The 57,671-nt window shown below is 49.8% G+C and carries 50 protein-coding genes, 1 tRNA gene, 1 rRNA gene and 1 other RNA gene (1 of these 53 running past the window's edge); 13 read left to right on the forward strand and 40 right to left on the reverse strand.

Translation table 11 applies throughout. The annotated features are described in order from the left end of the window. From ACLB09_RS24525 to ACLB09_RS24560, 8 genes are all read right to left on the reverse strand, one after another. Positions 1 to 106, reverse strand: a 16S ribosomal RNA gene (locus tag ACLB09_RS24525); the annotation flags it as partial. 562 nt (positions 107 to 668) lie between these two features. Beyond that, positions 669 to 1,262, reverse strand: a complete 594-nt coding sequence (locus ACLB09_RS24530; protein ID WP_410772458.1) for an NADPH-dependent FMN reductase — start codon at positions 1,260 to 1,262, stop codon at positions 669 to 671. A 639-nt stretch (positions 1,263 to 1,901) separates the two neighbouring features. Beyond that, on the reverse strand, positions 1,902 to 2,318 hold the full coding sequence (locus ACLB09_RS24535) for an HNH endonuclease (RefSeq protein WP_410772459.1): 417 nt from the start codon (positions 2,316 to 2,318) through the stop codon (positions 1,902 to 1,904). Positions 2,319 to 2,488: 170 nt separating this feature from the next. Continuing rightward, entirely contained in the window at positions 2,489 to 2,818 is a 330-nt protein-coding gene (locus ACLB09_RS24540) for a CPBP family intramembrane glutamic endopeptidase (protein ID WP_410772460.1), read from the reverse strand. A gap of 387 nt (positions 2,819 to 3,205) precedes the next feature. Continuing rightward, positions 3,206 to 3,569, reverse strand: a transfer-messenger RNA (tmRNA) gene (gene ssrA, locus ACLB09_RS24545). A gap of 369 nt (positions 3,570 to 3,938) precedes the next feature. Continuing rightward, the gene (gene smpB / locus ACLB09_RS24550) at positions 3,939 to 4,418 is read right to left on the reverse strand and encodes an SsrA-binding protein SmpB (protein ID WP_410772461.1); all 480 of its coding nucleotides are present in this window, start codon (positions 4,416 to 4,418) and stop codon (positions 3,939 to 3,941) included. A 107-nt stretch (positions 4,419 to 4,525) separates the two neighbouring features. Beyond that, on the reverse strand, positions 4,526 to 5,335 hold the full coding sequence (locus ACLB09_RS24555; RefSeq protein ID WP_410772462.1) for an ABC transporter permease subunit: 810 nt from the start codon (positions 5,333 to 5,335) through the stop codon (positions 4,526 to 4,528). Next, positions 5,332 to 6,261, reverse strand: coding sequence for an ABC transporter ATP-binding protein (locus tag ACLB09_RS24560; RefSeq protein ID WP_410772463.1), 930 nt, complete (start codon positions 6,259 to 6,261; stop codon positions 5,332 to 5,334). Before ACLB09_RS24560 ends, ACLB09_RS24555 begins: the two co-directional genes overlap by 4 nt. 150 nt (positions 6,262 to 6,411) lie before the next feature. On the opposite strand from ACLB09_RS24560, the gene ACLB09_RS24565 reads away from it, so the two are divergent. The 3 genes from ACLB09_RS24565 to ACLB09_RS24575 all read left to right on the forward strand — a co-directional run bounded on the left by ACLB09_RS24565 (position 6,412) and on the right by ACLB09_RS24575 (position 8,595). Then, positions 6,412 to 7,017, forward strand: coding sequence for a TetR/AcrR family transcriptional regulator (locus ACLB09_RS24565; protein WP_410772464.1), 606 nt, complete (start codon positions 6,412 to 6,414; stop codon positions 7,015 to 7,017). A 384-nt stretch (positions 7,018 to 7,401) separates the two neighbouring features. Then, positions 7,402 to 7,821 carry a helix-turn-helix domain-containing protein gene (locus tag ACLB09_RS24570; protein ID WP_410772515.1) on the forward strand — a complete coding sequence of 140 codons (420 nt, stop codon included), beginning with the start codon at positions 7,402 to 7,404 and terminating at the stop codon, positions 7,819 to 7,821. A 48-nt stretch (positions 7,822 to 7,869) separates the two neighbouring features. Next, on the forward strand, positions 7,870 to 8,595 hold the full coding sequence (locus ACLB09_RS24575; RefSeq protein ID WP_410772465.1) for a hypothetical protein: 726 nt from the start codon (positions 7,870 to 7,872) through the stop codon (positions 8,593 to 8,595). 137 nt (positions 8,596 to 8,732) lie between these two features. On the opposite strand, the gene catA is transcribed toward ACLB09_RS24575, so the two are convergent. Further along, positions 8,733 to 9,428, reverse strand: a complete 696-nt coding sequence (gene catA / locus ACLB09_RS24580) for a type A chloramphenicol O-acetyltransferase (protein ID WP_410772516.1) — start codon at positions 9,426 to 9,428, stop codon at positions 8,733 to 8,735. A gap of 548 nt (positions 9,429 to 9,976) precedes the next feature. Next, complete coding sequence (gene rnr / locus ACLB09_RS24585) at positions 9,977 to 12,670, reverse strand: ribonuclease R (protein ID WP_410772466.1); 2,694 nt, start codon at positions 12,668 to 12,670, stop codon at positions 9,977 to 9,979. Positions 12,671 to 12,895: 225 nt separating this feature from the next. Between rnr and ACLB09_RS24590 the strand changes: the two genes are divergently transcribed. Next, positions 12,896 to 14,425 (forward strand): methyl-accepting chemotaxis protein, encoded by a 1,530-nt coding sequence (locus ACLB09_RS24590; protein WP_410772467.1) that lies wholly within the window; start codon positions 12,896 to 12,898, stop codon positions 14,423 to 14,425. 161 nt (positions 14,426 to 14,586) lie between these two features. Here the strand turns inward: ACLB09_RS24590 and ACLB09_RS24595 are convergent, their stop codons facing one another. The 4 genes from ACLB09_RS24595 to ACLB09_RS24610 form a co-directional block, all read right to left on the reverse strand. Beyond that, complete coding sequence (locus tag ACLB09_RS24595) at positions 14,587 to 15,144, reverse strand: GNAT family N-acetyltransferase (RefSeq protein ID WP_410772468.1); 558 nt, start codon at positions 15,142 to 15,144, stop codon at positions 14,587 to 14,589. 333 nt (positions 15,145 to 15,477) lie between these two features. Then, positions 15,478 to 15,711, reverse strand: coding sequence for a preprotein translocase subunit SecG (gene secG, locus ACLB09_RS24600; protein ID WP_410772469.1), 234 nt, complete (start codon positions 15,709 to 15,711; stop codon positions 15,478 to 15,480). Between the two features lie 119 nt (positions 15,712 to 15,830). After that, entirely contained in the window at positions 15,831 to 17,504 is a 1,674-nt protein-coding gene (locus ACLB09_RS24605; RefSeq protein WP_410772470.1) for a glycoside hydrolase family 13 protein, read from the reverse strand. An 853-nt stretch (positions 17,505 to 18,357) separates the two neighbouring features. After that, positions 18,358 to 19,365 (reverse strand): LacI family DNA-binding transcriptional regulator, encoded by a 1,008-nt coding sequence (locus ACLB09_RS24610; RefSeq protein WP_410772471.1) that lies wholly within the window; start codon positions 19,363 to 19,365, stop codon positions 18,358 to 18,360. Between the two features lie 283 nt (positions 19,366 to 19,648). On the opposite strand from ACLB09_RS24610, the gene ACLB09_RS24615 reads away from it, so the two are divergent. Beyond that, positions 19,649 to 20,446, forward strand: a complete 798-nt coding sequence (locus ACLB09_RS24615; RefSeq protein WP_410772472.1) for a class I SAM-dependent methyltransferase — start codon at positions 19,649 to 19,651, stop codon at positions 20,444 to 20,446. Positions 20,447 to 20,530: 84 nt separating this feature from the next. Here the strand turns inward: ACLB09_RS24615 and ACLB09_RS24620 are convergent, their stop codons facing one another. The 12 genes from ACLB09_RS24620 to ACLB09_RS24675 all read right to left on the reverse strand — a co-directional run bounded on the left by ACLB09_RS24620 (position 20,531) and on the right by ACLB09_RS24675 (position 35,823). Next, entirely contained in the window at positions 20,531 to 21,796 is a 1,266-nt protein-coding gene (locus ACLB09_RS24620) for an ABC transporter substrate-binding protein (RefSeq protein ID WP_410772473.1), read from the reverse strand. A gap of 226 nt (positions 21,797 to 22,022) precedes the next feature. After that, a complete protein-coding gene (eno, locus tag ACLB09_RS24625) occupies positions 22,023 to 23,309 on the reverse strand; it encodes a phosphopyruvate hydratase (protein WP_410772474.1) in 1,287 nt (428 codons plus the stop codon). Positions 23,310 to 23,429: 120 nt separating this feature from the next. Next, positions 23,430 to 24,977, reverse strand: a complete 1,548-nt coding sequence (gene gpmI / locus ACLB09_RS24630; protein WP_410772475.1) for a 2,3-bisphosphoglycerate-independent phosphoglycerate mutase — start codon at positions 24,975 to 24,977, stop codon at positions 23,430 to 23,432. 1 nt (position 24,978) lies between these two features. After that, positions 24,979 to 25,731 carry a triose-phosphate isomerase gene (gene tpiA, locus ACLB09_RS24635; protein WP_410772476.1) on the reverse strand — a complete coding sequence of 251 codons (753 nt, stop codon included), beginning with the start codon at positions 25,729 to 25,731 and terminating at the stop codon, positions 24,979 to 24,981. 51 nt (positions 25,732 to 25,782) lie between these two features. Further along, positions 25,783 to 26,964, reverse strand: a complete 1,182-nt coding sequence (locus ACLB09_RS24640) for a phosphoglycerate kinase (RefSeq protein WP_410772477.1) — start codon at positions 26,962 to 26,964, stop codon at positions 25,783 to 25,785. A 236-nt stretch (positions 26,965 to 27,200) separates the two neighbouring features. Then, positions 27,201 to 28,211 (reverse strand): type I glyceraldehyde-3-phosphate dehydrogenase, encoded by a 1,011-nt coding sequence (gene gap / locus ACLB09_RS24645; protein ID WP_114497402.1) that lies wholly within the window; start codon positions 28,209 to 28,211, stop codon positions 27,201 to 27,203. A 102-nt stretch (positions 28,212 to 28,313) separates the two neighbouring features. Continuing rightward, the gene (locus tag ACLB09_RS24650; RefSeq protein WP_410772478.1) at positions 28,314 to 29,369 is read right to left on the reverse strand and encodes a sugar-binding transcriptional regulator; all 1,056 of its coding nucleotides are present in this window, start codon (positions 29,367 to 29,369) and stop codon (positions 28,314 to 28,316) included. Between the two features lie 295 nt (positions 29,370 to 29,664). Beyond that, positions 29,665 to 31,014 carry a glycoside hydrolase family 30 protein gene (locus ACLB09_RS24655; RefSeq protein WP_410772479.1) on the reverse strand — a complete coding sequence of 450 codons (1,350 nt, stop codon included), beginning with the start codon at positions 31,012 to 31,014 and terminating at the stop codon, positions 29,665 to 29,667. Between the two features lie 72 nt (positions 31,015 to 31,086). After that, positions 31,087 to 32,730, reverse strand: a complete 1,644-nt coding sequence (locus ACLB09_RS24660; RefSeq protein WP_410772480.1) for a type 2 periplasmic-binding domain-containing protein — start codon at positions 32,728 to 32,730, stop codon at positions 31,087 to 31,089. An 86-nt stretch (positions 32,731 to 32,816) separates the two neighbouring features. Continuing rightward, entirely contained in the window at positions 32,817 to 33,704 is an 888-nt protein-coding gene (locus ACLB09_RS24665) for a carbohydrate ABC transporter permease (protein ID WP_410772481.1), read from the reverse strand. A 14-nt stretch (positions 33,705 to 33,718) separates the two neighbouring features. Next, a complete protein-coding gene (locus tag ACLB09_RS24670; protein WP_410772482.1) occupies positions 33,719 to 34,678 on the reverse strand; it encodes an ABC transporter permease in 960 nt (319 codons plus the stop codon). Positions 34,679 to 34,803: 125 nt separating this feature from the next. Then, positions 34,804 to 35,823 (reverse strand): LacI family DNA-binding transcriptional regulator, encoded by a 1,020-nt coding sequence (locus ACLB09_RS24675; RefSeq protein WP_410772483.1) that lies wholly within the window; start codon positions 35,821 to 35,823, stop codon positions 34,804 to 34,806. 187 nt (positions 35,824 to 36,010) lie between these two features. On the opposite strand from ACLB09_RS24675, the gene ACLB09_RS24680 reads away from it, so the two are divergent. From ACLB09_RS24680 to ACLB09_RS24695, 4 genes are all read left to right on the forward strand, one after another. Next, a tRNA-Arg gene (locus ACLB09_RS24680) sits at positions 36,011 to 36,085 on the forward strand. Between the two features lie 207 nt (positions 36,086 to 36,292). Next, positions 36,293 to 36,889 carry an ATP-dependent Clp endopeptidase proteolytic subunit ClpP gene (gene clpP / locus ACLB09_RS24685; RefSeq protein WP_410772484.1) on the forward strand — a complete coding sequence of 199 codons (597 nt, stop codon included), beginning with the start codon at positions 36,293 to 36,295 and terminating at the stop codon, positions 36,887 to 36,889. Positions 36,890 to 37,112: 223 nt separating this feature from the next. Next, positions 37,113 to 38,918 (forward strand): adenine deaminase, encoded by a 1,806-nt coding sequence (ade, locus tag ACLB09_RS24690; RefSeq protein WP_410772485.1) that lies wholly within the window; start codon positions 37,113 to 37,115, stop codon positions 38,916 to 38,918. A gap of 681 nt (positions 38,919 to 39,599) precedes the next feature. Next, positions 39,600 to 40,010 carry a hypothetical protein gene (locus ACLB09_RS24695; RefSeq protein ID WP_410772486.1) on the forward strand — a complete coding sequence of 137 codons (411 nt, stop codon included), beginning with the start codon at positions 39,600 to 39,602 and terminating at the stop codon, positions 40,008 to 40,010. Between the two features lie 310 nt (positions 40,011 to 40,320). Here ACLB09_RS24695 and ACLB09_RS24700 read toward each other — a convergent pair whose 3' ends face one another. The 7 genes from ACLB09_RS24700 to ACLB09_RS24730 form a co-directional block, all read right to left on the reverse strand. Beyond that, positions 40,321 to 41,424: a PdaC/SigV domain-containing protein gene (locus ACLB09_RS24700; protein ID WP_410772487.1), complete on the reverse strand. Its 1,104-nt coding sequence runs from the start codon at positions 41,422 to 41,424 to the stop codon at positions 40,321 to 40,323. Positions 41,425 to 41,651: 227 nt separating this feature from the next. Next, positions 41,652 to 42,554 (reverse strand): copper amine oxidase N-terminal domain-containing protein, encoded by a 903-nt coding sequence (locus ACLB09_RS24705; protein ID WP_410772488.1) that lies wholly within the window; start codon positions 42,552 to 42,554, stop codon positions 41,652 to 41,654. Between the two features lie 166 nt (positions 42,555 to 42,720). Next, a complete protein-coding gene (locus tag ACLB09_RS24710) occupies positions 42,721 to 43,767 on the reverse strand; it encodes an ABC transporter substrate-binding protein (RefSeq protein ID WP_410772489.1) in 1,047 nt (348 codons plus the stop codon). Between the two features lie 54 nt (positions 43,768 to 43,821). Continuing rightward, positions 43,822 to 44,628: an ABC transporter permease gene (locus ACLB09_RS24715; RefSeq protein ID WP_410772490.1), complete on the reverse strand. Its 807-nt coding sequence runs from the start codon at positions 44,626 to 44,628 to the stop codon at positions 43,822 to 43,824. Further along, positions 44,628 to 45,476 carry an ABC transporter permease gene (locus ACLB09_RS24720; protein ID WP_410772491.1) on the reverse strand — a complete coding sequence of 283 codons (849 nt, stop codon included), beginning with the start codon at positions 45,474 to 45,476 and terminating at the stop codon, positions 44,628 to 44,630. Before ACLB09_RS24720 ends, ACLB09_RS24715 begins: the two co-directional genes overlap by 1 nt. Then, positions 45,473 to 46,441, reverse strand: a complete 969-nt coding sequence (locus tag ACLB09_RS24725; RefSeq protein ID WP_410772492.1) for an ABC transporter ATP-binding protein — start codon at positions 46,439 to 46,441, stop codon at positions 45,473 to 45,475. The genes ACLB09_RS24720 and ACLB09_RS24725 overlap by 4 nt, the downstream gene beginning before the upstream one ends. A 258-nt stretch (positions 46,442 to 46,699) precedes the next feature. After that, on the reverse strand, positions 46,700 to 47,137 hold the full coding sequence (locus ACLB09_RS24730) for a hypothetical protein (protein ID WP_410772493.1): 438 nt from the start codon (positions 47,135 to 47,137) through the stop codon (positions 46,700 to 46,702). A gap of 134 nt (positions 47,138 to 47,271) precedes the next feature. Here ACLB09_RS24730 and ACLB09_RS24735 point away from each other — a divergent pair, with 134 nt between their 5' ends. Continuing rightward, positions 47,272 to 47,781 carry a hypothetical protein gene (locus tag ACLB09_RS24735; RefSeq protein ID WP_410772494.1) on the forward strand — a complete coding sequence of 170 codons (510 nt, stop codon included), beginning with the start codon at positions 47,272 to 47,274 and terminating at the stop codon, positions 47,779 to 47,781. A gap of 57 nt (positions 47,782 to 47,838) precedes the next feature. Here ACLB09_RS24735 and ACLB09_RS24740 read toward each other — a convergent pair whose 3' ends face one another. From ACLB09_RS24740 to ACLB09_RS24770, 7 genes are all read right to left on the reverse strand, one after another. After that, on the reverse strand, positions 47,839 to 48,597 hold the full coding sequence (locus ACLB09_RS24740) for an SIMPL domain-containing protein (RefSeq protein WP_410772495.1): 759 nt from the start codon (positions 48,595 to 48,597) through the stop codon (positions 47,839 to 47,841). A gap of 437 nt (positions 48,598 to 49,034) precedes the next feature. Further along, a complete protein-coding gene (locus ACLB09_RS24745) occupies positions 49,035 to 49,304 on the reverse strand; it encodes an HPr family phosphocarrier protein (protein ID WP_114497387.1) in 270 nt (89 codons plus the stop codon). A 107-nt stretch (positions 49,305 to 49,411) separates the two neighbouring features. Continuing rightward, a complete protein-coding gene (gene whiA, locus ACLB09_RS24750) occupies positions 49,412 to 50,341 on the reverse strand; it encodes a DNA-binding protein WhiA (protein ID WP_410772496.1) in 930 nt (309 codons plus the stop codon). 5 nt (positions 50,342 to 50,346) lie between these two features. Continuing rightward, positions 50,347 to 51,291, reverse strand: a complete 945-nt coding sequence (locus ACLB09_RS24755; protein WP_410772517.1) for a gluconeogenesis factor YvcK family protein — start codon at positions 51,289 to 51,291, stop codon at positions 50,347 to 50,349. A 75-nt stretch (positions 51,292 to 51,366) separates the two neighbouring features. After that, the gene (gene rapZ, locus ACLB09_RS24760; RefSeq protein ID WP_410772497.1) at positions 51,367 to 52,260 is read right to left on the reverse strand and encodes an RNase adapter RapZ; all 894 of its coding nucleotides are present in this window, start codon (positions 52,258 to 52,260) and stop codon (positions 51,367 to 51,369) included. Between the two features lie 55 nt (positions 52,261 to 52,315). Then, positions 52,316 to 53,266, reverse strand: a complete 951-nt coding sequence (locus ACLB09_RS24765) for an ROK family glucokinase (protein WP_410772498.1) — start codon at positions 53,264 to 53,266, stop codon at positions 52,316 to 52,318. 213 nt (positions 53,267 to 53,479) lie between these two features. Continuing rightward, positions 53,480 to 54,742, reverse strand: coding sequence for a DUF438 domain-containing protein (locus ACLB09_RS24770; protein WP_410772499.1), 1,263 nt, complete (start codon positions 54,740 to 54,742; stop codon positions 53,480 to 53,482). Between the two features lie 254 nt (positions 54,743 to 54,996). On the opposite strand from ACLB09_RS24770, the gene ACLB09_RS24775 reads away from it, so the two are divergent. The 3 genes from ACLB09_RS24775 to ACLB09_RS24785 all read left to right on the forward strand — a co-directional run. Continuing rightward, a complete protein-coding gene (locus ACLB09_RS24775) occupies positions 54,997 to 55,677 on the forward strand; it encodes a response regulator transcription factor (RefSeq protein ID WP_410772500.1) in 681 nt (226 codons plus the stop codon). Beyond that, positions 55,674 to 57,077, forward strand: coding sequence for a HAMP domain-containing sensor histidine kinase (locus tag ACLB09_RS24780; RefSeq protein ID WP_410772501.1), 1,404 nt, complete (start codon positions 55,674 to 55,676; stop codon positions 57,075 to 57,077). Before ACLB09_RS24775 ends, ACLB09_RS24780 begins: the two co-directional genes overlap by 4 nt. Before the next feature lie 335 nt (positions 57,078 to 57,412). Then, positions 57,413 to 57,671 carry the 5' portion of an ABC transporter ATP-binding protein gene (locus ACLB09_RS24785; protein WP_410772502.1) on the forward strand. The gene runs 656 nt beyond the window's last position, so 259 of the gene's 915 nt are visible here — the first part of the coding sequence; the start codon lies at positions 57,413 to 57,415; its stop codon lies off the right edge, out of view.

The raw sequence follows: 57,671 nt of genomic DNA on the forward strand, positions 1-57,671 counted from the left end.
GCCGCTAACCAACGGATTCCCGAAGGAATCCATTAGTCCGCTCGACTTGCATGTATTAGGCACGCCGCCAGCGTTCGTCCTGAGCCAGGATCAAACTCTCCAATAAAGATGGAAGGATCTACTCTCCCGAAGGCGAGTGGCTTTCCATCAAAGTGTTTGACTTGCTCATTTTGAAACTGACGAGAAAATTAATTCTCTATTAATACTCACTCGTTGTTCAGTTTTCAAAGATCAACTTCGTTTCTTCATTGTTACCGTTGTTTCAGCGGCAACTCTTATAATATATCATCTTTCAACTAATTTAGCAAGAACTTTTTTTAAACCGTTTTGGCTTTTAGTTGACCGGCAAAACATCTTGTTTAAGTGGCCGGACTAATAATATAACCCATTTGAAGAATCGCCTCAAGTTGTAAATTTTTCCAGCCTGGATATGACAATCAATTATCCATTTGAATTGAATTTATCGGTTTATTCTGGCCAGTTTCCTAATTCATTGTAGACTTTTGTCTACAATGCAACTTATAAATGACGAAAACCCGCTCACTAAGCGGGTTTTCGTCATGGAGGCGAGCCGTGCTGAGCAAAGCTACAATCATCCTTTGTCCCATTTGAATTTCCACTGGTAACCCTGCTCCAAATTATTAGGTAGGCCAGCTTGGAAAAATTCTTTATCTTAATGTTTTCAGAGCACCGCTCCAAGCATTCACTTGGTCGAGCATAGCATTGACGTTAGTAAGGTGCAGCTCATTCGGTTTGAAAACCGTACCGTTCTCGAAATCCGTAAATAAGGAAAGCGTCGGATGTACGCGTACATCCGCAATCATTAACTCGCCCATGATCCCCCGCAGGTGTTCGGCTGCGCGAGCACCGCCGGTCGATCCATAACTCACGATTCCCGCAGCTTTATTGTTCCATGCTTCACGGGCAAAGTCGAGCGCGTTCTTCAATGCGCCTGTAATGCTGTGATTGTACTCTTGCACGATGAATACGAAGCCATCCAAGCTGGCAAGCTTTTGATTCCAAGCCGCAATCCCTGGTTCTGTGCCGTCGGTGGTACCCAAGAACGGCAATTTGTAATCGGCAATATCCACAATCTCATAATTTGCGTCCCCGCGTTTGTCTGCAATTTCTTTAACCCAATCTCCTACCTGCGGACTTACGCGACCTTCACGCGTGCTTCCCAAAATAATCCCGATATTCAGCTTTGTCATTGTGTTAACCTCCCTGGTATTTTTTCCAAACCATTTTTCAAACAATCCCATGATCCCGCACCTCTTTGCTGTCACGATATATAACTAACTATAATATAATTTATAACTTATATATATCTAGTTACTTTATGTAAGTAATATTATTATATAAGTCTCCAATAGTCAATACAGTAACAGTAACAATTGCAAATTTATTTTTGAATCTGGAAAAAATGGATTTTATTCTTGGGCATAAGAAAGATGAAATCGATCTCCTTTTATTTACAAATGTATGAAAAGAACACCATCGACATGATGGTGTTCTTTTATTTTATGGAGCGAACTTACACCTACGACTAAACAACTCGGTCTCTCTTAATTAAAAAGCATTCATTAACTGATTAAGTGATCGTTCTTTTTCCCGAATGCGTTGCTGCATGTTTTCATTTTGATCCAATAGCATGGACACCGTAGCTGACAGTTGTTCCAACGCAGCAGAGGTTTGCCGAACTTACCGAGGCCATACCTTTACCTTCCGAAGCCTCACCGATGTTTTCCGCTGAGCCCTTAATTTCCTTACTAGATCCATCGGTTGTGTTATAGCCGCGTTGATTTCAGCAATTCCCTTTTTGATCTCCATCGCCGTATGTTAAAGGCCGTCATTTGCTCAGATATCGTTTGAATACCGACCTGTGTACACAAAACCTACCATCACAATCGATGGCGGGTTTCTTTTTTGAGAAAAGCCCTCATAATGCGATAACCTATCTTTATCAGACTCGGTATAGATTCCTTCTTTTCTCTCATATAACTAAACGCAGAACGGTTGCCGCGTTTCGAGTTGCATTCGCTGCATGAAGCAAGTAAGTTGTGAGGTAGATCAGACCCGCCTTTGCTTGCCGGGATGATATGGTCTACTGTCGTTGCATGGCTGCCACACCACAAACACATGTGATGGTCTCTTTGTAATGCGGCCTTTCTATAGGCCGGGAATAGGAAAGGGTCGTAAAGTAATCGGATCGTCTGCCCATCAATCCAGACTGCTCGGGCACGGCTCACTTCCCGCTCAGCACGGTGAAGCTGACATGGAGTTAATTCCTGGCCATTCAGGTTGAGTACGGTAATCATGGTCTATCACCCCTAAATTTTGAAAATCATAACCACATCTTGCAGTCAACTATAGTTCGTGGTTATGTAGGTGAAGGGTAATGTACGGGGGGTTCTATATAGTCTAAATACCAGATAGATAAGTATCAAATTGATAAATACGGAAACCCATCCAGCTAAATCGGACCACCCTAATGATGAGTACTGTTGGTCCACACAACGGTATCCTTGTACTCGATGAAAGCAAATGCCCCCATGTTCCAGCCCCAGTGAAGACCGATACTATGCCATAGCGTCTTCGATTTAATATTTATAAGTGTGAAAACCATTCCAGAGGCTGCAAGGTGAAATAAGTACGGTGATGTCATTAGCGACTCCCATTTGGGCAGATGGAATAAAATGAAAAGGATCATAGATCCAATTACGGCTGGTGCTGTTGAAGATTTGCGTAATAAATTCGAGAACACGAATCCCCGAAAAATAACTTCCTCAGTAAATGCGATATAGAATGTCATAAGCATACTTTCAGCAATGGCGATCCGGATAACTGTGGTATGCCTACGATCTGAGTTCCGCCATTTCCATTACTTGAAGAATATTATCATTTAGATGCTTCATCTGATCCATGAGAGTATCATTATTTACATGGTTCATAAATTTGGTGTAATCATCAATTTCTTGTTGGGTATCCGGAAAACTGGGGCCTCCTAGAGGAAGAAACACAAAAACAGTTAATCCAATCAATGTTCCGTAAAATATGTCCATCGTCAATGAGAACTTGGAGAATAGTCGAGATCCTAACTTTATAAAGAAGAGCACCCTCAACTTGAAGGGTGCTCTTCTTTATGTGGAGAGATCCAATTTCCTTGCCGCCCACTTAAACACAGAAATAAACTTTTTCAGTATTTAAGTGGAGGCGAGGGGAGTCGAACCCCTGTCCGAAGGCAACGCCACATAGGCTTCTACGGGTGTAGTGACAGTTTTGATGTCACCCTAGAGACTCCCTGTCACCGGATTCCCTTCAGGTCAGCCTGATTGTCTTCTTCCGTCGACCCCAGGCGGAGACCGATCGGCGTATCCCACTAAAGTTGGGCCCTAGTCTCGGCACATGGGCGATGCAGAGGTAGAGCTAGCTCACAGGTTATTAAGCTGCGAAAGCTAAGTTGTTGTTTTGTTTGCCGTTTAATAGGCTTTAGCGTTGATAAAGCGGACGCGTCCCCACTACCCGCTACCCATGCTCGATCTACCCCCGTCGAATCCAAAAACGCCCCCGCATTAAAAGGTGCCTGCGGTCAGCCGTCCGGACAATCGGTCGGTCAGCATCAAGCAAAGGAGCTAATACAAACTTGCTTGCCTCAATTCTGCAGCTTTAACGAAGCTGTCTCGCTGCATAACTGTGTCATGCTTACTACTTCTATATAAACAGCATTACGCTGCTTACATCACTTAGTATATCATATTGTATAGAAAGTTGCTTCATAACTTGCTGGTAAGCTTGGCAAAAGAACACTTGGCGGAAATTACCGGCATGCTCTAGACTGAACCTTGTTGCAGGGGTCGGCGGAATGTTACTCGGCCACCACCAGCTTTTCTGTCTAAACTCGGTACTAACGTACCCGCACCTTCTTACCTTACAGACTCTTACCGCGCCACCTTCTGCTTCTCCCGCAGCACGCGCTGGATGTCGCGCTGGGCGTCGCGTTTGGCGGCGGCGTCGCGTTTGTCGTACTGCTTTTTCCCTTTGCCGAGGCCGATGAGCAGCTTCGCGTAGCCGTTCTTGATGTAGATTTTCAGCGGCACAATGGAATAACCTTCCTGCTTGGACAAGCCTAGCAGTTTATTGATCTGGGCCTTGTGCATCAGCAGCTTGCGCGTCCGGGTCGGATCCAGCGGATTGAACCGGTTGCCCTGCTCGAACGGGCTGATATGCATGTTGTGGATGTGGATTTCTCCATTCCGGATCGTCGCAAAAGCGTCCCCGATATTCACCCGGGCGTTCCGGATCGATTTGATCTCGGTGCCGGTGAGCACCATGCCCGCCTCGAAAGTATCCTCGATGAAATAGTCATGGGAAGCTTTTTTATTCTGGGCCAGCACTTTGCCGTCATTTTTCTTCGCCATGTTCATCCTCCTCATCCCAAGCTTATAGCCGCAAAAGCCATCTCAGGCCTTATGCACCAGACATTAATTGTATCAACTCTCCCGCGCAAAATCAAGAAAAGCCCCCGTTACAGGGGCAGATCCCGCTTCCCGAACAGATACACGCCGAGCGCGAACGTGACGAGTCCGATCCCTGCAAGTACCGTAAAACTCAAGCCCAAATTGACGGTTCCGTTAATAATCTCCGCCGGCTTATATAAGGAAAAGATCGATAAGCTCCGCATCCACTCGATTTTATCGCTGAATTTGCCTACCAGATCCAGGCTGAAAAAGCCGAAAGTGATGAATCCGGAAATGCCGAGCGCCTTTTTTTCATCATTGGAAAGCGAAGACACCAGGAACGAAATCCCGCCGACCGCAAAAAACAACAGGAACGCCGCCACATTCATCTCAATGAACCGGGAGGTATTAAACTCGTAATCCCCGCCCAGGAACCACGCATTCCCCACAAAGCCTGCGAGCGTCGTCACCGCCATGATCAGGAACAGTCCCGTAACCAGCACGACCGCCTGCGTTAAAGCCACTTTTGTCCGGGTCGTCGGGGTGGACAGCAAATAAGCCATGGAGCCTTGGTCCACCAGTTTAGCCATCAACTGTGTCGACAATTGCACGCATACGATCGAAAGCAATAGGATAAGAATCAGCCCGTAGTATTCCCCCGAGATAAAAGCCTCCGCCGTGCCGAAGCCGCTCAGTCCGAACGCTCTGCCGATCCCTTCCGGCATGGCTTCGACCAGCGCGTCGATGGCAGTGACATTTTTGCCGATACTGGGGTAGATCCAAAACATCAGCAGAATATAAAATGCGGACCCGAATGCGTAATTCATAAACGTCTTCATATTCACTTTCATCATTTGTTTGAAAAGGATGGCATTCATTGCATTGTCCCCTTCCGGTCATAATAATTCATGAATATATCCTCCAGGTTCTGCGTAAAAATATCGATATTGCGTACCCGGTACTTGGCCGTCTCCGTCACGAACTGATCATAGTTGCCCTGGACCGCCACCCGGACCCGGAATCCGGACCCGGCGGATCCATCGCCTCCGCCCACGCCGTCCAGCGACACCGGCTCTATCTGGAGACCGGAGGAATTCAGGAATGCCCGCATATCCTCCTCCTGCTCAAACGTAACCTCGAACAGCTTCCGCTGCATCGATTGCAGCTCGTGGATATTTTTTACCGTAATGATCACGCCTTCCTTGATAATCGCCGCCCGGTCGCAAGTACGCTCAATTTCCGGAAAACTGTGAGAGGACATCAGGAACGTCGTGCCGCGGGCTTTTTCCGCCAAAACGATTTCAATGAACACCTTCTGCATCAACGGATCGAGACCGGACGTCGGTTCATCCAAAATAATCACCTGCGGCTCATGCATAAACGCGGCAACGATGCCCACCTTCTGCTTCATGCCTTTCGACATCTTGCGGATCGGCGTATTGACGTCGAATTGCAGCAGATCGATCAAATGACTCCGCTTCGCGTGGTCCCTGATCCCTTGCAACTGGGCCATGAAATCGAGGAACGATTTCCCCGTCATCCCGTCAAAAAAAGCAATCTCCCCCGGCAGATACCCCACCATCGATTGCACCTTGCCCTGGTCCTTCCAAGAGTCCAGTCCGTTTATCGTCACCGTGCCTTTGTCCGGCTTCATGAAGCCCATAATGTGGCGGATCGTCGTCGACTTTCCCGCCCCGTTCGGACCCAGGAATCCGAAGACCTCCCCCTGCTTCACCGAAAATGACACATCGAAAATCCCTTTCCCGCCCGCAAACGTCTTCGTTAAATGTTCTACGGTTAACATACCGCTCTCCCTCCAAGAAATGAAGAAATGAAATGTATTTATAAACTTATTTCATATGTTATAATATACCTGAGGCATACACGCGTCAATGATTTTATGAAATATATTTATTCGTTAATTCCATAAATTATTTCACCTCAGGAGGTAAAAGTGGACGATACAATGAACGGTTTTGAGAAAAGAGCCCAGCGAATCAAAGATAAAATCAGACGGGCTACGTTGGACATGCTGCGGACATCGGACCCGAAGCGCATTAGGATTGCCGATATCTCCAAGATGGCCAAAGTTTCGCAAGTCACGATCTATAACTATTTCGGGAGCAAGGAAGCCCTGCTGCGGGACGTATTCATCGGCTACATCGACAAGGCGATCCATGAATTCGTCGAATTTATGGATGGCAACCATACGCTGAAGGAAAAGATCGAGTACATCATTTTTCTCGAAAAAGAAGCCTATAGCGACCTCCCCCCCACCGCCATTAAAGAACTCGTCGAAGAGGATCCCGAACTGGCGGCTTATATCGACAAAATCTACCGGGAATATACGAACCCGCTGGTGACGCGCATCGTCGAAGAAGGTAAAGCCAGCGGCGAAATCGCCCCCGACATGCCCGTGGAGAACGTGCTGGCCTTCATCCAGCTCTACATGAACCAGTACCAAACCATCCTCAACATGGCCACCCAAGCCCCCGACCGGGACAAGTTCCTTGAGGGCATGGTGCATATGTTCTTCTATGGGGTGTGCGGTAAGGCTTAACTTCATATGTTTATAAAAAAGTGGCAGCCCAGGGACATGAACGCTATGTTCTGCGGGACTGCCGTTTTTTATAGTTACTATTCAAACTCTTTTTTTCAAATCGTTCTTTAAAGGAACATCGATTCATAAAATGACATTTCCAGATAATATCAGCTCATTCGCTTCTTTTCCGCGATTTATGTCGACTTTCTAGTCATCAACTCTTTCTACCATACCCATAATAAAATAGTACATTCGTTCCTTTTAGTAACTTTATACCGCGACAATAGGCCCATTACGACGAATAATATGATTATCTGTGTCTTTTAGGAACATTTCTTTAAAGTTTCTTTCAGGAACATTATAATTAACATATCCTTAACAAAGAGATGGTGTTTGAAAAAAATGGTGATTTTTGCAAAACGGCTTAAAACCGAGAGGGAGAAACTTAAGCATGGAGATCCAAGGTGGACTCAAGAATATGTAGCCGAGCTCATTGGGGTTGCACGCCCTACATATACTGCCTACGAAAACGGGACGAAGCTGCCACCGATGGAAACTCTAAATAATCTTGCTGATTATTTGAATGTATCCGTCGATTACCTTCTGGGACGGACAAATCGTTCTCAACCCACGGATCAACTTGACTTGACTTCAAAGGAACAAGCCGAATTCAAAACATTCATTAATAACCCTGAACACGGCATCTTTTTTAAGGACTATCTAAGCGCTTCAGAGGAACGAAAAGAAGAAATGAGGAAGATATTTCGGGTCCTGCAAGAGAGCGAAAAAGGGCGCAAGTCCGCAATTGGACAAGGTGACTGAGCAAATACCTCAACCGATGGGGATTAAAGGAAGAGACGGGTCTTTATTATGAAAAAATTTAATGTAACAGCCCTAGGTATTATTCTGGCAGTTCTTCTCGCCGCTTGTGGAAATAATGGCGGTAACGCAAACAGTCAAGCAGCCGGAACCAATGGATCCAATGAGTCAGCCAAACAACAAGAGATTGAACAGTTACAGGCTGAAGCGGACAAACTTAAAGAAGAATTGGCTGAGAAAGAAGCTGCGGAAAAAGAAGCTGAGGCTGCAGCGGCTGAAGAACAAGCTGCACAGGAAGCAAGCCCAGAAGAGACACAAACTGCCGAGGCAATGCGCACTATTATCTCTTATTATGTTGATGGTGAAGATATTGATGAAAAGACATACAACTATATTGTAGATCATCATGAACTATTTCCTGCCGTAACCCCTGAGACCAAAAAGGCTGCCGCAGCCGAAGTCGATCCCAACGTGACGACACGCCATATCATAAAAAACATTAATCCCTATCTGGATAAAATGGTAGAAATAAGCGGATACGTTGTTCAGATTCAAGAAGAGGAAACGGATATAGGGACAGTGGCCGAAATACATATCATGGATGAAAATGAAAACTCCATCGTCGGAGAATATATGAACTCTACCGGAGATATTCTTGACGGGGATTTCGTCACTTTGCGAGGGGTTCCAACAACGCTGTACTCATTTGAAAATGTCAGTGGTGGAACAACTAATGCTATTCTCCTAACAGTATCTACGATTCAAAAGAGCGAGTAATTATCTCTTTTCTTTTTGAAATAGCCGGAGTCCGTTCAATCACGGTCTCCGGCTTATTTATGTCTTACGGCTATTTTTCTCTTTACACGAACTTAGCCATGCTATTACCACAGGACTGCCACTTTTATTTCGATTATTTATTGTCTCGGCCAATTAGCCAGCCAATTTTTACAATCATCCGTCATCCGCTGCAACTCCTCAAACATCACCCCGGCATGATAGCCGTCGCACACCGCATGATGCAACTGTACCGCCACAGGAAGCATCGTGATCGCGGCTTCTCCCTGCGTGAAGTATTTTCCCATCGTAAAGATCGGCAGCATAAACGTCCCCTCATTAAACACGTTCAAGTTAAATCCCGTAAAACTGGCCCAAGGAATCGAAGACACCGGAAACGTGTTCGGCGGCTCATTGGTTTTAGGAAAGAGCCCTCGGGCATTTCCGAACTGCTCCAGATCATCGAGATATCGTCCGTAAAACTCCGAAAAATCCGTGCTGTACGCCGTCCACAGACTCGAGAAGGTCTTATCCTCCTTATGAAACACCGTATAACCCGGCGACATCGTTTCCCAATATCCCAATCCCAATTGCCCCTGCCCCACCGGACCCAGGCAAGTCCGCAACTCCCGGTGACGATTCACCACCGTCGATATCATATAAATCAAAGCCGGGTATAACTTGATCCCCCGGTGTTTTACCTCATTCCGCAGCCGGGTAATATCCACATTAGCCGTCATGCTGAACGTACATCTGACCCGATTCAAATAATGCTCATAATAAGGCTTTCTCGCCCAAGTTTCCAAATGGATCGGAATAAAGCGTGCCTGCTCCATAGATCGGTTTTGCTCCATTGGCTCTGTCAATTCCACCGGCTTCACGGACTCCTTCTGCCCATTCGGCTCCAGCGGTTCCATCTGTTGCTCCGGTTGCTCCATCTTTCCCATCTTCTCCATCTTCTTGTCGACCTCCTAAAATGATTTTCCGTTTACCGTTTCAGGAGGTCTTGATCCACTGACATAACCATCGCCGCATCCATTCCTTTTTTGAGTATTTGGTGGTTTTCTGTACTCCTCAAGAGGACAAAACACAAAAATGTCCGTCTAAAAGTGGACATGAAGGTCTTTTTCCTTGCGTATGGCCAAAATCAATATTAAGTGCCCCAATACATCTAATCATACTATATATAGATGATTTATGGATGAGAAATCAGTATCTCTTTCGCAGGAGAGTGTCCACCTTTTGAAAGACATTTATTGCGAAAAATCCACCCGAAGAGGACAAATTAGAACTAAGGTGACGCCAACATGAAAATTACTGATAAGCGAAAAAGCCGGGACCACCCGAAGCGGTACCCGGCTCAACTAACTTGCTGATGACTCGGCTATTTTTTCTTTTTGCGCACGAACGCAGCCGTGCCGTTTCCGCCCTTGCTCTTGCCGCCGCCCCGCTTCTTGCGCGGGGACGCTGCGGTGCTCTCCTCGGCGCCGCTTCCGCCGCCGGTGAAAATCCCGCTCGCGGACGTCTTCTTCCGACGCGAGCCGGACCCGCCGCCTTCTCCGGAGCGATAGCTTCCGGAGTCGCGGCTGAGGGCCGCCGGCCCGGGCGCGTAGCCGCCCTTGCCGGAGCCAAAGCCGAAGCTCACGGCCGGTGCGGAGCTGCCGCCCCCCGAGGCCGTGTCGCTTCTGCGGCCGCCGCGCTTGCCGCGGCCCCCTGAGGCGGCTTCGCCTTTCCCGGCGCCTGTGCCGGCGCCGCCACGGCCCGATGCCGCACCGCCTGCGGCGCCGCCCTTACCGGCTTTGCCGCCCCAGCCCGCCTTGCCGGCGCCACCTTTGCCGCCGCCTTTGCCGCTACCGCCGCGCTTGCCACCGCGCCCGGCGCCCGCAGCGCCGTTAAACCCGCCGCCGTTTCCGCCGTTCCCATCCTCGCGGCGGCGCGGCTTCATGTCGACCATCTCGAAGTCGATCGTATGGTCATCCATGTTCACGCGGGCTACGCGGATCTTTACCTCATCGCCGATGCGGTAAATTTTCGACGTTCGCTCGCCGATCAGCGCCATATGCTGCTCATGGAAGTGGTAGTAATCATCCGTCATCGCACTGAGACGGATGAGCCCTTCGACCGTGTTCTCCAACTCGATGAACATACCGAAGCTCGTTACGCTGCTGATGATGCCGGGGAATTCCTCCCCGACCTTATCCAGCATGAACTCCGCTTTCTTCAGTTGTTCCGTATCCCGTTCCGCGTCCACGGCGACCCGCTCCCGCTCGGACGATTGCTGCGCAATCTCCTGCATGCGGCTGGCCAAATACTCCTGCCGCGCTTCCGGCAGGGCCCCGCCATGCTCGATCACCTCGCGGATGATCCGGTGGATCACCAAATCCGGGTAGCGGCGGATCGGGGAAGTGAAGTGCGTGTAGAACTCCGCCGCCAACCCGAAATGACCGGTGCTCTCGGCATCATACTTCGCCTGTTTCATCGACCGCAGCATCATCGTGCTGATGACCGTCTGCTCCTTCGTGCCCTGGATATCCTCCAGCAGCGTCTGCAGCGCGCGCGGGTGGACCTTGTTGCCTTTTCCGCCCTTAACGGCATACCCGAAATTGGCCACGAAGGCCATAAAGTTCATTAATTTTTCCTGATCGGGATCTTCATGAATCCGGTAAATGAACGGCACCTTGAGCCAGTGGAAATGCTCCGCCACCGTCTCGTTCGCCGCCAGCATGAATTCCTCGATGATCTGCTCCGCAATGGAGCGCTCCCGCTTGACGATATCGACTGCCTTGCCGTTCTCGTCGACGATGACCATCGATTCCTCGAAATCGAAATCGACCGCCCCGCGCCGCATCCGGTTGCCCCGCAACTTCAGCGCGAGCTCGCGCATCAGTTCGAACGTATCCACCAGATGGCTGTAGCGTTCCGTCACCTCCGGGTCTTCCTGCTGCAATATTTTGCGCACGTTCGTATATGTCATGCGTTCCGTCGTCCGGATTACGCTTGTGAAAACATCGTGCTTTACGACCTTCATCTGCTCGTCGAACTCCATCTCGCAAGACAACGTAAAGCGGTCGACCTTCGGGTTGAGCGAGCATATGCCGTTGGACAGCCGGTGCGGCAGCATCGGAATGACCCGGTCGACGAGATAAACGCTGCAGCCTCGGTTATAGGCCTCCTGATCCAGCTTCGAGCCCTCGCGCACATAGTAACCTACGTCCGCGATGTGCACGCCGAGCTGGATATGGCCGTTCGGCAGCCGCTCCACATTGACGGCGTCGTCGAGGTCCTTCGCATCTTCGCCGTCGATCGTCACGATCACCTTGTTCCGGAGATCACGCCGGCCCTGCTTGGCGATCTCCTCCTCGGCAATGACGTCCGGCGCTTCCTGCGCTTCCGCCATGACTTCGTCGGGGAACGCCTCCGGCAACTGGTGCTTGCGGATGATCGACAAAATATCGACCCCCGGGTCATCCTTATGCCCGAGAATCTCGATGACGGCTCCCTCCGCCGCCGACCGCCCTTCCGGGTAATTGACGATGCGGGCCACGACCTTTTCCCCGTTTACCGCACCGCCAAAGTTCTCCTGCGCCACGAAAATATCCCTGTTGATCCGCTTATCGTCCGGAATGACGAATCCATAGGTTTCGTTATGCTGAAACACGCCGACCACTTGGGTAATCGCCCGGTTGACGATCCGCACGACCTCGCCTTCCAGCTTGCCGCCTCCGGCGCTTTTCGAGCTTACTCGCACCAGCACGATATCGCCGTTCATCGCGCTTTTCAGGTCGTTCGCGTGAACATATACATCCGGATGCTCCCGGTCATCGGGAATAAGGAAGGCAAAGCCCTTGGCATGTGCCTGCAAACGCCCCCGTACCAGATCCATCCGTTCAGGTACTCCGTAACGGTTGCTCCGCGTCAACAGAATCTTGCCCGCCTGCTCCAGTTGGTTCAGCAGCTTCAGGAACTCCTTGAACTCGGCAGCATCCGTAATTTGAAAATGCTCTTCCAGCTCCTGGTATGTCATTGGTTTATACGCCGTCTCCCGCATAAATGCGAGCAGCTCTGTTTCTGTTATCATGTCTCACCTCGGCCGGCCTGTCCGCCGGCATAAATTATTTTGTGTACGTTAAAATTTCCATGAATACCCTTCATGTATATACCCTAGTATACACGAAATCAACCTCCGGCATCCGTTTACCGACTTTTTCGGAAGGAGTTCCTTTTTGAACCCCCTAAATTTCCCACCGCAAAATGCCGAAAAAATGATAGGATAAGGTATCCATTAATTAGTAAAGGAGTCAATATGGACAATCTAAGCATTCTTCAACGGCGCAACAAATTGTTTGTCAAAATCATATGGATCATGGTCGCACTTGGCGTGGCGACGGATCTGATGATCGGTGTCGAAACCTCCATGCTGGTGACCCTGATCGTGGTCGGCGGGGTCTGCTGTTCCATCGCCACGTACATGACCTACTTTAACAAAGGTACCCGCTACGTCATGTTCGTCATTCCGACCATCGCTTCAATACTTACCTTTTTGCTGATTTATCAGGATCCCGAACCGCTGATCGGTACATATCTGCTCGTCTATGTGAATATCGCCTTAATGACGCTTTATTCCAACTATAAACCGATCGCCTTCGCGGGCGTGCTTGGCCTGATCATCACTACATACTTTTATTACACGCCGTTCTATCACGACAAAATGTTTGTCCGGGAGCCGCTAAGCTACTTGCTACTCTTCCTCATCTTTGCGACGGTGGCGCTGGCTTTTGCCGCCCGGTTCAGCGAGAAGCTACAAAAAACCGTGCTGGACAAGCAGCGGGATACGGAAACCGCGAAGAAACGGGGAGACGAAATTCTCACCAGCCTGCAGGCTTCGCTGGAAGTGTTGAACCGTCTCAGCACTCAGCTGCGGGACAATGTGAACGTCACCGGAACGATCTCTAAAGAAATCACGACAACCTTTGGCAGCGTCTCCTCCACGATCGAGCGGCAAACCCTGGGTCTTCAAGAGACCGCCAAATCGGTGCACACAGTCGGTGAAATCGTGGAGGAAACCGCCGACAGTTCTTCCGAACTGCAGCAGCTTTCCCGCGAGATGCTTATGAACACCGAAGAAGTCGGGAACCGGATGACCTCGCTATCCGATCAAATTAATAATTTGCAGTCGGTCATTACGGCTACGGTCGTTCAAATGACGCATCTTAAAGACCAGAACCAGCAAATCAGCCAAATCGTCGATACGATCCAGGGCATCTCCAAACAGACGAATCTGCTGGCCATGAATGCGGCGATCGAAGCGGCTCATGCGGGCGAACACGGAAAAGGCTTTGCCGTGGTCTCCGCAGAAATCCGCAAGCTGGCCGAAAATTCACAGCATTCGACCGATCTCATCAATACGATTCTTGCCGACGTGATCGGCAAGATCAACGATGTCGCCGAGCAAATCTCCCTTGGCCATGAAGCCATTGACATCGGCAAGGAAGAAGCCAGAGAAGTTCAAAGCTTTATGGGAAAAGTGGGAGACAACGCCCAGTCCGTCAGCAAGCAATCCGACCGCGTAGATGGATCCGTCAAACAAATGCAGGAGAATTACGCCAGAATTATGTCGGAGATCCAGTCGGTCGCCGAGGGTACCGAGCACAATATGAGCGCAACCGAGGAAATTTTAGCGGGAATCGAGGCCCAGGACGGCAAGATCCACGAAATCATTCAGCATTACGAGGACTTGGATAATCTGATTCTGACGCTCTCCAAATCTGCAGCGCAAGGAGACGAACCGTCAAAGCCGGGCCACCAGGAACCGCAGAAACAAACCGCAAACTGAGTCCGGATTGTATTGATAAACAGAAGCGGGGTGCCCCCACGCCAATCGGCTTGGGGACACCCCGTTCCTGTTTCTAACTTGCTCATCGCTTTCTTCAAATTCCTTTTTTACTACCTATGTATGTATTACAAACTTCTATAAAACTATCATAAGACGTTGAACTACAATACCGGCAGATGTTGTCCGCTGACCGTTTTCATGAACCACTCATAATTCTCTTTGTTCTCGTAAAACTGGGCTGCATGGATGATTGTCGGGATGACATCGGCCCCTTTGTAAAATATTCGCTCCCCGACTCTCGACATCGGCACATGGAAAGATATTTTCAAAGCCCGGAACAGAAGCGGCTCGAGCAGGGTCACATAATTGATGATCCCGTTCTCTTCCGCATACAGGACGATCGTCGCTAGCAGTCGGTCCAGATTTTTCCCCCGGTGATCCTTGTGCAGCGCTACTTTGTCCACCTCCGCAATACTTTCGGGATGTGCCAGGATTGCGGGATGTTCTTTAAATGGCGCAAGCCGGTTCAGGCCGTCCATTTCCGGAGAGTAAGGCTTCATTTCCACCGTGGCCACCGGCGCATTCTCTTCATTATAGACCAGGCACCGGCCGAGAACCTCCTCGGCAAATTCCAGTTCAAACCCCTGCTCCAACCAGGCCTCCGTCCAAATTCCGTTAAAAATCATCTCTTCTTCAAACGTCTCCACCAGCTTGTACATTTGGGGTCTCCTCTTCTCTCTCTTTCAGCAAATTTCGGTAAGGAATTCACTGGGAGTCTTTTTATATACCAAAATTGTAATATTTTAACCGGGAAGAGACAATAGATTGCATCACTATTGCGCAAATTTTCAAATTTATTCCTAGAAACCGTCAATACTCTGGGTTTTCTGTCTACTCCTTCTTTTCCTTCTTTTCCTTCTTTTCCTTCTTTTCCTTCTTTTCCTTCTTTTCCTTCTTCTCCCTGCCTTTTTCGCCATCTGCGTTTTTTCCATAAAAAAAGCCCCCGTTTCCGAATGGAAACGAAGGCTCTTTGATTTAGAATTCAATTCAATCTAACCTTGTACGACAGCGACTACGATCGCCAGGATAAAGAAACCGGCTGCCAATCCTACCGTTACCCGTTCCAAAACGAGTTCCATGCCGCGCGCTTTCGACTTGCCGAAGAGATGTTCAGCACCCCCGGAGATGGCACCGGAAAGACCTGCGCTCTTCCCTTTTTGCAGCAGAACGACCGCAATCAGACCGATGGAGAAAATAATGAGCAACACTTCTAAAAAGATATTCATCCAATCCACCTCCTAAGTGTGAACACTTCGAAATCTATTTTCGTCATGCATAATCATTAACAATACAAAAACAGCATTATCATTATACCATTTCAAAACATGAATAACAACCGTTATCCTTATTTCACGCCTTGAAGTTTATAAACCCGCGCTTCATAAGGCTGCAGCGAGATTTGGTGGAAGTCCTCCTCGACAGGAACGTCGTAATTGGCGATCAACAGTTCCTTGTTTTGGAAATGAATTTGTTCATCCAGCTTGAATTCGGCCGGCCGTTTATAGAAGTTGAGAATGACCAGCAGCTGCTCATCGCCCAAGGTACGCGTATAGGCATAGATCTGTTCGTTATCCTCATTAATAATACCGTAGTCGCCGTAAACGATGATGTCATGTTTTTTGCGCAACTCGATCAGCTTCTTATAATAATGGAAAACGGAGTTAGGATCCTTTAGCGCTTTTTCCGCATTGATCTCTTTGTAGTTTGGATTAACGGCGAGCCAAGGTGTCCCGGTAGTGAATCCGGCCTGAGCTTCCCCATTCCACTGCATAGGTGTTCTGGCATTATCCCGGCCCTTCGCATAAATCGATTCCATAATTTCGGCCGCGTCATGTCCTTTGCTCAGGTAATCTTTGTACATGTTCAGCGTCTCGATGTCCTTGTACTCTTCGATCATTTCGAAGCGGACGTTGGTCATGCCGATCTCTTCGCCTTGATAGATATACGGCGTGCCTTGGAGCGTGTGCAGCAGCGTGCCCAACATTTTGGCCGATACATTGTGATGCTCCCGGTCATGGCCGAATCTCGACAGCAGGCGGGGCTGATCATGATTGTTCAAATAGATGCTGTTCCAGGCTTTGCCCTGCAGCTTGATCTGCCATTTGCTCACGATCTCCTTGAATTTCGTCAGCTTCCACGGCGCCACTTCCCACTTGCCGGTCGGCCCCGAGTCGATGCCCATCAGCTCGAACTGGAACACCATGTTCAGTTCGTTCCCGTCGCTTCCAGCGAACAGCACCGCATCCTCCGGGGACACGTCGACCGTCTCCCCGACCGTCATGATGTCGTATTTGGACAACACTTCCCGGTTCATTTCCTGCAAAAACTCATGTACGCGCGGACCGTTGATGTAATGCTCGCCGCTGCCCGATCCGTCCGAACTGTCCGGCAATCCCGGCTCCTTGGAAATAACGTTGATGACGTCCATCCGGAATCCGTCGATACCTTTGTCGAGCCACCAGGTCATCATATCGTACACCTCTTGGCGTACCTTCGGATTCTCCCAGTTCAAATCCGGCTGCTTCGTGGAGAAGAGATGGAGATAGTATTCGTCCGTTTGCTCATCGTATTTCCAGGCCGGTCCGCTAAAGAAAGAACCCCAGTCGTTCGGTTCCTTGTCGTCTTTGCCCGGGCGCCAAATATAATAATCGCGGTACTCATTATCCTTCGATTTACGGGACTCGATAAACCAGGCATGCTCGTCGGAGCTATGGTTGACAACCAGGTCCATGATCAGTTTCATGCCCCGCTCATGCAATCCGGCAAGCAGTTCCTCCCAGTCCGCCATCGTCCCGAACTCGTGCATGATCCCCCTGTAGTTACTGATGTCGTACCCGTTATCGTCATTCGGCGACTCATATACCGGACACAGCCATACCACGTCCACGCCTAGCGTTTTCAGGTAATCCAGCTTCGAGATGATCCCCTGCAGATCCCCGATCCCATCTCCGTTGCTATCCATAAAACTGCGCGGATAAATTTGATACACAACACTCTCTTTCCACCACTTTTTATCCATATTGGCTCCTCCTTAATATTGTTTGCTTGAGTTTCGTAACCTGTATTGGCTGGTTTGGCCTGTATTGGTTGGTCTGTATTGGTTGATCTGTATTGGTTGATCTGTATTGGTTGATCTGCATTGGTTGATCTGTATAGATTGGTCTGGTTGACATTGGTTGGCCTGATTCTGTAATTCGTTGACTTACCTGTATGGGTTGATCTGCGACCTGAATTTATTCTGAATCAAGACTGCTCAATTGGCCTTTATGTTCCTTATTATTACCCTTTTGCAGACCATTTTTATTGGTATGGTAAGCTCCCATTTTAACGTAAACGTTTACGCAACACTTACACTTACACTTACACTTACACTTACACTTACACTTACACTTACACTTACACTTACACTTACACTTACACTTACACTTACACTTACACTTACACTTACATCCTTATTCAACTATTTACCTTTTTCGTGAACCCTGATGCGCCACAAGCTAACTGTTTATTCGAGAAGCCTGGGTGCGGCCACCAATATTCTTTTTGCAGATACTTACCCATTAGGGGTCTTTTTGGTCTTTATTTCATCCTTTTTGCGCTTAACGGCGAAAATAGGGTCTTTTAAGGACGCTATTATAGGAAAATACAGCTGAATCACCCCAATTGGGGATATTTCCATAAAATAAGACCCCATAACGCCCTTATTTCTCCCTTTTCATCTTGCATCGACCAAATAAGGCCCTATATGGCCGCTATTTGAGTGGGCGAGCGAGAGAACAAGTTGAAGCGGCAGGCTGCAGCTTCGTGCTGCCACTTCATGCTGCTGGCCTCATGCTGCGGGCCTCATGCTTCCGCTTCATGCCGCCCCTATGTTAAAGCGAGTGCTGATTCACCGTCTGCCGCTCAATCACCCGGTGCGAAACGACTTCGCTGACCGCCGTCTCCCCGGTACCCAGCATCGCGATCAGTTTCTCCGACGCCAGCCGGCCCATCTCCTGAAGCGGCTGGGCCACCGTCGTAAGCGGCGGATTGCTCATCTCCGCCAGCTTCAGGTTATCGTAACCGATGACCGACAACCGCCCCGGCACGGCTATGCCCAGCTTAGCCGCCATAGAGATGACGGCGATCGCCATCTCGTCCCCTGCGGCAAACACCGCCGTCACCTCGGGCGCGTCCGTAAGCAGCCGCTCCGCGGCAAGGCATCCGCCTTCGAACGTAAAGCTGCCGTCCAGCACCCTGTCCTCCCGGACCGGGATGCCATGATCCTGCAGCGCCTGACGGAAGCCCTCATACCGCGGCCGGCCCGCGATCAGGTCGCTTTCGCTGCCGCCGATCATAGCGATCTCCCGGTGCCCCCGGGAGATCAGATAACAGGCGGCATCATACGCCGCCTTCCGATCATCGACTTTGACGTAAGGAACTCCGTCAAACCCCGACTGCGTCGCCACGAGCACCAGGGGCACATCCATAGCCCGAACGGCTTCATAGTATTCCGGCTCCAAGACGCCGCTGGAAAAAATAATCCCGTCCACCCGTTTCTCCCGCAGCACCTGCAAGTATTTCATCGTCCGTTTGCCGTCCTCCGCCGTGTTACATACGACCACGCTGTAGTTATGCTCATGCGCTACGTCCTCGATACCGTGCAGAATCTCGGACGAAAACGAACTGGACACGCTAGGGAACAGTACACCAAGGGTCTCTGTTCGCTTATTGACAAGACCCCGAGCGATAGCATTCGGCTGGTATCCCAACTCTTCTACCGCCTGTTCCACTTTGCGCTTCGTTTCCTCCGAATAACCCGGCAGGTTATTCAGAACACGGGATACCGTCGCCACCGACACGCCGACGTGCTTGGCCACGTCCTTAATTGTTGAGCTCATCGACATACCTTCTCCAATTCATGCTTCATCATATCTACTTTGATTTAAACACGACGTAAACGTTTACTAACAATGAGTTTACTATAATTAACCCATTCTGTCGATCATTCCTCCGCCGCCATAAGCACCTTCAATTTTCTTATAGTGACCATAATCACACGAGAGAAATTTCTTTTGATTATATCATTGATAATGATTATTATTATCAGTATATTCATCATTCGTCTATTCGTTAATTTACACTGCGCTAGAACAGCGGTGAATAACAAAGGAGGATATTGTAATGAATACGTTGAACTCCGATTACATGAAAATGCCCGGACACTGGGTATTGGCCAGTCTCGGCAAAAAAGTGCTCCGCCCAGGAGGCATCGGCCTGACGCGAAAAATGCTGGAGCACTTGAACATCCACGACATGGATCAAGTTATTGAATTTGCTCCCGGTCTTGGAGTAACCACTCGAATGACGCTCAGCCGGAACCCGTACAGTTATGTCGCAATCGAACAAAACGAGCAGGCGGCCCAAACCGTCCAATCCTACCTGTCCGGAAACAACCGCAGCGTTATTATCGGCAATGTGGAGCAAGTTCCGCTTCCCGACCGGTCTGCGACCGTCGTATACGGGGAAGCGATGCTAACCATGCAAGCGCCTGTCCAAAAGGAGAGGATCATCCAGGAGGCTGCAAGGTTACTAAGGCCGGGAGGCCGGTACGGCATCCACGAAATGAGTCTGGCTCCGGGCGATATCAATCCAGCGTTGCGAAAGCAGGTATGTAAGGACCTAGCCCAAGCCATTCGAGTCAATGTCGCACCGCTGACCGCGCAGGAATGGATGCAACTACTGGAGAATAACGGGTTCACCGTACTCACCGTTCATACGGCACCGATGCATCTGCTTCATTTCGGGCGCCTGATCCAAGACGAAGGCTGGCGCGGGGTCGCCAAAATGGTAAATAATCTCCTCAAGAACAGGTCCGCCTTGAAACGCGTCCTTCAAATGCGTCGCCAATTTGTCAAACACGCTTCCCAACTGCAGGCCATCAGCATCGTGGCCGAATATGCACCTGCCATCAATGGTTAACCATTAGCTATATTAAACTGAAATAGAGTAAGAGATGGTAGAATCACCGCCTCTTACTCAATTAAATAAGATCTATAAATTTTCCTACTGTTGAATAATATTCTGGATTTCACTTTCCATTGATGATAATAATTCCTTTATATTATCATCGCTATCAATAGCTTCCCATAGTTTTTGATTAGCGATTTTGAATATCATCTCATCTTGCTCAGCGCTTAGGGGATTACTCGGAGTATCCGATGGTGCTATGTTATAAAACGACTCCCAATTTTTATCAATATGGTTATTGTATCCTTCCCGCGACAGGAGCACGGAATAATCGTTGCTCATCTGGTAAATGTTCGCAAACTCCGGACCATTAATATGCTGAATAAACTTCCAACTTTGCTCTACTTTGCTTGAACCAGAGTAAATTCCAAATAATTCGTTTGGCATAATAGCTGAAGCACTTTTGGAGTAGGCTGGATCTACTGGTGCGGTGACAATATCCCACTCAAAATCCGCCTTTAATAAATCATCCATCAGATAAGAATAGTCAACCGTCATAGCGATGTTCCCGGAACTAAATAGAAAATTCTCTGGGTTAACTTCCATTTGATTAATATTTTCACGTGTTTTTAATGAACCAGCTTTAGTACCTTCCACGAGAGGACCTAAGATGTTCTCCCAACTTGAGGTATTAATTGTCGCATTACTTCCCTTTGGATCCACATAACGAACCCCTTGGGATGAAGCCATGTCGACTGCCATATCAAACAAATTTTTATCATAAAACAACCCTGCAAAATCACTTTTATTTTGAGCATAATTCGTTATCGTTGAAGCTAATTTAAATACCTCTCCCCAGCTCATCCGATCTATTGGATGATCCACTCCATATTGATCGAATAAGGTTTTGTTATAGAAAAGCGCCTTTGCCGAAAAAGTTGGAGTTAGAGCATAAATTTCGCCTTGACCTTTTAAACGCAAATAACCCAGCAGATGGGGATTTATCTCTTCAATTTTAAAATCACCTGATTTATTAAGATATGGATCAAGGCTTACCAACAATCCTTCAGAAATGATGGAATCAAAAAAAGTTTCCTCCACATATACTAAGTCAGGTTGTTCAGACTTAATTAATTGTTTCAGTGCATCCTCACTTAACCCTTCTTTATAATAATCAGACAATGGTATGACCTCGAAATCAATATTAGGGAATTTTGTATGAAAAACATTTCCGTATTTTGTCATAAATTCATCAGTGTCAAAGTAGAGAACTTTGAGTGTTATGTTGCTTTCCTCTGGCCTATTCGCACACCCCGATTGCATCAAAATAATGACTACAAGGAGCAAAATCCATCTTTTCATATCCTGTATTCTCCTCCATATGTTTTTATATTAAGATGCATTTTAAGATAAAGTGATGGAGTAATTATAATTTTCTTCTATTATACAATTATTCCCTTTTAAAATCTTTGTATGTTGTTTGTATTTATGCCATATTGATTTCTGAACTATGCATACCTCTTTTTATTCTTATAAAAAAAAAGACCCATCCGAAATGGATTCGGATGGGTCCTTTTGCATTTTTATCTTAACGCTTCAGGTTGTAGAAAGATTTCAAGCCGTTGTATTGAGCCAGTTCGCCCAGTTGATCCTCGATGCGGAGCAATTGGTTGTACTTCGCAATACGGTCGGTACGGGAAGGAGCACCGGTTTTGATTTGGCCGGCATTGGTAGCAACCGCGATGTCAGCGATGGTGCTGTCTTCGGATTCACCGGAACGGTGGGAAACTACCGCAGTGTAGCCTGCGCGTTTAGCCATTTCGATAGCGTCGAAAGTTTCAGTCAACGTACCGATTTGGTTCACTTTGATCAGGATCGAGTTACCGATGCCGTCTTTGATACCTTTTTCAAGACGTTCAGTGTTAGTTACGAACAAGTCGTCGCCAACGAGTTGGATTTTGTTGCCCAATTTTTCAGTGAGCAATTTCCAACCTTCCCAGTCGTCTTCGGAGCAGCCGTCTTCGATCGTGATGATCGGATATTTATCAACCCATGAAGACAAGAGGTCAACGAATTCTGCAGGCGTGAAGGATTTGCCTTCGCCTTCGAGATGGTATTTGCCGTCTTTGAAGAATTCGGTGGAAGCTACGTCCATACCCAGGAATACGTCAACGCCTGGTTTGTAGCCGGCTTTTTCAATGGCTTCCATGATCGAGGACAAAGCGTCTTCGTTGGAAGTGAAGTTAGGAGCAAAACCGCCTTCGTCGCCAACAGCTGTGTTCAAGCCTTTAGCTTTCAGAACGGATTTCAGGTTGTGGAAAATTTCAGCGCCTACACGAAGAGCTTCTTTGAATGTAGGAGCGCCTACAGGCAATACCATGAACTCTTGTACGTCAACGTTGTTGTCGGCATGTGCGCCGCCGTTAACGATGTTCATCATTGGAACCGGCAGTTGTTTAGCATTGAATCCGCCGAGGTAAACATACAGAGGCAGGTCCAAAGCGTCAGCCGCAGCGCGGGCTACAGCCATCGAAACAGCCAGGATCGCGTTTGCGCCGAGTTTGCCTTTGTTGTGCGTTCCGTCCAAAGCGATCATCAATTTGTCGATGCCGAGTTGGTCGAGCGCGTCCATACCGATTACTTCTGGAGCGATGATTTCGTTTACGTTCTCAACGGCTTTGAGCACGCCTTTGCCGAGGTAACGGGATTTGTCGTCGTCGCGAAGCTCAACGGCTTCGTGAGCGCCTGTGGAAGCACCGGAAGGAACGATCGCGCGTCCGATGGCGCCGGACTCCAGGTAAACTTCAACTTCTACTGTCGGGTTGCCGCGGGAGTCGAGGACTTCGCGAGCGTATACGTCAGAAATAATAGTCATTGGTATATTCTCCTTTTTGTTGGTTGATGTTCAAAACGTCATTCTATGCTCCTAGGTTAGCCTAAAATGCAGCATTTGAACTCAAGTATGTTTAGTATTTCTACTTTTTTTGTTTATCGCTTAAGCCTTGCGGCTGGCGATCATCGATTGGCCCGTCATTTCAGCCGGTTGCGGCAGCCCCATCAGATCGAGGAGCGTCGGAGCCACGTCGGCCAGAATGCCGCTTTCGCGCAAAATGACGTTCTCGTCGGTTACGATAAACGGAACCGGATTGGTCGTATGCGCCGTGAATGGACGGCCGTTTTCGTCAAATACCATATCCGCGTTACCATGGTCGGCGATGATGATGACTACGCCGCCTTTGGCTTTAACCGCGTCTACGACTTTACCAACGCATTCGTCGGTCACTTCGACCGCTTTCTTCGTTGGCTCCAGCATGCCGGAGTGTCCGACCATGTCCGGATTGGCGAAGTTCAAAATGATCGCGTCATGTTTGTCGGCTTCAATTTCCTTCACGCAGGCTTCAGCCACTTCATAAGCGCTCATTTCCGGCTTCAAGTCGTAGGTAGCAACCTTCGGCGAATTGATCAGGATGCGAGTTTCGCCCGGAAGCTCCACGTCGCGTCCGCCGCTGAAGAAGAACGTTACGTGCGGATACTTTTCGGTTTCCGCGATGCGCAGTTGCTTCTTGCCTTGCTGTACCAACACTTCTCCGAACGTGTTGTCCAGGTTCTTCGGCGAGTAAGCCACATAACCTTCCACCGTTTCCGCAAACAACGTCAGGCAGACGAAGTGCAGATCCTTCGGAAATTTCGGTCCGCGGTCAAAGCCTTGGAAGTCCTTGTTCGTAAACACGTTGGACAACTGGATCGCACGGTCGGGACGGAAGTTCAGGAACACGACGGAGTCGCCGGATTCCACCAAAGCGATCGGTTGGTCATGTCCATCCACGATCACGGTCGGCATTACGAATTCGTCAAACACCGATTTCTCGTACGATTCGGTTACGGCCGTAACCGGATCGGTATATTTCGGACCTTCGCCGTATACCATCGCACGATAAGATTTTTCGACGCGTTCCCAGCGTTTGTCGCGGTCCATGGCATAATAGCGGCCTTGAACCGTAGCGATTTTGCCTACGCCCACTTCTTCGATCTTCGCGATCAAGCGCTCGATGAAACCTTTCGCGCTGTCCGGAGCTACGTCGCGTCCGTCCAGGAAAGCATGGATATACACTTCGTGCATATCTTCCTTCTTGGCCAGATCGAGCATCGCGAACATATGGTCAATGTGGCTGTGCACGCCGCCATCGGACAAGAGGCCGTACAGATGCAGCTTCTTGCCTGTAGCTTTCGCGCTGCGAACGGCAGCAACCAGGGTTTCGTTTTGGAAGAACTCGCCTTCGCGGATCGACTTGGAAATGCGGGTCAAATCCTGATAAACGATCCGTCCGGCACCGATGTTCAAGTGGCCCACTTCGGAATTGCCCATTTGACCTTCAGGCAAACCTACGGCTTCGCCGCAAGCGGTCAAAGTCGTATTCGGATACTCTTTCAGGTAACGGTCATAGTTAGGCTTGTTTGCCTGAGCGACCGCATTTCCTTCCACCGTATTCCGAAGTCCGAAGCCGTCCATGATGATTAGTGCTACTGGTTTTGGAGTGGACATCTTACTTTGCCCCCTCAACCAATTGAATATAGGAAGCCGGTTGCAGACTGGCACCGCCCACGAGCGCGCCGTCGATATCGCTTTGGCCCATATATTCCTTCACATTTTCCGGTTTTACGCTGCCGCCGTATTGAATACGGATTTTGTCCGCTACTTCCGCGCTGTACAAGTCTTTCACCAGACTGCGGATGTAGGAGATGACTTCGTTGGCATCTTCGGATGTGGAAGATTTGCCGGTGCCGATCGCCCAGATCGGTTCGTACGCAATAACGACTTGTGCCGCTTGCTCCGCGGACAATCCCTTCAGAGCCGCTTCGGTTTGTACCTTCACGACATCCTTGGTTTGGCCTGCTTCGCGCTCTTCCAATTTCTCGCCGACGCACGGGATTGGAGTCAATCCGTGTTTGAATGCGGCAAGCACTTTCTTATTCACGATCTCATCGGTTTCGGCAAAATAAGCGCGGCGCTCGGAATGCCCGATAATGACATAATCCACGCCCAACTCTTTCAGCATTCCCCCGCTGATCTCGCCGGTGAATGCACCTTCGTCTTCAAAGTGCAGGTTTTGGGCGCCGATTTTGATCGACGTACCTTTGGCTGCTTCCACCAAAGCCGGAAGATTCGTAAATGGAGCACAGATCACGCTCTCAACGCCTTCTACTTCCGCTTTCCCTTTGATGTCTTCGAAGAAAGCTTTTGCTTCGGAAACGGTTTTGAACATCTTCCAGTTTCCTGCAATAATTGGTGTTCTCATTTGTGGCTCAACTCCTTCTACCTAGAAGTAAAACTTTCATTAATGCCAATCTTATTTATCGTTCAGAGCCACAACGCCTGGAAGCGCCTTGCCTTCCATGAATTCCAGGGAAGCGCCGCCGCCTGTGGAGATGTGGTCCATTTGGTCGGCCAGTTTGAATTTCTCTGCCGCCGCTGCGGAATCGCCGCCGCCGATGATGGTGTAGCCTTCTGTAGTAGCGCAAGCTTCAGCCACTTCTTTGGTGCCGTTCGCGAAAATATCGATTTCGAATACGCCCATCGGTCCGTTCCAAACGACCAGCTTGGAATTTTTGATGATATCGGCATAAATGGCACGGGTCTTAGGACCGATGTCCACGCCTTCCCAATCGGCAGGAATGCTGTCGATGTCCACTTCTTTATGGTTGGCATCCGCGCTGAAATCGTCAGCGATGACTACGTCAACCGGCAATACGAAGTTTTTGCCTAGCTTTTTCGCTTTCTCGATGAAGCCAAGGGCCACATCCAATTTGCTGTCGTCCAGCAAGGATTGACCGATTTCATAACCTTGAGCTTTGAAGAAAGTATAAGCCAAGCCCCCGCCGATCAATACGTTGTCGGCAATGTTCAGCAGGTTGTCGATGACGTCGATCTTGTCTTTAACCTTGGACCCGCCGATGATGGCCGTGAAAGGACGGTCCGGATTCGACAAGGCTTTGCCGAGCACGGACAATTCTTTTTCCATCAAGAGCCCGGATACGGCCGGCAAGTGGTGTGCAATGCCTTCGGTGGAAGCATGCGCACGGTGAGCGGCGCCGAATGCGTCGTTGACGAACAAATCGGCAAGCTCCGCAAATTGCTTAGCAAGTTCCGCATCGTTCTTTTCTTCGCCCGGATAGAAACGGACGTTTTCAAGCACGAGCACGTCACCGTTGTTCATAGCGTCAACTTTCGCTTTAACCGCTTCGCCAATCGCTTCGTCGGCTTTAGCCACTTCTTTGCCAAGCAGTTCGCCAAGGCGTTTAGCCGGCAGTGTCAAACGCATATCCTCGTTCACTTGGCCTTTTGGACGTCCGAGGTGGCTCGCCAAAATGACTTTCGCGCCGTTTTCGATCAAATACTTGATCGTTGGCAGCGTTTCGCGAATCCGGGTGTCATCGGTAATTTGGCCGTCTTGCATAGGTACATTGAAATCTACGCGGACAAACACGCGTTTGCCGGTTACTTCCACATCACGTACACTCTTCTTATTCATCTCCACGTTCCTCCTATAGGTATGCGCGGCGCCCATTCCGGACTAAAGCACAGACAGGCTGCGCAACTCCAACTACGACTCTTGATTTCTCTCCTAAGCGGTACTGCTTCTCTATATAATCTTTTATAAAAAAACGGTGTGTGTGTGAATGTCGAATTACTTATAAAACCATGAACCAAAGAGGAGACCTTCATGAAGGTTACTCCTCTTTGGAATGTTATCAAGGAAAAACGGAATTACTTAACTTTTTTTGCGAAGAATTCCAAAGTACGAACCAATTGAGCGGTGTAGGACATTTCGTTGTCATACCAAGCAACGGTTTTAACGAGTTGTTTGTCGCCAACAGTCAGTACTTTAGTTTGAGTAGCATCGAACAGGGAACCGAAAGTCATACCTTTGATATCCGAAGATACGATTTCGTCTTCTGTGTAGCCATAAGTTTCTGGATCGGAAGCAGCTTTCATCGCTTCGTTTACTTCAGCTGCAGTAACTTTCTTATCAAGAACAGTTACGAGCTCAGTCAAGGAACCTGTTGCTACTGGAACGCGTTGAGCCGCGCCGTCCAATTTGCCTTGCAGTTCTGGAATAACCAGACCAATAGCTTTTGCAGCACCAGTTGTGTTAGGGATGATGTTCTCGGCAGCTGCACGAGCGCGACGGAAGTCACCTTTAGCATGAGGAGCATCCAGCGTGTTTTGGTCGCCGGTGTAAGCATGGATTGTAGTCATCAAGCCTTCGATGATGCCGAATTTGTCTTGAAGCACTTTAGCCATAGGAGCCAAGCAGTTAGTAGTACAAGAAGCACCGGAAATTACGGTTTCAGTACCGTCAAGGATTTCATGGTTTACGTTGTAAACGACAGTTTTCATGTCGCCTGTAGCAGGAGCGGAAATAACAACTTTCTTAGCTCCGCCTTTCAAGTGAAGCTCAGCTTTTTCTTTAGTAGTAAAGAAGCCTGTGCACTCCAGTACGATGTCTACGCCAAGCTCGCCCCAAGGCAATTCTTCAGGGTTGCGGTTAGCCAGTACTTTAACTTCTTTGCCGTTAACTTTGAAGAAGCCGTCATGAACTTCAACTTCGCCGTCGAATTTGCCTTGCGTTGTATCATATTTCAACAAATGAGCCAACATTTTAGCGTCTGTCAGGTCATTGATTGCTACTACTTCGATGCCTTCCACATTTTGAATACGACGGAAAGCCAAGCGTCCGATACGTCCGAAACCGTTAATACCAACTTTTACACTCATGAATAGATCCTCCCAGTGTTCGTTTTTTTTATTATTCAAGGCAGGCTGAATAACCCGCCATGAGTAAACCATTTGATTGTTGAATCCGTTAAGTAGAACAGGCTATTCCGCTCTGCGGCGCTCGCTTCGCTCAATCTCCTCCACGATCTCTTCCGCCGCCGCTTCATCCGTAACCAGAATATCTTCTTGTCCGAATTGCAGCACAGCATGAATCGCCTTCGCCTTGCTCTTGCCGCCCGCGATTCCGATGACGGTATCCGTCCTCATAATGTCTTCCAAACGAAGACCCAGGGTCAGCATTTTGTGAACAACGACGCCTTCTTGATTAAAATAGTACCCGAATGATTCCGCCAAGGCGCCTTCTTTCTGCAGTTCCCGTACCATTGAATCTTCCAGCTTGCGGCGCCGTGCCATCTCCATAGCATCACCGATTCCATGAATGATAATCCGCGCCTCGCGGATCATCTCCACGATATCGTGGATGTTCGGATCCCCTACGAGTGACTCGTACGCTTCTTTGCCTAGCAGATCGGGCACATGCAGCAGACGGTAGCCTGCTCCAACCCGTTTCGCCATGCCGGAAGCAATCGTATTTGCCTGAATTTCCAGGCTTTCCCCTAGTCCGCCCCGCGCCGGTACAAACCAGCATTGCTTCAGCGACAAGTTCGCCGGGGGACTAAGCTGTTCCGCAACCTCGGCTATCGTTGATCCGCCTGTAACGGCAACTACATCCTGACTGCTCATGGCGCCAAGCAGCGCTTTCGCACCTGCCCGCCCCAGTTCCTTCTTGGTCAGCGGGGAAATCTCGCTGTCGCCGGGAACGATCACAACTTTGCGAAGACCGAACGCTTTTCGAATCTTCTCTTCCAGATTGGACAATCCGAAGATTTCCTTCACTACCGGCTCCATGCCCTCCAGCAGTTTTCTGCCCGAATCGCTGATTCTCATGCCTATATTCTCGATTTCAATCAGGCCCTGAGCCTTCAGGAGATCCGTCTCGGCCCGCAACACTCGTTCCGTCATGTTCAGCGACACCGCAAGCGTTCTGCGGCCAATCACATCCGACAACAAGATCTGGTGAAGAATGGTATACCTTTTCTTGAGAATTTCCATGAGATCAGGAAGAAGCTGCTTTTGCATTTCCAAAATAGTTCGCATGCTTTCCACTCCTGCAAGCTTCGTCTTCTCTCTCCTTCTCCTTGGTCCTAAAATGTCCCGGGTAAACTTTTTAAGTCCCACTGATATTTTAACCAATTTCTGTGCCTGTTGCAAGCCTGACGTCCGTATAATTTACATTCCGCTTTCTATCTATTCATGTTGCTTTTTTGGGTGGCTAAATAAACATAAAAAGGCCCCTACTTGATGTAACGGGCAAACTCTTCACCCGTTCTCAGCAAAAGGAGACCTTATCAACTGTATAGCAATTAGTTCTATATAAAATGGTCTATCAGGATCAACTGGTTCGGATCAACACGGATATGGCACCTTTAGACTCCAAACGGAAGCTTAACAGCTCGGCTCCCTTCAGTTTCAAAGCAACATTTCCCGCCTCCTCCCCATCATTAAACAAAACGACCGCCAACGAATCATCTTTATTTCTAAAAGCTGCGGATGCGATGAATTCGCGGTCTGAGGAAGATGAGATACGCAAAGCTTTCGGGGAAATGATTTTGCTGAAATGGGCCAGCGCATAATAATCCAGAGTATAGGTCAGTTCCCGGGTCTCCTGATTGACCAGCACGATGCCCCGGCAGGTACTGCGGCCGAAGCCCGGTACGGCGGGCCCGTTATTTTCGTCCAGTGCCATATTCCATAATACAAAGGACTTGCTGTGATTCCGCAAGATTTGGATCCCCGTGCGCATAACATTGGAAAACGCCGGTTCAAAAGCGGGAATCCATTCCCCGCCCGAGCCTTCCGTAAAATGGACCTCTTTGTCCGGGAAAGCCCGCTTCACCTCGCTTTGGGCGGACGGATTTCCGCCATACCAATGCCAGGCCACCCCGTCTACCGCATCGTACGCATTCTCCAACACCGTCAGCGGAAAATCGGGACGGTCCCAGTTATGGTCATAGCAGAGAATTTTGGTATCGATGCCATGCTTTACGAAAGCGGGCTTCAAATAGTTCTTCACAAAATCGCTTTGTACTTCGGGCAGCATCAGCATTCCCGGATAGTGCCCCGGAACATACAGCGGCTCATTTTGCGGGGTAACGGCATAAACGGGCAGCCCGTGCTCGGCATAAGCTTGAATATAGCGGACAAAGTAGTCGGCGTAAGCCTCATAATACTCTTGCTTTAATTCTCCGCCGATCATCGAGCCGCTTGTCTTCATCCACCCCGGCGCGCTCCACGGAGAAGCCATCAGCTTGATATCCGGGTTCAACGCCACCGCTTTCTGCAATAATGGGATAATATCGTCTTCGTCATGCGCAATCGAGAACATTCCCATCGCCGGGTCGCTTTCACCATCGGCCAAATCGTCATAACTATAGAAGTCTCTGGCGTAATCCGAAGCCCCCATCGGGTTTCTTAAGACGGATAACCCGATACCGGACTCCGGATCAAACAATTTCTCCATTAACTCCGCCCTCTGCGGCTCGTCCAGAACCTGGTGAATCAAATAGGCGGCCGAATCCGTGAATGAGGCCCCGAATCCGTCCATCTCCTGAAAAGTTTCCGTATCATCCAGGTTTACTGTAATGAGCTCCCCATCGGAAGCGATCGGCGCCAATTGCTCGGGGGACTTTTTCTTAAACAGATGGTTCTCCCCATTGGATTCATAAATCAATATTTCGGCCATGATGGTTCCCTCCGCATTCTGTGTTTTGTTATAAAAAGGGCCCTTAACAGGCCCTCCATCTCATTGCTTTGCTTACTTAATGCCCAATTTCTCTTTGTTTTGGTTCATCTTTTCGCTGCGAATCTTCAAGATGTCATCCCAGTTGTTATCCTCCAGGAAGGCTTTGTGGGCAGCCAGAGTGCTATCGAATTCAGCTTCGCTCTTGGAGCGGATCAGGCTTACCATCGTCGTGTTCCAGTTCGTATTGATCGCCGACAGGGAGCGCGCTTCGGGAGTGCCCTGATCCGGATTGATGTTTTCAAGAATAAAGTGCGGTTTCAGCTTGCCCTTGCCCCATTCTTGCATTTGTTTGATGCTTTCCGGGAAGGCGTCGGCGCTCATCGCTTTATGACGGTCATGGCCGAAGAACATAAACTCGCCCATCCGGTAATCTTTTTTGAATTTATCCGCGTTATTCAATTGAAGATCTTTAACCTCCGGCAAGAATTCCACGCTGCCGTCGGCTTTCACTTGATACGTTTCTCCTTCGATTCCGTAATTCATCAGCATTTGGCCTTCTTCGCTCAGCAGATACGTGAACAATTGAATGGCTTTGGCCGGATCTTTGCATTTTTTCGTGATGAAGCTGATCATCCAGCCGGTAATGCCGGATTGGTTCAGCGTCGGCTGATTACCAACCGTGCTTTGAGGTCCGTCGATCGCCAAATATTCCTTGCCGGGATTTGCGCTCAAAAAGATTTGCAGATTTCCGCCTTGCTGCGGAGTCCCGTCCAGGAGCATCGTTGCGTATTTCCCGGATTTCACTTTTTCTTCAAAGGCCGTACCGTCGTCGGCAAAGCTGTCGTCGCTGATGGCGCCGTCTCTGTAAACCTCGTTCAAGGTTTTGATCCAGGCCAGATAGTCTTCATCCAGGTTACGGTTATAGAATCCGCCATTGCTGTCTTCCAGCGGTACGCCGAGGAAATCCTGGAACACGTCGCCCAATGAACCGGTGCCTTCCCCGATGGAATTGAAACCGAAAGGAATCAGATCCGGAAATTGTCCTTTGATTTGGTCCATGACGGCTTTGAATTCTTCCGGCGTTCCCATGGCCGTTTTGCCCAAGGCGTCGTAAACATCCTTGCGGACGACAAATGCCGTTTTAGCAGGAATGTTGCCGCTGTCATAGTCGGCCTGCGTATTCGAGTAGTTCGGATAGCCGTAAGTCTTGCCGTCTTTCAACTGGAACCAGTTCAACGTATCCGCGGCGGCTACTTTGTTGAAATGCGGGTCGTATTTTTCCGCAAGATCGTTTAACGACAGTGCCCAAGTCGGAGCTTTTTGCACCACCGGAGAGTTCGAATCGAAAATGGTTAGCAGGTCGGGCATATCCCCGCCGGCAAAAAAAGTGTTCAGTTTCGTGTCGTCGCCCGTAATGAATTTGATGTCAATGTTCAAGTCCTCTTTAATTTTCTTGGTCACGACGTCCTTGCCGAAGTCGGTATTCCACCAGTCCGCATTCACATACCAGGTAAGCTCGGTTGTCTCTTCTTTTTTGTCGAGCTTCCACGCCGGCGTTTCCGGATCGAGCGCATACCGGCCTTCAATCGAAACGTCCTTAGGGGCGTTCTTGGATCCTCCCCCCGAGCCGCAGCCCGTAATGACCAATACCGCAGCCAGTAATGCAGCACACAATTTGATCCCTTTTGTACCAAATCCTTTGTTCATGTTGTACATCCTTTTACCCTCCTTTGAATTAAAGCGCTTTCAACAACTTTAAAACCCCACATTTGTCTGCTTGGTAAACCGCCGAAAAGAAACTTTTACTCTTTCACCGCCCCCAGCATCATGCCCGAGATAAAGTACCTTTGCAGTATTGGATACATCACGACAATCGGCAACGTAGTAATGACAATGGTCGCGAGTTGAACCCCTTTGGTCGTCGTTTCGATCACGACGGAGCCCCCGATATTTTGCATTGACTGCGTTTGCGACTGGACGATAATTTCATACAGCTTCATCTGCAGCGGATAAAGGGCCTGATCGGTAATGTACAATTTGGTGGTCATGAAGTCATTCCACTGCCCGACTCCGTTGAACAAAGCGATCGTTGCCATGGCAGGCATGGAAAGCGGAATGAATATTTTGAGAAAAATCCGCCAGTCCCCGGCTCCGTCGATCTTGGCCGACTCATCGAGCGAATCGGGCACATTCCGGAAGAAGTTCATGAGAATGACGACATCGTAATAGCTGAACAAGGCCGGAATGATGTACACCCAGAAGCTGTTGAGCAGTCCCAGCGATTTGATCAATAAGTAGGTGGGAATCATGCCGCCCGAGAAAAACATGGTAATGACGCCCATGGCGACATACAGTTTGCGGCCGCGTACGTATCTTTTGCTCAACCCGTAACCGATCATGGCGCAGAAAAACACGTGGGTAATCACGCCGAGCGTCGTTTTGGAGATGGAGATAAAGAAAGATTGCCAAATGCTCGTGTCCCGAAATACGGCTTCGTAATTTTCCAGGGAGAACTCCTTGGGCCAAAATACGAATCCGCCTTCCGCCAGCGATCTGCCCGAACTAAAGGAGGACACGATGACATTCCAAAGCGGAACGACGATGACTACGGTGAACATGAGCAGCAAGGTGATGTTGATGGTATCAAAGATTCTGCTGTCGAGATCTTCTTTAACCGCCTTTCGATTCACTGGAATTGCCTCCTTTACAAGACCGATTGATTATCGTTTAGTTTACTGGTGACTTTATTGGCGGCAACCAGCAGAATTACTGAAACTATGGAGACACCCAAACCAACGGCGGTAGCATAGGAGAAATCGCCCTGCGTCATCCCCATCCGGTATACGTAAGAGTTGATGACCTCCGCGCGGGCCCGGTTTTGGGAGTTCATCAGCACCAGGGTTTGATCCAGATTGGAGCCCAATAAACCGCTTACAGTCAAGATCAGGTTCAAGCTGATGATCATCTTCATATTAGGGAGCGTAATGTTCCAGATTTGTCTGATTCGGCTGGCCCCGTCGATTTTGGCGGCTTCGTAATATGTAGGATCGATTTTCGACATAATGGCCAGATAAAGAATGGTCCCCCAGCCCGCCTCTTTCCAAATATCGGACAGGGTGGCGATCCACCAGTATTTCCCCGGGTCCAGCAAAATGTTTTGCGGCTTCGAAATGAGACCCAAATCGAGCAGCAGTTGGTTGAACAACCCGGTGGTCGAAAACCACGTAATCAGCATCCCGCCCAATACGATCCAGGACAGAAAATGCGGCAGATACGAAATGGTCTGCACGATTTTTTTGAACCGGCCCATGCTTAATTCGTAAATCATGATCGCCAAAACAATAGGAATCACGAAGCCGACAGCCAGCTTCAGAAAGCTGATGCCCAAGGTGTTAACCACCGAATCCCAAAAATATTTGTCGGACAAAATGATTTTGAAATTGTCGAGACCCACCCAGGGAGCGGAATCCAGCGTATCGATGACCGTGTAGTTTTTAAAAGCGATCGACAAGCCGTAAATCGGAATGTAGCAAAAAATGATCATGAAGATGACGCCGGGCAAGATCATGGACTGAATCTCCCATTGCCGCTTGTAATCGATTGCAAATTCCCTGACCCTTTGCCCCATCGGCTTTTTCCCGCTAGCGGCAGACCCTTTTGCCATGTTCCTCTCTCCCTTCTAAAATATAAATTTAAAGTATAAAAACGTTTTTATTTTTGGCAAAACAAATCCCCCTATCTTTGCACCGTTAAAAAAACAATTCCGCAACAAAGATTCTTGTTCCCGGCTTACGCCTGTTCGTTCCTGTTGATCTTTACATGGCTTGAGCCTCGAACGACAAGCTCTCCCTGCAGCTTTTGGGACTTACCCTGTTCTTTCTTCTGGATCATGGCAACCAGATGGTCGATCGTCAGGATAGCTTGCCTTGCGATCTGGTTCCTGACCGTCGTTAACGGCGGCGCGAAGTACTGGGCGATATCGATATCATCGAAGCCTACGACACTAATGTCCATCGGTACTTCGAAACCGTGAGACTTCAAAGCCTTGATGCATCCGATCGCGCTAAGGTCGTTCCCGGCCAGGAAAGCATCCGGCACCTTGCCCGAATGGTTGTGAAGAAAGGATTTTACGGCATTAAAAGTGCCCTCTTCCTCAAAATAGCCCTGCAATACATAGTCGCTGTCTACAGGAAGCTGATGCTCCCTCAAGGCGGCCAGATAGCCGTCTCTCCGCTGCACGCTATCGTACATCGTATCCACGCCGGAGATGTAGGCAATTCTCTTATGCCCGAGGCTGATTAAATATTTCGTTGCTTCATAACCGGACACGAAGGAATCGAAGGTCACGCTGCCCATCGTCTCGTTGTGAAAGACCCGATCCAGAAACACGGCCTTGATCTTGTCTTTCTCCATCACCGCGATGTCATGTTCATCGATCTTTAGCTCTTCATAGATGATGACGCCATCTACGCGCCTGCCGAGAATGTTGTTCATGATCACTTGCTTGTCTTTTGTGACGAACACATTCAACCCGTAACCCAAGCGGTCGCTCTCGCGGGCCATGGACTCCACCAGCGTGTAGAAATACGGCCCCGATACGCTGGTTGTGAAAAAACCCAGCATCTTAGTCTTCCCGGACTTTAAAAGCTTGCCGTTCAGGTTAGGTACATAATTTAACCGCTTTGCCACGTTGAGCACATGTGATTTTGTCTCCGGAGCCAGTACGTCCACATCGTTTAGTGCATTCGAAACCGTAGATATGGAGACGCCCGCCTCCCTTGCTACGTCCTTGATTGTAACCTTTGCCATTTCCATTCGCCCTTCATAATAAAAACGTTTTTATAACATCAAATTAGCATAAAAACGCTTTCAGTTCAATCCTTTTATTTTTTATTATCCCGGATCCGGCGACTGACAACTTTTTTTAGCAACTTCCTTGCTTTTTATCCCTGGATGTCATATAATCATTTTTGCACGCTAATTAAATGTACTGTTTGCGCCCGTGGTCCAATGGATATGACGTAGGCCTCCGGAGCCTGAGATCGAGGTTCGATTCCTCGCGGGCGCGCCATTATTACTTCATTAGCAACTATTAGTTATTATACGATTTACCTGATACCCTGACCTATGGGTTTTTTTATTACACTGAGTTTGACTTTCTTTGACTTTCTGTTTGAAATTGTTTATGATGAGGTTAATATTCATCGATTCCGTCAATTCTGAAATTGATTGAACCGATTCAATAAAATGGCTTGATCCAAATAAGGAGGTTTTATCGGTGAGTTATATTCCTATGGTCGTTGAACAAAGTAACCGCGGAGAACGCGCCTATGACATTTACTCCAGACTGCTGAAGGACCGCATCATTTTCCTGGGTTCCCAGGTCAATGACGTCGTCGCTAACGCCATTATCGCGCAAATGCTGTTTCTGGACGCGGAAGAGCCGGGGAAAGACATCCATCTGTACATCAATAGCCCAGGCGGTTCCATTACAGCCGGTATGGCCATTTTCGATACGATGCAATTCATTAAGTCCGACGTTTCCACGATCTGCGTGGGCCTCGCGGCTTCCATGGGCGCATTCCTGCTGAATGCGGGCGCTCCAGGCAAACGCTACGCGCTGCCTAACAGTGAAATCATGATTCACCAGCCGCTCGGCGGAGCCGAAGGTCAGGCTACGGATATCGAAATCCGTGCCCGCCGCATCCTGAAGATGCGTGATAAGCTGAACAAGATTTTGGCTGAACGCACCGGACAGCCGCTGGAACGGATCGAAAAGGATACCGACCGCGACTACTTCATGAGCGCTGCCGAAGCGAAAGACTATGGCCTGATCGATCGCGTCATCGAGAAAGTAACACCGCAAGGCGTTTAATTTTAATTGCAAAAGTAAATCAAAGACTGCTCCAACGGGTTATCGCCCTTGGAGCGGTCTTTTTTATATACATTAACCTATAGGATTCCGAATCGATCCAAGATCATCGGGACCGGCTTCTGAATATCGCGCCGCTTTGCCGGGCCAGCTTGCTTTTCAAGGAGTTCGGTGAAAGAATATGAACAGAGAAGTTAGCCACCCACCAATGAAGGAGTGAACAAAGATGAGCCATTTACAGAGACATCATTTGACCGAGGTTAGCCGGACTCTGGCCGAAGTGGCCACCGGAACGAAAAAGGCCGACCTGGTGATAAAAAACGGAACGCTCGTCAATGTATACACCGGACGGCTGCAGGCACATACGGACGTAGCCGTCGCTGCGGGCCGGATCGCTTATGTCGGGGACGCCGGCCATACGATCGGCGAAGAGACGGTCGTGCTGGACGCCAAGGGGCGCTTTATCGTCCCGGGCCTGCTGGACGGCCACATGCACGTGGAGAGCACGATGCTGTCCGTAACGGAGTTCGCCAAAGCCGCTTTGGCGAAAGGGACGACGGGCGTGTTCATGGATCCCCATGAGATCGCCAATGTATTCGGTGCGGAAGGCGTGCGCTGGATGCACGAAGAAGGACGCGGGCTGCCGCTGAAGGTATATACGACCTTCCCTTCCTGCGTTCCCGCCACGGACGACCTGGAGGACGCCGGAGCCGAGCTGAACGTAGCCGATATTGAGGACGGAATGACTTGGGAAGGCGTCGAAGGGCTTGGCGAAGTGATGAACTTCCCCGGGGTCGTGTACGGCGACCCCAAGATGAGCGGCGAGATTGCCGCGACGATCAAGGCCGGCAAAGCGGTTACCGGCCATTTTCCGAGCGAAGACGAGCCAATGCTGCAGGCGTATATTGCCTCCGGCGTAACGTCTTGCCATGAGACGGTCACGCGCGAGCAAGGTCTCCTCAAGCTGCAGCTCGGCATGCATCTCATGATCCGCGAAGGCTCGGCCTGGCATGATGTGAAGGAAGTGATCAAGGTCGTGACGGAAGATCACGTGCACCCGGGCAACATCATGCTCGTCACGGACGACGTGTACCCGCAGACCCTGATCGAGAAGGGTCATATGAACCACGTCGTGCGCCGCGCGATCGAGGAAGGCGTGGAGCCGGTAACGGCGATTCAGATGGCGACGATCAACACGGCCCGGTATTTCCGGGTCGACGGCGACGTCGGCGGCATCGCGCCGGGCAAATGCGCCGATCTGCTGCTGATCGACAGCCTGAAGGATATGGTGCCATCCACCGTCATCACGGACGGCAATGTGGTGTTCGGCGGCGGCGAGCTGCAAATGGCCTTCCCGGCCTATGCCTATCCGGAAGCCGCGCGGCAGTCGGTGCATTTGGCGCGGCCGTTGGAGGCGCGCGACTTCTTGCTGGCCAGTCGCCGCGAAGGTTCGGCCACCTCGGCTTCGACCGAGGTGAACGTGATCCGGGCGATCGAGAACAGCGCCCGGACGGGGCGCGGCACAGCCACGCTGGCCGTCGAGGACGGCTTCATCCGGCCGAGCCTCGAGCAGGATGTGCTCACGCTGGCCTGCATCGAGCGCCATCACGGCACGGGGCAGATCTCCCTGGCCTTCGCGCAAGGCTTCGGCCTGCGGCGCGGAGCGGTCGCTTCAACCGTGGCGCATGACAGCCACAACCTCCTGGTCATGGGCACCAACCCGGAGGACATGGCCTTCGCCGCCAACGAGCTAGCGAAGCTGGGCGGTGGCATGATCGCCGTGCTGGACGGACAGGTGCTGGCGTCCGTGCCGATGGTCATCGCCGGGCTGATGTCCGATCAGCCGCTCGATATCGTCGTGAAGGAAGTTCAGACGCTGGAAGAAGCGTGGAAAACGCTCGGCTGTACGCTGAACGCGCCGTTCATGACATTCTCGCTGATCGCGCTGCCGGTCATCCCCGAACTGCGCATCACCAATCGCGGCCTGGCGGATGTCGATCAGTTCAAGCTGATTCCCGTCGAGATCGGGTAAAGCCCCTTCGCACCGCTTTACGGCTACAAAATGGTGCAAAAATACAGTTTTTCTAAGCGAAACAGACTGCTTTAGAGGCAAATACTGCGAAAGTGCATCATTTGTCGGGGTCTTTGGAGTAAATCTAGCTTATACGATGAAAAATGATGTACTTTTGCACCAATTGAGCTCATTCGGGCTCCTGCACAAGTAGATTGATGTATTTTTGCATTATACCTGTTCTGTTGCTCGATAAATCCGTGCAATAACTTCGCCGTCCCACTCATTTTCGAGTTGAACGTCACCAATCACAACCTGTCGGATGTCAACCGGTTCAACTGATTCCCGTCGAGATCGGGGAATAAGGGTTTGGGCAGATGGCAGAGTGACATTCCAAGTAGCTTTTACTCATGCCATCTGGCTACGAAATGATGCAAAAATGCAGCTTTTCTAAACGAAACCGACCGCTTTCCCGCAAATACCGCAAAAGTACATCATTTGTCGGGGCATATGGAGTAAAACTGGCTTATACGATGAAAAATGATGCACTTTTGCACCAATTGAGCTCATTCTGGCTTCTGCACAAGTAAACTGATGTATTTTTGCATTAGTTTGATTTAATTACGTACACCCTATTGGAATCTCGCTATACATCTAAAAAACAAAAGCCTGCCAAATTGGCAGGCTTTTTGAGTTGCAGATTTGTTTAAGGTCCAAATATTGACGGTATTGGGTCTGTTGCTGGGTATTCTCGAATTAGTTATTGCAAGTTATCGGTCTGGTTCGGTCGGCCGGTTGTTACTGTTGCGATTATTTCCGTCGTTATTGTTTCTGCGGTTGTTGGTGCTATTAGTTACTGGTGTTGCGGGTGCTGTTGTTGCCGGTTTTTCTGGTTTTTCTGGTTTTCTGGTTTTCTGGTTTTCTGGTTTTCTGGTTTTCTGGTTTTCTGGTTTTCTGGTTTTCTGGTTTTCTGGTTTTCTGGTTTTCTGGTTTTCTGGTTTTCTGGTGTTACTAGTTTTGGTGTTGCGAGTGTTACTGGTGTTACTGGTGTTGGTGGTGTTGGTGGTGTTACTGGTGTTGGTGCGGAAGGTGCTTGTGTACTGGTTTTGCTAGTGGCTGGTGGCGCTGGTATTGCGGATGTTACTGGTTTTACTGGTTTTACTGGTTTTACTGGTTTTACTGGTTTTACTGGTTTTACTGGTTTTACTAGTGATGCTGTTCACGTTATTACTGTCACAGTAGTTGCTTGTTACTGTTGCGCTATTGTTGACGTTCCTACTATTGCAACTCTTTCTGCTGTTGCTACTACCTTCTGCTGTAGCTACTGCATCTGCTGTTGTTCCTTTTACTTTACTGTGTATACTTGTCGGTCTAATGTTTGTCCAGTACTTAAAGCCGTTTCATCATGGTACCGCAACTACTTCTAGATTCCCAGTTCCGGGAATGAGAAGTAAAACTCGGGGAATCCGAACACGTAAGGAAGATAGTCATACAGTTGGAAGAAGATGACTACCCCGTTATCCTTCAAGTAAAAATCCGGGTTGTTCCCGATGGTTTCGAAGCCTCCGAAGTAGCCCTCGGTTTGCTTCAGTTGCTTAGCGATGGAAGGATCCACTATGCTTCGGAAGTTGGGATTGGCGCGCAGCACTTCATCCAGCGTCAGTAGCTTGCCGTCACTCAGTCGGAAGGTAAGGCCTTCTCTGACGCTAATACCATGCGCTCCACCCGTATAGGCATAGGTCTGTTCCAAAATGCTCAGGAGCCCACCTCGGTTATAGGTTACGGTGTAGTTGCCGAGATACTCGTAAGGACTGCCGTTAGGCGACGGTTGGTTTTCCTTCGCTTCCTTCAATGATTTTTGCACGAATGTATCGGCTCTTGCCTGAAGCAGGGTATTAATCTTCCGCTCGGCTTCCTTGCTACGCAGCCCGCTGACCTGAGGATACTGCACCTTGATGGAAGCCTCGGGTATTACCTTCTCTATGTTGCGCGTGCTGATCTTGATATCGTTCAAGCGGTGAGGGATCAGATTATACGAACTCCCACTCCCATCCTTAGTCCATTCCGAGGTGTACCCCAAATTATCGGTAAGTACTTTCACGGATACATACGGCTTGCCGTCAATGACCATCCACTCATAGGGGAGCACTTGCGTGCTTCCGTCCACAACCACTTTGGCCCCCGTCTCCGTAGGCTGAAGCTGGACAACGACATTTCCCCGCTTCAACGTGTAAGTATTGCTCTTCTCATCGAATTTCACCGGTATCTTTAAGCTTTTGCGAATCAGTTCCAAAGGAACCAGTACTGCCTCTTCCCCCATTACGCCTTGCTGTTTCAACGGTTTGCCCTTCAGCGTAACCTTTACCGGCTGGCCGGCTTTAGGTTTTTGGACTTGCACCGCAGACGGACTGCCTTGAGCAGGGTCAGCATAAGCCGGAGTGCCATACCAAGTCATGCTCCCCAATCCCGAAGCCAGCATACCGATAGCAAGCACTGCACAACCTATACGAAAAGCGAACTTTTTCATTTCTTAACCTCACTTCTTCTCGGAGTTACCCCAATTATTTCCCCGAGTGTGGAAAATCATGCTCCAGGAAGCAGGAGTTATAGAAGAAGTTCTCGTGCCAGCCCATCCCATGCGCCCGCTGCTACAGCATCTATTACCGTTCTGTTACCGTATTTTTACCGCATCTATTACCGCATCTATTACCGCACCAATTACCGCATCTGTTACTACATCTATTACCGTATCTGTTATACATCCGTTCCCGTTAGTGCATCCGTCCTCGTTTCTCCCTCGATGGGAACAGCGAGACTCGGTTCCTTGTCCCCGTTACCCGCCAAGCTGATTCTTCCCAGCTCCGACGACTCTCCGGCTGTGTTTACAGTTCCATAGATCAACAATTCTGACATGAAGTTATCGGAGAAAAATAACGCTTCGCCGAAAGACTTCGGCGGCGTCCCGCTTTCGCGCTTTTCACCAAGGCTGTCCTTCTGCCACTTGACGACCAGCAGGCCCTCCTTATTGACTTCCGCATACCAGGTCATTCCCTTGTAATCCCGCTTCAGGCGCAGCGCTTCCCCCTTAGGATACGTATTTGTGGTCGTAAATCCTTCCCCGGTCACCGGAAGCGGCTCGGTATCCCGCTCATATACCAACTCCAGCCGGGAGGCGACTTCACGGGCTTCGGTCAAGTCTCCGCTCATCAAGGTTTCATAGTTTGCCTGTCCGGATGGAGTCCGGATCACCGCCCGGTTCTCTTCCTTATTGAAAGATACATAACCGCCCAACTGCTCGGAAATGAATCTTAACGGCACATAAGTACGCCCCTCCTTCACGGTAACCGGCACATCAATGGCCACCTTCTTACCGTTTACCTCTGCTGCCTTCTCGCCCGCCTTCAAAAGAATGCTCTTCTTATTCGATGGGTTGGATACGACGATGGTTTTCTTCTTGGAATCATAAGAAATATTCCAAGCCGGATCCTTCAAAGCGACGAGTTGGATCAGGGTTCGGTCGTTCACGGTCAAAACTTCCACTTGCAGCCTCCCGTTGACGAATACGCTAGTCTCCTCATTGGCAGGAAGCGCAGAAGCAGAACCTTCCGCCGCAAGCAGCGAGCACACGATCCCTGCTATCACAAAAGCTTTTTTCAAGTTGATCATCTCCTTAGCAAGACTCTTTTACCCGACTTACTTCTATAGACGCAAACTAAAGAGATAAAGTTAACTAAGCCGGATCAATCGGCGCGTTACGCAACCCTACCCACATAGAGCCATCCAAACAAAAAGAGCGTGGTTTCCCACGCTCTTCCCTTAGTCATTACTCCCGGCCGCTCTTCAACTCGGTCCAGAAGCGGTCGTATACTTGCAGCTTGTCGCCGACATCGCCCAGCCATTCGGTCCGGGACAATTCGTCTTCCGACAAGTTGATCATTTTATCGCCATTGTATTCTTCACTATGAAATTCATGTGCTTTGACGTTCGGATCGCTATAGCCGATGGATTCATAATTTTTGGCGCTGTTTTCCGGATCCAGCATGAAGTCGATGAACTTCTCCGCCAGTTCCTGATGCTTGGCGCCTTTCGGAATCGCATAGTTGTCGGACCAGATTGTTCCGCCTTCCTTAGGCACTACATAGGCTACGTCCGGATTGTCTTTAGCAATAACAGAGGCATCGCCGGACCAAACCGTAGCGATCCAGCCTTCTTCTTGAATCATCTTCTGCTTGATATTGTCGGTGTCAAAAGCGAGCACGCTCGGCAGCAGATTCTTCAAATCATCCACTGCGGCGGTAATTTCGGCTTCATCGGTCGAACTGTTCGATTTGCCGGCTTTTTTCAGCGCCATGCCGATGACTTCGCGGTTATCGTCCAGCAGGATGACTTTCCCCTTGTATTCGGGATTCCAGAGGTCTTCCCAGCTGTCGATCTCGTCTTTCACGTATTTCGTATTGTATGCGATGCCTGTGACGCCGGAGGTGTAAACAATGGAATACTTGTTGTCCGGGTCAAAGGACGGGTTCTTGTACGTATCGGAAATATTCGCGAAATTCGGAATATTGTCCTTGTTCAATGGTGCGAGCAGATCCTGCTTGATCATTGTTGCCACCATGTAGTCGGAAGGCTGGATCAAATCATAGCCACCGCCGCCTGCTTTGATTTTGGCGAGCAGATCTTCATTGTTGGCAAACACATCGTAGTTGATTTTCACGTCGTACTGTTTTTCAAAAGCTGCCAGTACATCTGCGTCAAAATTGTCCGCCCAGCTGTAAATGTTCAACGTTTCCTTGGACGATCCACAACCCGACAATACCGCAAGCACCATAGTAGCCGCCAGCACCAGGCCGGCCCATTTCATTTTTTTCAATTCTCTATCTCCTCTCTTTCTTTCATCGTATTGGAAGTCTACAAGCAAACTGCCTTAAAACGGAAGAACCGATTGTTTCTTCTGGCCCTTCCCTCTATTTAACATGAATTGAGCCAGGAAAATCAATGTTACGCTGACGAGGATCAAAATCGTACAAAGCGCGTTAATTTCCGGGGAAATACCCCGTTTTACCTGACCGTAAATATAAATCGGCAAAGTCGTCGAGCTCGGACCGCTGACGAAAAAGCTGACCATGAAATCGTCAAGCGACATCGTAAATGCGATCAATGCCCCGGAGATGATCCCCGGCATGATTTGCGGCAAGGTAACGTGCCTAAAAGTTTGCCAGGCATCAGCACCGAGATCCTGCGCCGCCTCTTCCAATTGGCCTCCCATTCCCGTCAGTCTCGTGGTCACGATCACATAGACATAGGAAACGCAGAAGGTGATATGCGCGATAATAATCGTCAATTTCCCTAGCGGCATATGAAACTGGGTGAACAGGACCAACAGGGATAACCCCATGATAATGTCCGGAATGATGATCGGCAGATAAAGCAGACCGCCCACGCCGGCTTTAGTCTTCCGGCCAACCTTGCGGATCGTTAGCGCAGCCAGCGTACCAAGCAAGGTTGAAACCACGGTTGAAACAAGCGCAACGGTCATTGTGTTGCTAAGTGCTTCCATGACATGCCGGTTAGTGAACAGAGAGGCATACCATTCGAACGTAAAGCCGCTCCAGTCCGCGGCAAGCCGGGAGCTGTTGAACGAATAGGCGATAATAAAGGCAATCGGCACATAAATGAATATCATGACCAGCAGGGAATGGATCCCGAGCAACGGATGATTTTTCCGCTTCATCAGCGTCCCTCCTTTGCCGTCAAATGTCTGGATGTCATCGCTTTATTAAACAGAGCGATCAAGACCAGCGACGTGATTACGAAGATCACCGATAACGCCGAACCGAACGGCCAATTACGCGCTCCAAGGAACTGGCTTTGAATGATGTTACTGATCATCGCCGATTTGGCCCCGCCCAGAATATCGGTCACCACGAACATGCCGGTCGTCGATACATACACAAGCACCGAGCCGGTCATAATCCCTGACTTCGTCTGCGGCAGCGTAATGTGCCAGAAAGATTTCCAGCCGGTTGCACCCAGGTCGCTCGCCGCTTCAAGGAGCTTCTTGTCCATCTGCTCCAGCGCCACATAAATCGGCAGTACCATAAACGGAATAAAAGTATACACCATGCCCAGCAGTACCGCGCCCTTGGTGTACAGCATTTGCAGAGGCTCCTGGATCAATCCGAAATCCATCAGCAAATTGTTGACCACGCCCTGCGTCCGCAATAGCAGCACCCAAGCATAAGTACGGATCAGGAAGTTAATCCAGAACGGAATCGTGATCAGCGCCAATCCCCAGGTTTGCATCCTCGGACCGGCATTTGCGATATAATAGGCCAGCGGATAGCTGAGCAGCAAACATAAAACGGTAGTCAATACGGACAGAACAATCGTGTCCCAATAAATACCCAAATAAAGCGGATCAAAGAACGTGGCATAAGCATCCAGATTTAAATTGAACACCACATTGCCGAGTTCGTCCCGGCCCATAAAAGAAATCCCTATTACGATCAGCATCGGAACGACCAGGAACAGGCTCAGCCAAAGGAGGACCGGCAGAAGGCCCAGGCTTGATTTCTTCATGACCCGATAACCACCTCATCCTCCGTATTCCAATTCACGCCGATTTTTTCTCCAACTTGCCATGGGCGGTCATCGGTAAAATCAAGCACGATGGACACCGTCATCGGTTCATCGTCGAGCTGAACGATCAGTTTGTGGATACTCCCCAGATAAAGGACATCCAACACTTCTCCCGTTCGCTTGGCCGTGTCCTGATTACGGACGGCTTTCAGTTTTTCCGGACGCACAGCAAACAGCCGCCCATCCTGTGAGAAAATATTGTTCTCTCCCACAAATGTAGCGGAAAACAGCGTAGTCGGTGTAGCGTAAATCTCCCGTGGCGTTCCGATTTGTTCCACCTTGCCGCCATTCATGATCACGATCCGGTCGGACAGCATCATCGCTTCCTCCTGATCATGCGTGACGTATACGAATGTGATCCCCAGACTGCGCTGCAGATGCTTCAGCTCGGATTGCAGGTTCTTCCGCAGCTGCAGATCCAACGCGCCTAGCGGTTCGTCCAGAAGCAGCACTTTAGGCTTGTTGGCGATCGCGCGGGCAATTGCTACGCGCTGCTGCTGCCCGCCCGAAAGCTGATGCGGGTAACGTTTGACCAGCGGAGTCAGTTGCGTCATGGTTACGGCCTCATGAACGCGCTCCCGCTGTTCTTTAGCCGGCATTTTTTTCATTTTCAGCCCGAAAGCGATATTGTCCTCCACCGTCATATGCGGAAAGAGTGCATAATGCTGGAAGACAAGGTTCAAATCCCGGCGGTTCGGAGGCAGGCTCGTCAAATCGGCCCCGTCCAGCAAAATCTTTCCTTTGGTCGGATGCTCGAATCCGGCGATCATGCGCAGAATCGTCGTCTTGCCGCAGCCGCTCGGGCCCAGCAAGGTCAGGAATTCCCCTTCCTTAATGGTGAGCGAAAGCGGATGCACAACGACTTGTCCCTGAAAGTGTTTTTCAACCCCGGACAGCTCAATCATGTATGCATCAACTCCTTCATAGGTTGTGTGATAAATTGTTGCCTTTAAGAAAAAAAAGCCATATCCATTGGTATGGCTTTATCAGGTCTATCGATTCATTTTTTGCATATTCACTATACCTTGTTTTGGCGCGGGTTACAACACTTTTCTAGGGATTGGCAGCGGTAAGAGGGCGAGAAATATTGCGAAAATTCGACAGTCTCCAACAAAAAAGGCCACTGCCTTGCAACAGTAAGCCTTTGCCGGGACACATGCGCCTTATTTTGTTACGACGAAATCCATCATTCCCTCGTCTCCCGAAGCTGTAAACAGGACTGGCTGATTTTTCCGGTTAAACAATAAAACAACAGGTCTCTGCCCGGGCTCGAATATAACAATTGCTTCATGGATGCGATCGTCAAACCAATCGTTATGGATCCGCGTATGCAGGGGAACCTTCATTAATATTCCTTTTGGAAAGTCCAGATTACTGCGTCCGTTCAACTTCATGTCGGCAAGCATCAGCTTCATCCTATATTGAAGATCCTTGCTGAACTCTACTCTCTTTATCAGTACATTTTTGTCCAAATCCACGATTTCTACAAACCCCTTCGGGGGTTCATCCGTAGCAGCGTCGATATGGGCTTGTCCGTAACATCCAAGCATGATGGCAACACATAACATTACGGCCATCCACTTTTTCGGCAATCGCCCCATGATATCCCTCCTCCATCTAGCCCATCGGAGCCAATAATTCATTGAACCGTATCATTTGCGAAATAGTGACACCTGGCGACTCTGTTATATTATGTATATAAATGAACAATTCTATTTCTTGGAGGCTTTGCAGATTGAAAAAAATGACGGTCATCGCCATCTCCGCAACCATGATCGCTTTGCTCTTAGCAACAACTGTGCTAGTCTGGAAAATCACCATTCAAGATAAAAAGCCAACCGAATATCAATTCGAGATTCATACGCCGGATTTTGACATCAAAGATATTCACCTGGTCTCCTTCGGCAGTTATCTGTACCTGGCTCCGAATTATTATTTGGAGGTTACAGGCGCTAATCAGCAATTTGACGGGATTATTATTTCCGGTACGGTCGATGGGGTGCATGTTTTGGATACCGCCTTCGGGGGTGATCCCTTTCAGCGGTATGAGACGCACTTGACGGAGTATTTGGGGGAGGGAATTCTTTTTAATGGTCTCAAGGTCCGTAATGATTCCATCATGAAAGTACATATCTCCTATACCGTGAATTCGTTGAAAAAGGATTATTACGAGGACATCAAATTGATCGAAAAGCTGAAGCCATTCACCAAAGTAACCGGAGCAACACAAAACAATACAAAATAAAAAAGAAGCCGGGTTTCCCGACAGTTACAACTGTTAGGGCCCGGCTTCGGTTTTAGTCTATTTCATTTCAAAAATGACGCTGAGCGTTGTCTTCAAAGTCACTTCGCCCGGTTCCACGGCTGTGCTTGCGGCTCCATCCGCGGTAGCCTTCATCTGAAGAGCTTCATTTTGCATGTAGATCGGGGTTTCCCCTCCGCCCGACTGCGTCACGCTGACTACGACGCCGAGGCTGCGACCGGCCGATTTGGCAATCGCCGCCGCTTTCAGCTTAGCATTGCTCATCGCCTTCTCGATCACTTGCTCCTGGTACTGGTCCGGGTTCTCGGTGCTGAACCGGATATTGTCGATCCGGTTGGCTCCGGCTTGCGAAACGGCGTCCAGCAATTGGCCGACTTTCGCTAAATCGCGGTAAGTTACGTTCAACGTATGCTGCGCGGTGTATCCTTTGACTTTTTGGCCATCTTTTTCGGTGTAGGTATAGTTAGGCTGCACGTAGAATTGGCCGGTTTGAATGTCCTTTGCATCAATATTCCACGTATCCTTCAGCAGCGTATTGATCTTGGCGATCTTCGCCGCATTCGCGCTTTGGGCTTCCTTCGCCGTATCGGCCTGTGTCTCTACGCCAAGCGATAGATACGCAACATCCGGTTTAGCGGAAATTTCTCCGCTCCCCACTACGCTTATGATATTCTTCTGCAACTCACCGTCGGCATAAACAGGCTGGGATGCGTTGAGCGCACCGCTCAAAAACGTTCCGCCTACGAGTAAAGTTCCCGCTATCAGTACTGCACCTACAGGTTTTATCCAAGTTTTCATGAATTGACCCTCCATTTATTGGTGAATTTAACTACTAAACGCAGTACAAGATCAAATGTTGCAGGACAAACCACAAAATCTTCATAATTTTTACCGGGCTGCGCATTCCGTATTCAGATTGCTCGCTGGATCCGGCAAAGTTTAACTGGATAACCTACAGTTATTTTGCACACTTGGTCGTGTTGGGCGTAACTAGCTGGAGAAACTACAGTTAATATCCCCTTTTTACCCTCTTGAAGCCTAAACAGGCCTAATTAGCTGGAAGATTTCCAGTTAAATGTGTTGATAGGGTCAATTCCCCGAAAATTAACTGGAGAAAAGCCAGTTACTTGGCCCAAAATCACCCAAGTCACTCCATAATAAAAAGGGGATGAATCCGCTCGCATGAACGGATTCATCCCCTTTGTTTTTGCATAAGAATCGAACCAAACCAAAAATTACTGGTTCTCCAATTCCTCTTTGCTGACCAAATTGATTAAAGCGTTTGCAGCCTGCTCGGCGTCCGCACCTTCCGCGCTGATGTAAATCTCGGTGCCAGTGCTGATGGCAAGGCTCATAATGCCCATGATACTCTTGGCATTCACTTTTTTATCGTCTTTCTCGACGAAAATTTCGGACGAGTATTTATTCGCTTCCTGAACGAAAAGCGCCGCCGGCCGGGCGTGAAGACCCGTTTTCAGACGAACGGTTACCGGGTTTTTGATCATCAAACCTTACCCCCTATTACAAATTCGATCACGTGTTCAACAATGTGAACATTTATAATTTATATCATTATATCATACACAGCCTACGTCACACTAGCAAAACAACTTTAGCTCCCGCGAATTTTTTCCGCCAGCTCGTCGATTTTGCGCAGCCGGTGGTTTACGCCGGACTTGCTTACCGTACCCTTCAGCAGTTCGCCGACTTCCTTAAGGTTCATATCCGGATGCGCGAGGCGCACCTCAGCGACTTCCCGCAGCTTGTCGGGCAAATTTTCGAGACCTACTTCCTTTTGCAGCAGCTTGATGTTGTCGATTTGCCGGACGGCGGCACCGATCGTTTTATTCAAATTGGCGGTTTCGCAATTAACGATCCGGTTCACGGAGTTGCGCATATCGCGCATTATCCGCACATCCTCAAATTTGAACAGAGCCTGGTGCGCGCCGATAATGTTCAACAGCTCGATGATTTTTTCGCCTTCCTTGATGTAAAAAATAAAGCCCTTTTTGCGTTCGATGCAGCGTGCGTTCAAATGAAACTCATTGGCGAGATCGACAAGCGCCTGACAGTGCTCTTCGTACATGGAGGAGATCTCCAGGTGATAGGAAGAGCCTTCCGGGTTGTTGACCGAGCCGCCGGCCAGGAACGCGCCGCGCAGGTAGGCCCGCTTACAACAGTTTTTCCGGGTAAGGTCGGGATTAATCCCCGGCGTAAAAATAAATCCCTCCGAAACGATCTGCAGCTCCTTCAAAATCTCCTGAACCCGGCCAGGAATGCGCACGATGTAAACATTGTTTTTCTTGAGGCGCATCTTCTTGCGGACCAGCAGTTCGGTGTGGATCTGAAAATGCTTTTTCAACAAAGAATAAATCCGCCTTGCTATCGCGGCGTTTTCCGTCGAAATGTCCAGAATGACCTTTTTGTTCGAAACCTGAACCGAACCGTTCATCCGGATCAACGCGGATAGCTCCGCCTGTTCACAGCAGGCATCGGCCTCGACCATGGTCAATTCTTTTTTGGTTTGCGCCGCAAACGACAAGGGACTCACCTCTTTCGTAAAATCCAGTTTTGCACCAGCTGATATATATGATGGCTCAATTTGTCCGCATCATGCCGCAAATAGCGGCGGAACAGCACGAGCGTATCAGCGATGACTTTATATCCCCGGCCCGTTACCACATCCCAGTCGACTTGAACGGGTTTGGCGCCTTTCTCGGCATAGAAATCCTGAACTTGCGTCGGGATCTCGCCGTCATTGACGATGACGTAATCAAACAGGTGGTGACCCACGTGCTCGTAAACGGCCTGCAAGTGATCGCTGACCGTATAATTGTCGGTTTCGCCCGGCTGGGTCATCACATTGCAGACGAAAATTTTAATCGCGCTCTCGTTTTCCAGAACCGCCTCGGCCAGCTTCGGCACCAGCAGATTCGGAATGATGCTCGTGTACAGACTTCCCGGTCCGATCAGAATCGCATCGGCTTCCCGGATGGCCTCCACCGCTTCCGGCAGAGGTTCGACCTCTTCCGGCTCCAGAAAAATCCGCTTGATCTTGCCGCCGGCTTCCGGAATCTTGGATTCGCCCGTAATAATCGATCCGTCTTCCATCTCCGCATGGAGCACGACCGCCTGACCGGCGGCCGGCAGTACGCGCCCGCGTACGGCAAACACGCGGCTAAGCTCACGAACAGCGGTAACGAAATCACCGGAAATATCGGTGATCGCCGCTAAAATCAAGTTGCCCAAACTATGTCCGGCCAAACCCGATCCGGAGGCGAAACGGTAATTAAGCATATCCGACAACAACGGCTCGACGTCCGCCAAAGCGGTTAATACGTTACGGATGTCCCCCGGAGGCGGCATTTGCAGCTCGCTGCGGAGAATCCCGGAACTCCCGCCATCATCGGCTACGGTAACAATGGCCGTAATATCGAGCGGTTTCTCTTTCAATCCGCGAAGCATAACCGATAGGCCGGTTCCCCCGCCCATCACCACGATCCGCGGCACTCTTCCTTCCTTGGACCGATTTGCCACTTCTGACTCACCACTTTCTCTGAGCGGCCACTAATGCCGGTCTCGGCCCTCGTCCCGATGACTCACGCGAATGGTTTCCGTTTCGCTGGTCCCGAGCATCCGGCCCAAATATTCGGCGATCGCGACCGAACGGTGCTTACCGCCGGTACAGCCGATCCCGATAATGACCTGGCTTTTTCCCTCTTTATGATATTGAGGCAGCAGGAAGTGCAGCATGTCTAACAACTTGGTCAGGAATACCTGGGTTTCCGGCCACTTCATAACATAATCATATACTTCACTGTCTTGTCCCGTGTGCGGACGAAGCTGCTCAATGTAATGCGGGTTCGGCAGGAACCGGACGTCAAACACCAGGTCGGCGTCGATCGGTATGCCATATTTAAATCCGAAAGATGTAATATTAACAGATAAATTGCTGCTCTCCAAGTGGGAAAACCGGGTAATGATCTTTTCTTTCAACTGGGCCGGCTTCATGCTGCTGGTATCAATGACCTGGGTAGCCGACAGTTTCAGCTCCTCAAGCATTTTGCGTTCCAGCCGGATTCCGTCGAGCGGCATCCCCTCCGGAGCCAACGGGTGGCGGCGGCGGCTTTCTTTATACCGCTGTACCAGCACCGCATCGGTGGCGTCCAGGAACAGGATCTCGCTTTTGATAGTGAAATGATCTTTAATGTACCCGAGCGACTCCGACAGGGCGGTGAAAAATTCCCGGCCGCGAAGGTCGATGACAAGCGCCACTTTGGCGATCTTGCCCTTGGACTGTTCGATCAGCTCCGCAAACTTAGGGATAAGAACCGGGGGTAAATTATCGACGCAGAAAAATCCGAGATCTTCCAAGCTTCTTACAGCAAGTGACTTACCGGCTCCCGACATGCCAGTAATAATAATCAGATTGGCAACTGAAGAAGTATCTTTTTCCGGCATCCTTTTCCCTCCTCGAAAAATCTCCTATTCCTTATATCTCTTATTTAAACTCCTATTACGAACGAAGGAACAATCCGGCCGCGCCGACCATTCCGGCGTCGTTCCCCAGGGAAGCAGGGACGATCTTGAGGCCCTTTTGGACCGGTTCCGGCGTATGCTTGGCAAATACGTTGCGCACTTCGTCGAACAAAATGTCTCCGGCTTTGGACACGCCGCCGCCGATGATGAACAGCTCCGGATTCAGCACGACGGCAACAGCGGCCAGTGATTTACCGAGATAGAAAGCGGCGCGGTTTACGATCCGGATCGCCGTTTCGTCGCCGGCTTTTGCCGCGTCAAATACGTCTTTAGCCATGATGTTCTCGACCAGTGCAAGGGAAGTACGTTCCCCGCGCGCTACGGCATCCTTGGCCATACGGATAATTCCCGTTGCGGAAGAAACCGTCTCCAGGCAGCCCATTTGGCCGCATCCGCATTGAATCGCTTCCAGATCCGGCACGACAGCCATATGTCCCAGCTCTCCGGCCAATCCGCTGAACCCTTGATAGATTTTGCCGTCAATAATGATGCCGCCGCCGACGCCGGTACCCAGCGTATAGCATACGCAGTTTTCAACGCCTTTGCCTGCGCCGCCCCAAGCTTCGCCAAGCGCCGCCACGTTGGCGTCGTTGTCTATTTTGATCGGCTTGCCCAAACGTTCTTCCAGGATTTCACGAATGTGAAGATCCTTCAAACCTACATTCGGCGCCAAAATAATAATGCCTTCGCGTACGTTAGTAAAACCGGCCACCCCGGCACCTACACCTGCCACTTGCTCCCACTCAAAAGGGGATTGTTCCACAATCAGGCGAACATAGCGCTCGATGTTATTAACGATCGTTTCAGCGCCCTTCTCCGTTTCGGTGGGCCCTTCGTAAGTATGAAGAAGCTGACCTTCTTCATTACAGATGCCGACTTTAATCGCCGTTCCGCCCAGGTCAACACCAATGTAGATTTTTTCAGACATTGTACAAGCCACCTTTTTCTCTAAATAGTAAATAATACGATAATATTCCTACGTACCAACTATAAGCGAACCCATCCGTTCGGTCAAGAGACGCCGGAAGTCAGAGAATCCAGTAAAGACAAGGCTTTCCGGCAATATGACAACGATCACAACCATTGGAAAAAGAAACCGCCCCGACCTCCGCAACAAGCGGAAATCAAGGCGGCAGTCCAATTAGGACATGATCCGTTTCTGCCCTTCCAGAGCGCGAATCGGCGCGATATTTTGCGTGAATTCGAGGGTGCCCAGATAACGTCCGTCCTCGCTGCGAACCGCGAAGTACCGGATATACACAAATTTGTCCTTAACCGGAATCCAGAAGTCCTCGGCGTCCTTTTTCCCGGCTTTGAAATCCGCCAGCAGTTCGTTTACGATATGCACGCTTTGCGGCGGGTGGCAATTCTGCACCGTCCGGCCGATGACCGCTTTCGTGCGGGCAAATATCCGCTCCTTGCCGTGGGAGAAGTAACGAACCACATCGTTCTCGTCGATAAAGGTCAAATCCACGGGCAGATGGTTCATGACCGCTTCAAGTTGCTCCACCGACAGGATGCCGGTCTGAAATTTCACGTACCCTTGGGGAGCTCCATCCTCCTCCTCGCTTCCATCCTCCGCCGTCTCCATGCCCGGGATCGGAGAACGCTCTGGAATCCATTCCTGGTCGGGAGACGTCAGGCAGAAGCCGATCTGGTCGCTTTCGCGGGCGATTTTTACCCACTCGTCTTCGGTTAGCTTCTCCAGGGCCATCGGCAGCAAAATGTTCTCCTCTTTGAAGATCATCGCATTTACTTCCTGAATGATCCGCTCCAGATCGATGCACAGCGTCTCTTGGTCGCCGTCATAGGACGTCAGTTTGGCCTTGACCTCCTTGATCATTGCGCGAATGCCGTCATCGACGCCCCACATGACCTTGGTCGGACCGAAAATGCCGTATCTCTCCAAATAAGGAAAGAGCAGATTCTCTTTTCGGCTGTAGTGTTTATCGATATCAAGCAGCAGGCTCAAGTCCTCCAACAGTTTGTAAATAACGTCTTCGGTAACCTCTTTTTTGAATTTGTCCAGATGAAGCGCGATTTTGAAGTTGACCAGCCGCTCGATCTCGCGATTCTCCAGCTTGAACGTATGAACCGGATGCCCCGGCTGCTCTTCCGGCGTGGAGGAACGATGAATGTCTTCAATCGAGCCTTTAAAAATTTCGGTATGCACGGAACACAGCCGCTGCACCTCTTCGACGGGAATGCCCTCCTCCTCCATCAGCGCATGCTCCATCGCGGAGATTTCGGACACGGTAACATCGCCTACGGCTTCTTCGAAGCGTGCCTTTACTTCCTCCACGCTCTTCCCCTCATGCAGTTCCTTGATGATTTCCTTCAGCAGAGCCTGACGGCGCGTCTGTTCCGGTACGCTTTGCTCCCGGTTGTTGATGAGTTCGCTCATTTTCGGATCTCCCTTCACCTTTTCATTTCAATTAATTCATTGTCCATGGGCCTGATATGCCGCTAAAAGTCTGATCAAATATTCTATCAATATTAAAATAAGTAAAATTTAAGTGATAACCGTTCTCACATAAAAAGTAGCATAGCGGATATAGCCGACTTGTGATTGTAATCACAAATTAAAATTTGTTGACCCGGACGGTTTATTTTTCCTCACCAATTTGCCACAATAGATTCCGAAAGGAATGATTCCAGATGATATCAAGCAAAAACATCTTATATATTGAAGACGACCGGGAAATCGGGGAATGGGTTAGCTCGGACTTAAGGGAGCGCGGGTACGGCGTCACTTGGCTTACCAGCGGAGAACGTGCCGTCGAAGAGGCGGCTTCGAGCCAGTTGGCTATCCTGGATGTCATGCTGCCCGGACTGGACGGATTTACCGTAGGGCAGCGGCTGAAAAAGCAGTATCCCGGAATGCCGATATTGATGCTGTCCGCTAGGACATCGATCGATGACAAGCTGCAGGGTCTCCAGTTTGCCGACGACTACCTGACCAAGCCGTTTCATCCCGATGAGCTGGCGGCCCGGGTCGAGGTACTGTTGCGCCGCAGCGGCGCGGCTTCCTCCGAGGCGTTGGAATTAAAGCATCTGCTCGTGTACGAAAAAGAAAACACGATCAAAAACCGGGAGACGGGGGAAGAAATCGTATTGACCGGGAAACAGTTTCACATTTTTCAATATTTGCTGAGACATCTCGGGCAGATCATGACCAAGGAACAAATTTTCGAAGCGGTCTGGGGCGAACCTTATCTCGACGGTGATAAAACCTTGATGGTACATATCCGCCATTTGCGCGAAAAATTAGAGCGCGATCCCGCCGCCCCGGAAATTATCGAAACGATCCGTGGCATCGGCTATCGGGTGCGGTCATGAGACCCGCTCACAAACTCAAATTCCGCAACTCGCTGCTGTCGCGCTATCTGGTCATCATTTGCTTCGCGCTCGTGTTCATCCCGATTCTGATTCCGTTCAGCTTTATCGCTTCGTGGGGCGTTAACCGGCTGCTGTTTCCCGCGTCGGTGGAGCAAGAACCCTTACCGCGCTCCTATGGGTCAGCCTATACGCTGGAGGAGGCATGGCACAAAGAAGCTCTGGCCTTTGGCGGAAAAACGCCGGCGGAAATTGATGCCGGTCTGAAGAATCTCAAACAGCGCTATCCGGATGCTTCCATGTTCTGGGTCGACGCGGAAGGCGTAACCCGCCTTCGGTTGCCCGAACGGAGCGGCCTGCCGGCCAAGTGGTCGCCGGAGGACGCCATTTCCTATATGAAAACGGCCGTGGACTCCGACCCTTTTACCATCGTCGCTTTTATAGGCGGGGAAAAGGAGGCGGCGGGGCAAGGCTTTATGGTATTTGAACTTCCCCGTAAACATATGAAAAAGACGACCGGAAACGGAGATGGAGATTCCCGGTTTTACGGGTTCTTTATGTTTTTGATGTTTGCTTTCTTTATTCTGCTATCTTATTTATTCTTCCGGGATATCCGGAAGCGCCTGCTCCGGCTGGAATCGGGCATGACCCGGACCGGGCCGAACGGATTGCCGGTCCGGATTCCAACAGGCCGGCCGGATGAAATCGGACGCCTTGAGCAGGCATTCAATCATATGGTCGACGAGCTCGGCTACAGCCGGCGCCGGGAGCATGAAGAGGAAGAGCTCCGCAAGAGCCTGATCAGCAATCTCTCGCACGACTTGCGGACCCCGCTGACCGTACTCGCCGGGCAGCTGTATTCGTTCCACAAGGAACCGCTCTCCGAGCAGGGACGGACAGCCCTGTCCCTGATGGAGACCAAAATCAACGATCTCGGCGGGCTGATCGACCATCTGCTCTCCTACAATCTGCTCGCCAGCGGGCGATATGTTATGAATTTAGAGAGCCGGGACGTCCTGCGCGTCGTCCGGGTGAGTGCCGCGGCCTGGTACCCGCTCTGGGAAAAGGCCGGTATCGAGGCCGACATCGACCTGCCGGAGGAGCCGCTGTCCTGGCGGATCGACGAGCAGGGCTTCCGCCGCGTGCTCGACAACCTGTTCCAGAACCTTGTGCGGCACGCGGGTTCCGGCGGCTACGTCGGCATCTCGGTAGCGCAGCGGCACAACAGGGCGGCGCTGGTCATCGCGGACCGGGGGCCAGGCTTGGGCGCGGCTTCCCCGGCGAAAGGCGCCGGCCTCGGCCTGCAGATCGTCGATCTGCTGCTGCGGGAGATGGGCCTTGTCCGCGAGACGGAATCGTCCGCGGATGGCGGGACGAAGATCTATATTTATCCGGCTGTTTAGCTAGAGAGCATCCTAACCTAAAAACTAACCTAACCGACACCGCCGACACCGACACCGACATAATTAACTGGAAAACATGCAGCTAATTTACGTCTAAGGTGCACACTGCCCCATTAACTGGAAAACCTCCAGCTAATTTGCCCTGATTCCGTTCATTTGCGCGAAAAGGGGCGAATTACATGCAGGTTTTCCAGTTATTTTATTTAAATCGCTTATTTCAGCGAAATTAACTGGAGAAAATCCAGTTATTGCTCACTCTCTTAAACAAAATTTAAACTTGGCCCCCCTTCACCCTTAAACTTCGGACGGTATGATCATTACCGAGGTGATTTGACGTGAACGAAATGATTATTCAAACGAAGGGTTTAACGAAAAAATATCGGGGACGCTTTGCGGTGGACCATTTGGACTTGGAAATTGCCAAAGGGGATATCTACGGCTTCCTTGGCCCGAACGGGGCCGGGAAAACGACCACGATCCGCATGCTGCTCGGCTTAATCGGTCCGACCGAAGGCTCGATCTCCATCTTCGGGCGCGAGCTCCGCAAAGACAAGCTCGCGATACTCCGCCGAATCGGGTCCCTCGTCGAGTACC

Source organism: Fontibacillus forbon (assembly GCF_046559655.1).
GTDB lineage: Bacteria > Bacillota > Bacilli > Paenibacillales > Paenibacillaceae > Fontibacillus.

Coding starts and splice junctions, on each gene's coding strand:
- ACLB09_RS24530 (WP_410772458.1), bottom strand. CDS start 1,262: ATGGGATTGTTTGAAAAATGGTTTGGAAAAAATACCAGGGAGGTTAAC.
- ACLB09_RS24535 (WP_410772459.1), bottom strand. CDS start 2,318: ATGATTACCGTACTCAACCTGAATGGCCAGGAATTAACTCCATGTCAG.
- ACLB09_RS24540 (WP_410772460.1), bottom strand. CDS start 2,818: ATGCTTATGACATTCTATATCGCATTTACTGAGGAAGTTATTTTTCGG.
- smpB (WP_410772461.1), bottom strand. CDS start 4,418: ATGGCGAAGAAAAATGACGGCAAAGTGCTGGCCCAGAATAAAAAAGCT.
- ACLB09_RS24555 (WP_410772462.1), bottom strand. CDS start 5,335: ATGAATGCCATCCTTTTCAAACAAATGATGAAAGTGAATATGAAGACG.
- ACLB09_RS24560 (WP_410772463.1), bottom strand. CDS start 6,261: ATGTTAACCGTAGAACATTTAACGAAGACGTTTGCGGGCGGGAAAGGG.
- ACLB09_RS24570 (WP_410772515.1), top strand. CDS start 7,402: ATGGTGATTTTTGCAAAACGGCTTAAAACCGAGAGGGAGAAACTTAAG.
- ACLB09_RS24575 (WP_410772465.1), top strand. CDS start 7,870: ATGAAAAAATTTAATGTAACAGCCCTAGGTATTATTCTGGCAGTTCTT.
- catA (WP_410772516.1), bottom strand. CDS start 9,428: ATGGAGCAGGCACGCTTTATTCCGATCCATTTGGAAACTTGGGCGAGA.
- rnr (WP_410772466.1), bottom strand. CDS start 12,670: ATGATAACAGAAACAGAGCTGCTCGCATTTATGCGGGAGACGGCGTAT.
- ACLB09_RS24590 (WP_410772467.1), top strand. CDS start 12,896: ATGGACAATCTAAGCATTCTTCAACGGCGCAACAAATTGTTTGTCAAA.
- ACLB09_RS24595 (WP_410772468.1), bottom strand. CDS start 15,144: ATGTACAAGCTGGTGGAGACGTTTGAAGAAGAGATGATTTTTAACGGA.
- secG (WP_410772469.1), bottom strand. CDS start 15,711: ATGAATATCTTTTTAGAAGTGTTGCTCATTATTTTCTCCATCGGTCTG.
- ACLB09_RS24605 (WP_410772470.1), bottom strand. CDS start 17,504: ATGGATAAAAAGTGGTGGAAAGAGAGTGTTGTGTATCAAATTTATCCG.
- ACLB09_RS24610 (WP_410772471.1), bottom strand. CDS start 19,365: ATGAGCTCAACAATTAAGGACGTGGCCAAGCACGTCGGCGTGTCGGTG.
- ACLB09_RS24615 (WP_410772472.1), top strand. CDS start 19,649: ATGAATACGTTGAACTCCGATTACATGAAAATGCCCGGACACTGGGTA.
- ACLB09_RS24620 (WP_410772473.1), bottom strand. CDS start 21,796: ATGAAAAGATGGATTTTGCTCCTTGTAGTCATTATTTTGATGCAATCG.
- eno (WP_410772474.1), bottom strand. CDS start 23,309: ATGACTATTATTTCTGACGTATACGCTCGCGAAGTCCTCGACTCCCGC.
- gpmI (WP_410772475.1), bottom strand. CDS start 24,977: ATGTCCACTCCAAAACCAGTAGCACTAATCATCATGGACGGCTTCGGA.
- tpiA (WP_410772476.1), bottom strand. CDS start 25,731: ATGAGAACACCAATTATTGCAGGAAACTGGAAGATGTTCAAAACCGTT.
- ACLB09_RS24640 (WP_410772477.1), bottom strand. CDS start 26,964: ATGAATAAGAAGAGTGTACGTGATGTGGAAGTAACCGGCAAACGCGTG.
- gap (WP_114497402.1), bottom strand. CDS start 28,211: ATGAGTGTAAAAGTTGGTATTAACGGTTTCGGACGTATCGGACGCTTG.
- ACLB09_RS24650 (WP_410772478.1), bottom strand. CDS start 29,369: ATGCGAACTATTTTGGAAATGCAAAAGCAGCTTCTTCCTGATCTCATG.
- ACLB09_RS24655 (WP_410772479.1), bottom strand. CDS start 31,014: ATGGCCGAAATATTGATTTATGAATCCAATGGGGAGAACCATCTGTTT.
- ACLB09_RS24660 (WP_410772480.1), bottom strand. CDS start 32,730: ATGTACAACATGAACAAAGGATTTGGTACAAAAGGGATCAAATTGTGT.
- ACLB09_RS24670 (WP_410772482.1), bottom strand. CDS start 34,678: ATGGCAAAAGGGTCTGCCGCTAGCGGGAAAAAGCCGATGGGGCAAAGG.
- ACLB09_RS24675 (WP_410772483.1), bottom strand. CDS start 35,823: ATGGCAAAGGTTACAATCAAGGACGTAGCAAGGGAGGCGGGCGTCTCC.
- ade (WP_410772485.1), top strand. CDS start 37,113: ATGAGCCATTTACAGAGACATCATTTGACCGAGGTTAGCCGGACTCTG.
- ACLB09_RS24700 (WP_410772487.1), bottom strand. CDS start 41,424: ATGAAAAAGTTCGCTTTTCGTATAGGTTGTGCAGTGCTTGCTATCGGT.
- ACLB09_RS24715 (WP_410772490.1), bottom strand. CDS start 44,628: ATGAAGCGGAAAAATCATCCGTTGCTCGGGATCCATTCCCTGCTGGTC.
- ACLB09_RS24720 (WP_410772491.1), bottom strand. CDS start 45,476: ATGAAGAAATCAAGCCTGGGCCTTCTGCCGGTCCTCCTTTGGCTGAGC.
- ACLB09_RS24725 (WP_410772492.1), bottom strand. CDS start 46,441: ATGATTGAGCTGTCCGGGGTTGAAAAACACTTTCAGGGACAAGTCGTT.
- ACLB09_RS24730 (WP_410772493.1), bottom strand. CDS start 47,137: ATGGGGCGATTGCCGAAAAAGTGGATGGCCGTAATGTTATGTGTTGCC.
- ACLB09_RS24740 (WP_410772495.1), bottom strand. CDS start 48,597: ATGAAAACTTGGATAAAACCTGTAGGTGCAGTACTGATAGCGGGAACT.
- ACLB09_RS24745 (WP_114497387.1), bottom strand. CDS start 49,304: ATGATCAAAAACCCGGTAACCGTTCGTCTGAAAACGGGTCTTCACGCC.
- ACLB09_RS24755 (WP_410772517.1), bottom strand. CDS start 51,291: ATGGGCGGGGGAACCGGCCTATCGGTTATGCTTCGCGGATTGAAAGAG.
- rapZ (WP_410772497.1), bottom strand. CDS start 52,260: ATGCCGGAAAAAGATACTTCTTCAGTTGCCAATCTGATTATTATTACT.
- ACLB09_RS24765 (WP_410772498.1), bottom strand. CDS start 53,266: ATGTCTGAAAAAATCTACATTGGTGTTGACCTGGGCGGAACGGCGATT.
- ACLB09_RS24770 (WP_410772499.1), bottom strand. CDS start 54,742: ATGAGCGAACTCATCAACAACCGGGAGCAAAGCGTACCGGAACAGACG.
- ACLB09_RS24775 (WP_410772500.1), top strand. CDS start 54,997: ATGATATCAAGCAAAAACATCTTATATATTGAAGACGACCGGGAAATC.
- ACLB09_RS24780 (WP_410772501.1), top strand. CDS start 55,674: ATGAGACCCGCTCACAAACTCAAATTCCGCAACTCGCTGCTGTCGCGC.